Source organism: Spirosoma panaciterrae DSM 21099, assembly GCF_000374025.1.
Taxonomy (GTDB): domain Bacteria; phylum Bacteroidota; class Bacteroidia; order Cytophagales; family Spirosomataceae; genus Spirosoma; species Spirosoma panaciterrae.
In genome coordinates this window covers 1-57,671 of the sequence record NZ_KB893175.1, presented here as the reverse complement: position 1 = coordinate 57,671, position 57,671 = coordinate 1, and the positions used below count along the sequence as shown (strand labels likewise).

Here is a 57,671-nt window from a genome sequence, read left to right as displayed (position 1 = left end):
AAATCCCAGCCAGCCCACAAGTGTATATAGTCCCGTACCAACGAGAGCTGTACTAATCAGGACGCCCACAAAGGCGAATAACATGACGGATCCACGAACCTGCCGCAATTGATCGGTATTGGTATGAAACGCGCCCGCAAACAACAGAAAGCTGAGCATGACATCGAACAATACCCGGCCAAAATCAATTTGTGCTACTGTCTGCCGAACCTCAGTCAACCAAACGGGATGGATGGTATTAAAGGCAATGAGCAATGCCGAAAAGGCTAGCGACAACACCATAATGCCAATGGCATCCGGCAATTTCAAGAGCCTGGTATTCAGATAAGCAAAGAGCGCCGAGGCAACGATGAGTAGCGTAATGAGGGTAAATAGATCCATTGATTACGTAAGAATTACACAAGAATACATTAACTTTTGATTAAAAACCAGGTTGATTAATCATCCCACTTAGTACACGACCTAAAAATGATTACTGAAAATCAGAATACTTCGAGAACAAATCGAACCGATATGCTGACTCGATTTAGCCGGATTTTTCGCGAACGGTTTAGCCTCGAAGAAGATAAAGCCGATGAAGAGGCCATCATGCAGTCGATCAGTAAAGGCATCGAATTTCGGGGTATCAACCTCTGGACACTCATCTTTGCCATTTTTATTGCTTCGATCGGCTTAAATGTTAATTCACCGGCTATTATTATCGGTGCCATGCTTATTTCACCACTCATGGGGCCGATCATGGGTATTGGTCTGGGCATTGGTATCAACGATCTGGCGCTGATTCAACGCGCCATTAAAAACATCAGCATTGCCATTTTCATCAGTCTGCTGACCTCCACCGTTTACTTTCTGATAAGCCCCCTGCACATTGCGCAGTCCGAATTGCTGGCTCGTACATCGCCTACCGTTTGGGATGCCTTTATCGCGTTCTTTGGTGGTCTGGCCGGAATTATTGCTGGTTCGCGCCGGGAAAAAGTAACGAATGTGATTCCGGGGGTCGCCATTGCTACCGCCCTGATGCCTCCACTCTGTACGGCAGGGTATGGCCTGGCCACTGGCAATTTCTACTACTTCGCCGGAGCCTTTTATCTCTTTCTGATCAACTGCATCTGCATCAGTCTGGCAACCTTTCTGATGGTGCGCTTTCTGGACTTTCCGAAAAAGGAATATCTATCGCCTGATGTAGAACGCCGGGTCCGAAATACCATCTGGATTGCGATTCTGATCGTTATCGTTCCCAGCACGTATCTCGCCTATCAGATTGTCCGTAAAACCATCTTCGAGCAGTCGGCCAAACGCTTTGTTTCCAACGAATGCGAGTTTCAATACCGACAAGTCATTAACTATGCCGCCCGGTATAACCGAAATCAAAGCAAGCTCGAACTAACCATTGTAGGGGAGCCGTTGCCCAAAGACTCCATCAACGAACTAAAAAACAGAATGTCGGCCTATGGTATTCAGGATGCCCAACTGATTGTGAAGCAAGGCAGTTTTAAGGATACCGAGGTCGATATGAACGCAATTACGAACACACTGGCCGATCAGATGATCAAATACAGCCAGGGAGCCATAGCCCGTAAAGACCAGACCATCGACTCACTCCAGAACTTCATCAAACGGAATCAGAGGGCTGACCTTCCGGTAGCTGATCTGCGTAATGAGCTTAAAACGCTGATGCCCGATGTGCGTACGTTTACAGCAACCAGAGCCCTGGTGATTAACACAGCCCGCAATCGTCCCGATACGGTTACCCTGGTTTATGCTCAGTTTTCCCGAAAGCATACAGCCGCAGAAAAACGTCGAATCGAACGCTGGTTACAAAGCCGGACTAAAAGTAGGAAAGTAAAGTTACTGATCGACTAACGATGTACATCCCGACCCAATCCGTTCAGTGTAACAGACGGGGAATATCTACGTACCACGCCAGAAAAAGCGTAAGCAGAAAGAGAGCGCACATCAAAATAAGCAGCCAGTCGGGCTGTGGAGGCTGATCATCATCATACAATGGGTTTGGCGTTGGTCGTTTACGGGTAGCAGGTCCGGGCGGAAAAAACGGAGTATAGGGATACGCTGAATGGATCATGAGTCTGGTATGTTTATGGATAAGGGTAAGTTAGTAAACAACCAAAACTGCTTTCAGCGAATTAATATCCGCTGATAAACTCCTTAGAATATCCTTAGAAGCCAACTGCTAACGGGGAAGCATAATACTAAACACGGTTGGCTGACCAACTGATGAACTTACCTGCACACGCCCCCGGTGTAAGCGAACGATGCGTTCGACGAGCGACAGGCCAATCCCGTAGCCGCGTACCTCGGCGGTTTTACGACTACGGTAAAACGGTTCAAAAATATAGGGCAGATCGGCCGTTGGGATGGGATTCCCCTGGTTTTGAATACGAATCGTAACCACAGCTTCCTGAAAGTCGACCTCTACCCGTGCTTTTCCGTCGTCCGAAAATTTACAGGCATTTTCGGTCAGATTTTTCAGAGCCGTTTCCAGCAGAGTTTTGTTTCCCTGAACCGATAATTGATCGGGTTCTTCGGGTAAGGTTCCGAGCTGCACGGTCACCTTGTAGTGTGGATTGATGGCATTTACCTGAGCACGAACATCCCAAACAATTTCATCGATTCGTACCTGATCGGTGAGCAGGCTAACGGCATCGTTTTGGTTGAGTTGGGAGAGCCGGAGTAGTTCGTGGGTTAAACTAGCCAGTTCGGTCACGTCTTGCAAAACCGAACGAATGGTCTGTCGATACGCTTCGGGGCCTCGCTCATTCAGCAAGCTCACTTCAAGCTGAGAACTGATCAGGGTAAGCGGATTTTTAAGTTCGTGCGATACGTTGGCCACAAACATCCGTTGCAAACGAAATGACTCATTGACCCGGTCGAGCAGTTGGTTGATGGTTTGCGACAAACGGCTGATCTCGTCATTGTCATGGTATAACGGCAAACGTTCATCGCGGTTTTTAGGAAAAATGGCATTCAGCGTCCGGTCCATGGCCTGCACCGGGCGAAGAGCATCGTTGGCAAAAAACCAGCCCGAAAACGCCGTAATCGCTACAATCAGGCAGAAAAGCCCCGTTAAGGACCAGAACAGCCGACGCAGGAATTCGTCGCCGTACTTATTCTCGGCACTGGCAATTACGACAAATTGCCCGGAAGCCGTCATAAACCGGGCCCCTACCACATAATACTTGTCCTGGCGGAATTCCTTTTCCCGGGTTTGGCGAATATTGCTCAGTACCGATTGGGGAAGGGTTAGTGTGATTGATTCATTGGTCGATAAAATAATGGAATCCCGCTGATCAAACGCAATGATTTTCTGGTTCGGTAGCTGGTCTTTCCGGATGCGGGTCAATTGCTGAATCAAGTCCGTATTCAATCGGTGACGGATGAGCATATCCCCAATGGTATTGGCCTTCCGGTCGAGACGTCGGTAGAAATCCGACGAAATAAAATACCAGCAAAAGGCGTAGATGCTCACAAAGGCCAGTAGTAGAATACTGGAAACCAGTCCGGTGAAGCGTATTGTTAAGCGGTTGCGAATGGTCATAGAGCCTGTTCATTCTTCCTTAAACATATAGCCCATGCCAAACTGGGTGTGGATCAACTTTTTAGGAAAGTCTTTGTCGATCTTTTTACGGAGGTAGTTGATGTAAACCTCTACTACATTGGTGCCCGTATCGAAATTCAAATCCCAGACGTGTTCGGCAATGGCTGGCTTGGAAAGTACCCTCCCCTGGTTACGCATCAGGAACTCCAGCAGCGCAAACTCTCGGGCGGTCAGATCAATTGGTTTGCCATCACGCGTCACGGTTTTGGCATCCAGATTCATTTCAATACCGCCATAGCGTAACGTCTGGGCGGTCATGGCTACCTGCGTACCGCGTTTGGTCAGCGACCGTACCCGCGCCAGTAGCTCGGCAAACTGAAACGGTTTGGTCAGATACTGATCGGCCCCGGCATCGAATCCCATAACTTTATCGTCCGTTTCGCCCAGCGCCGTCAGAATCAGGATGGGCGTAGTAAGCCCTTCGGCCCGAAGCTGACGACATAGTTCATACCCATTAAGGCCCGGCAAAATCAGATCGGTAATAATGGCAGCATAATTGTTTTTCAGAGCCAACCGCTTGGCGATTAAGCCATCGTAGGCAATATCGACTTCAAACTGGCTTTCTTCCAGCCCCTGCTGAATGGCCTGCAAGGTTTTGGCTTCGTCCTCAACTACTAATAGTTTCATAGTACTACAAGCTACCAATGAGTAGCCTGTGTCATGTATTAAACAGCAAAGTACGCTATTAGTTAGTACGGTGTTGTCGTATTGGTCTTTTTCGAACCTGTTGGTGGCTTCTAATCAAATTCTAAGGTCAGCTTAAGCACTTCCTTATTCCTGTTTTCCACTTTGCTGGGGCAAAGCGGTGAACATGCGCTTTCCTAATGCATTGATCCATACCCTGTTTTCTTACTGGCAGGGTATGGTCAATGTTGTGAGTAGATTCTGGTACTTCCCTTGATGAAACCGACCGATGCTGCTAGCTTTGATTATAACACTAACCCTATTGGCCATAGGTGCCTTAAGCTATTTAGCCAGTGCTCGGTATGGCCTGAAAAGTTCGGGTTTCGATAGGCTCCCTCCCCATTATTCCCATCTCCGCCAACGTCTTAGAAAGTCTTCTCAGCGTCAGAAAGACTACAAAACGCCAATCGATGAGATCAATTAGTGGCCTGCCCTTTGCCCTAAGCTACAGAGCACATAGCCCAGACAAAACAGAGCGACCGGGTATACGGCCTATCTCCACTGTTCGGGCTTGAAAGGCATAAGTAAGTTCGGAATTCTGAGCAGCCTACATCCTGCCAATGGAACGCCACATAGCCAGTTCCCGGCTAAATCGATTGTCGATCACCTGACAGGTAGTATCAATGCGCATCGTTGGGCGGGTTTTGAGGTTGTAGGCTGGCCATTGGGGAACGTCTTTAGCCGCTGGCTTACCCGTTCGGGCGAAGGTCGTCCAGAGTTCAGCAAAGTGACGGGAGGCCGTGACACCATATCCAGCTTCCCCATATTGCCCGATCCGGCATAGTCGCCCCAGCAAGTTCATCCAGATACAGAAACCCCAGTAAACCCAGCCGATGATTTGTTTCGACTACGACTACGTCGAAGTTCCGGGCCAGATTAGAGCCATCCTGGCTTGCCGAAGCCCCCGATCCAATGACAAACCCACCGCCATGATTGTAGAACATGACAGGCCGTTTCTTCTGATTGTTGGCGGGCGTCCAGACATTCAGGAATAAATAGTCTTCGGCTGGAGCAGGCTCATTCCGACGGGGGGGCTGGATGGCCGGAGCACCAACCTCCAGTGCATCGCGAACACCCGTCCAGGGATTTACCGGGGCCGCCCTACGAAACCGCCAGTCGCCAGATACCTTTCCTCCGTAGGGAATGCCTTTGAACGTATTGACTCCTTCTTTGCGGATACCGCGAATTCGCCCATACGACGTCTCAACCTGAACGTACTCATCGGCTTTCCCAGTCCCCGAAAAAGCGTAGGGCGACGTGTATACGGCTGCAGTTGCCAACGATAAACTAGTCAAAAAATGCCGTCTGTTCGTTGTAATCATGGTTTTTGGTCGTTTCTGTATTGAAGGGTTTATGTAGCAAATTCTGGCCAAATCAGTGGGTACTTTCCCTAGAGTCCTGTACTTTTTCAGGTAAACTAGTCCAGTCATCGTCTGATCTTTCAGCCAAATCTAACGGCGAAAACAGTGACTCAAACCCGCATCCGTAAAAGTGGTAAGTAAAACCGTAAAATGTATAAAATCAGTAGGTTGCCCATCCATTACTTTTGTCGCGGGTTGGAATGACCGACAACTTAAATTACACCAGGTACAGAAGCACAACTCGTTTAGCGTATCTCAAACTGGCCTTTTTGTCCTGCTGACGCAGGACAAAAATTAACCTGATGCATTTCTAATAATCTACTTATATTCAAACGGCTAAGTAAAACTACATAGGTCGCTCCGGACTAGTTTGTTTTTAGCCGGGTTGGGTACCCATAAGGGTTTATGTCGCGGACATGCTCAACGATTTCCTGACCAGAAATTTGACAGACACTAAGGCAGTAACCGAACGTTACTCGTATCTCAAAAAGGCGGATGGTTGGTTTGCAGATGCGGCCTCTCCTTCCCATAAACACGATTATGAACAATCAATCAATAATTGAACGGCTTCGAGCCGGGGAGCTGCTACGAAAAGACGATCCTGAATATGGTGCGTTTGGCGAAGTTGTTTCGCGAACAATCCGGCTCTGTGTTGAGATGAACACAACGGCAACCCATGTCGATCAGGTACGCGATCAGTTAAGCATCATCATCGGAAACCCAATCGATGAATCGACCACGATCTTCCCTCCATTTTATACCAACTTTGGCCGGTCAATATCGCTGGGAAAAAACGTGTTCATCAACCATGCCTGTTCTTTTCTGGACATCGGTGGCATATCCATCGAAGATGACGTACAGATTGGCCCACGCGTGAACCTCACCTCAGAAAACCATCCGCTCGATCCGGGTGATCGAAAAACCGTTATTCCCAGCCCCGTTTTGATCAAACGAAATGCCTGGATAGGTGCAGGGGCCACTATTCTGCCCGGTGTAACCGTTGGTGAAAATGCGATTGTTGCAGCCGGTGCGGTGGTGAGTCGGGATGTTCCGCCCAATACGGTCGTTGCCGGAGTACCTGCTAAAGTCATCCGCACGTTGTAACTTGGTTCCAATCGATTCAATAGCGTTTTACGGACATCAACCTCAATAAAGACTTGTGGCCCGACTAGGTCGGGCCACAGACAACGAATGCATGCAATTAGCTCAATTGATCTTCGGGCGCTTTAGTCAACACCTGGCTCATTCGCTCCAGCAACACTTCGACATCCCGCTGCCGGGCCAGATGGTAGCGGGCAAATGAAATGCCTGCTCCCACTTTAACAGTGTAAGCCCAGTTGGGCAATTGCCGAAACATATCTTCGTCGGTCGTGTCATCGCCAATGCTTACAATAAAGTCGTAGGGTTTTTGCTCAAATATGGCATTGGCAACCGTTCCTTTGCTATGCTGAGCGGTTTTGACCTCCACCACCTTACTCCCCTGAATAATCGTTAAGGGAACAGAATAGGAAGCACTACGCAACTGAGTAGCCAGATCAATGGCCTGATTTTCAATGTCGTCTATTTCACTCTTCCGATAGTGCCATGCAATGGAAGTTTCTTTCTCTTCAATGAACGAACCAGGCGCCTGATCGACAAAAGGAGTCATGATGGTCCGAACCGAATCGACCCAGTCATCGGCCGATAAATCGAGCCGCTCCCAGGGCTGGCCGGGTTTCTGGAGAAAAGCGCCGTGTTCGGCTACCAGACTGACTGAAATACCCGCAAACGTTTTTTCCAGAAAGGCCCGATTTCGGCCACTGATGACTACTACATCACTGGTTTCGGCCAGGTGCTGAATGGTTCGCTTCAATGACTTGGAGGGACTAGCCAGGGCCGGGTCATTGACAATTGGGGCCAGGGTACCATCGAAATCGAACAGGAGCAACCGTTGTTGTGCCTGTTCGAACGAACTCACAAAGGAGGCAATGGGCAGATCGGTCTCCAGTTCCGTTTCACTCTCACGAATCACCTGAAAGGCCGACAGGAAATCGTGACTCCAGCGGAACACATTATGGTTTTGTACGTGCTTGCGCATCGTCGTTAGTCGCCGTTCCTGCTCCGCTTCGGGCATAGTAAGGCCCTGCTGGATGGCATCCGCTACTTCCTGCGTATCGGTCGGATTAATGATGAGCGCTTCCTGAAGCTCCTGGGCAGCTCCGGCCAGCTCGCTCAAAATCAGAACGCCCCGCTGATCGTGTCGGCTGGCAATAAATTCTTTACAGACCAGATTCATGCCATCGCGAAGGGGCGTAATCAACGCAATATCGCAGGCGGTGTAGAGCGCCAGTAGCTCTGTAAAGGAGAGCGACGAATAGGTGTACACGATGGGGCGCCAGCCAATGGTACCGAATAGGCCATTGATCCGACCAACCGTTTCTTCGATTTCTCGCTTTAACTCCTGATACTGACCAATTTTATCGCGCGAGGGAACCACCGTCATCACAAACGTAACGCGATTATGCCATTCGGGATGTTGAACCAGAAATCGTTCAAATCCTCGTAATCGGTACGTAATGCCCTTCGTATAGTCGAGTCGATCCACCGAAAAAATGATCCGGTTATGCCGCAGCAGGGCTTTGTCTCGTTGGCGCATCTCTACGACATCGGCCTCCTGGCTGCTTTGGTCGAACTTGTTGAAGTCGATACTTATGGGGAATTCTTTGACCAGTAGCGAGCGATCGGCCAATACAATTCGCTGGCCGATGATGGGCAGTTCCAGTACTTCGGCCACGCTCTGGATAAAATGCTGGACATAATCGGCCGTATGAAACCCAATGACATCGGCCCCCAGAACACCCTTCAACAATTCCTGCCGCCAGGCACGGGGCAACAACTTGATAATCTCGTAGGTCGGGAACGGAATGTGAAAAAAATAGCCAATAGACGCATCAGGAACTACCTGGCGAACCATATCGGGCAGGAGCATCAGTTGAAAATCGTGAATCCAGATGAGATCGCCCGGTTCAGTCAATTCATTCAGAACATGCAGAAAACAGGCATTGGCCTGCTGATAATGGTCAAAATCATGCTCCCGAAATGAGGCATACGACGGAAAGTAGTGAAACAAAGGCCAGACGAGATCATTACTAAATCCGTAATAAAAACCTGTATGGACAGCCTCATCGATAAAAACCGGATGAGCCACAAACGTTTCGTTCTCAAAAACCGATGTATCGACATCCTGAAAGGCCGAATCGGCATGGCCCACCCAGTGAATTTTGGTCGGCAAACCATCGGACGACTGTCCCATTTGTCCGGCCATCGACAGCACAGCCGACACCAGACCTCCTGAGTTCTGGACCAGCTCATACCCTTCCTGCTTTTCCTTTACGGTAAATGGTAATCGATACGAAACAATGATCAGGCGTTTAAACGGAGTTTTAGAGGTTGTCATGCAGGCTTGTTGCGTTACTGAACGCGCAGTGTGTTTTACAAAAGACGCCAATTGGGCTTAGAGCCAACTTAAGTAAATCTTAGAAACTTCTTAGAGAAGCTCCACCACAACTTTGACTTCCTGCTAAACAACAAAGCCAGAAAAGCGTTCTAAGTAATTTCTAAGCGGTCTATAAGCAGATTCTTAGCTCAAATCGAGTAGTTGCCAAAATCCAGTTGGTCCTTCGTGCCCGATCAGCGTATATCTGACCAGCCCGATCGACCGTTTGAATCGTTTACTTCCAGACAATCATGACAGAAAATACCATAGATCTCCAGGACAATCTTCAGTGGTACAAGGATGCCATCATTTATGAATTGCATATCAAAGCCTTTTACGACGGCAATGGCGACGGAATCGGTGATTTTCAGGGCTTACTCCAAAAGCTGGATTACCTTCAGGAACTGGGGGTTACGGCCATCTGGCTTTTGCCATTCTACCCTTCGCCCCTGCGCGATGACGGGTACGATATAGCCGATTATTACACCATCAACCCCGCCTATGGGACCATCGAGCAGTTTAAAACGCTGCTTCACGAAGCCCATCAGCGGAATCTGAAAGTGATTACCGAACTGGTCATCAATCACACCTCCGATCAGCATCCCTGGTTTCAACGCGCCCGAAAAGCCCCCAAGGGATCGCCCGAACGCGACTATTATGTCTGGACGGATGACCCGACTCAATACAAAGATGTTCGCATTATTTTCCAGGACTTTGAACATTCGAACTGGACCTGGGATCATGAAGCGCAGGCATATTACTGGCATCGCTTTTTCCATCATCAGCCCGACCTGAACTACGATAACCCACTCGTGCAGAGCGAGATATTCAAAATAATCGACTATTGGTGCGACATGGGTGTGGATGGTTTCCGGCTCGATGCTGTCCCTTACCTGTACGAGCGGGAGGGTACCAACGGCGAAAACCTGCCCGAAACCCACGCGTTTCTAAAACAACTGCGGCAACACGTCGATGATCATTTTCCGGGAGTGGTCTTTCTGGCCGAAGCCAATATGTGGCCCGAAGAAGCCGCATCGTATTTTGGTGATGGCGATGAGTGCCATATGAACTACCATTTTCCGGTCATGCCCCGGTTGTTTATGGCGTTACAAATGGAAGACCGCTATCCCATCACCGATATTTTTGATCAAACCCCCGCCATCCCCGAAAACTGCCAGTGGGCTATCTTTCTCCGCAATCATGACGAGCTAACCCTCGAAATGGTGACCGACGAGGAGCGGGACTATATGTACAAGACGTACATCAAAGACCCCCGATCCCGCATCAATCTGGGTCTACGCCATCGTTTGGCTCCGCTGCTGAGCAACAACCGAAAAAAAATAGAGTTGATGAACTCGCTGCTTTTTTCGTTGCCGGGCACACCGGTTCTGTATTACGGCGATGAAATCGGCATGGGCGATAATGTGTATCTGGGCGACCGCGATGGCGTACGAACGCCCATGCAATGGTCGCCCGACCGAAATGCCGGATTCTCGGCCGCCAATCCTCATAAGCTATATCTGCCTACCATTCTTGATTCGGAGTACCATTATGAATCCGTCAACGTCGAAACGCAGCGTCAGAACACCTCCTCGCTGTTTTGGTTCATGAAACGGATGATGACCCTACGGAAGAAATACAAGGCTTTTGGGCGAGGAGATCTGACCTTTCTGAACGTCGAAAATCCAAAAGTGCTGGCGTTTACCCGCACCTACGAAGACCAGACGCTGCTGATCATCATTAACCTGTCGAAATATGCTCAACCTGCCGAAATTGAACTGGATGGGTTTGGCGGGTATGTTCCGGTTGAGTTATTCAGCCGAAATACGTTTCCGGCTGTTACGGAACAGGAAACGTATTTCTTCACGCTGGCCCCTCACGACTACCAGTGGTTTGTGCTGGAAAAAACAGCTGCGCGTGTGGCGGCTCCCCTCCAGCTTCCTGAACTGCATATTGCCCTGTGGGGACAGATTTTGAGCAACAACACCCGGGAACGCCTGGAAACGAAAGTCTTGCCCGATTACCTGCTCAGGACCGACTGGTTCGAAGAAAAGCGGGTAACCATGCGGGGCGTTTCTATTCTGAACCAGGCACCGCTTATGCTGCCAGTGGGTTCGGCCTACATTCTTTTGGTTGAAGTTACGTATGAGCGGGGCCTGCCCGAAATTTTCCAGTTGGTTATTGCCTTTGCCGACGAGCTACAGGCCGCTCTGTTATTACATAGCTGCCCTCAGGCGGTACTGGCCAATCTGCATCTGGGGCACGAATCGGGGGTACTCTGCGATGGTCTTTACCTCCCCGATGTACAGCAGGCTCTGCTTCAGAAACTAACACAGAATGACCGACATGCTGAAGGCAACCTTGTTCTGCAATCTAAACCGTTATTGATGGACTACGTCCGTCAGCACAGTGCTATAAAGTCGAAACTGGTGGCTTCGGGCCCTGCCTATGCCTCTATCATTTACGATCACTGTTACGTATTGAAAGTGTATCGAAAGGTTGATTTAACGATCAATCCAGATGCCGAAATGACTCAGTTCCTGTCTGAGCAGGCAGACTTTTCGAACGTCCCTCCGTTTGCCGGAATGATCGAAATGCTGGCTTCGGGCGAGCCGATCATGCTGGCCGTTATGCAGAAACTTGTAGCGCAACATGGCGATGGGAAACAGTATGTTCTGGAACGCATCAACAACTTTATTGAACGGATTCTGGCCCGCAATTCAATGCAATTGGCCGAGGCCCTGAATGCAACGCTGGGCACCCTGAGTCAGCCGGTTTCGTTCACGAGCTTACCCCCCGAAGCACAGGAGTTACTTGGCCACCGGGCCGCTCAGCAGGTTCGGCTACTAGGCGAACGAATCGGGGCGATGCACCAGGCACTGGCGTCGAACACGACACTGACAGACTTTGCCCCTGAAGAATTTTCCCTGCACTATCAGCGGTCGTTGTATGCCGGTTTTCAATCGCTGGTTCGCGAAAGTTACCAGACCCAAAAACGAAATTTGCAACGCCTGCCCGACAATGTTCGGCAGGATGTTGAACAGATACTGGGTCGAAAAGAGGAAGTATTAGCCCTGTTTAAACGGATTTACAGTAAAAAACTGGTCAGCACCAAGATTCGCATTCACGGGGACCTGCAGTTGGACAAGATTCTGCTGACGGGCAAAGATATTGCCATTCAGGATTTTGGGGGCGACCCTGGCCGGAGCTACAGCGAACGTCGTCTGAAACGGTCTCCTCTGCGTGATGTCGCGTCTATGATTCGCTCGTTCTATTACGTTGGGTACGAAGGCTTTTTACAGAATAATCAGGTCACGGCCGAAGACACGATCCCCCTTTTACCCTATGCTATATTCTGGGCCCAATGCATGAGCAACTTTTTTATGGAAGCCTATCTGGAAACCGTTCGGGGCAGTTCGTTTATTCCCGATGACGCCAACGATCTGCAAATGATGCTGGAAACGTACCTGCTCGAAAAAGCCATATCGGACCTAAATAGTGAACTCAGCCACCGACCCGACTGGGTTCGTGTGCCCCTGGAAATCATTCAATCGATTATTGAACAGACTGGCACTGTGGCCAAAGAGCTCATGCCAGAGACCGTTGATGGGATAGGGTCGTTCTAAAAGAACACCCTATCCATAAACAAAACTTCATGAAACACCCCCTTCGTATCCCATACATTGCATTTCTCATTTTCTTTTTAGGTAGCGTAACACCCAATCAGGGACAGCAAGTCCTCAAAAAAACCAGTACAGAACGGCCATTGCTACTCGGGCCCGACGAGCAATTCGGAAATCTGTTTGAAACCGTTCAGATAAAAGCTGTTTTTCCCGATTCAAAAACATTTGCTGACTGCATTCCCAACTATCCGCCAGCAACTATTCTGGCCAACTACGAAAAAGCCCGTCAGCGCAGCGACTTCAACTTGAAGGCGTTTATTCTACAGCAGTTCACCCTGCCGGTCAAACCCGCTTCGGGCTACACCAGCCATGCCGGTCAGTCGGCGAGTGAGCATATGGCCGATTTATGGCCTGTACTGACGCGCCCGGCCACACCCCGTCTGAAAGAGGGCTTACAACCGGGCTCACTGATTCCCCTGCCGAATCCGTATGTGGTTCCCGGAGGACGATTTGGAGAGATGTATTACTGGGATAGCTATTTTACAATGCTGGGATTACGGGCGTCGGGCAAACCAGCGCTCATCCGAAATATGGTCGATAATTTTGCCTATCTGATCCGCACAGTTGGCTTTATTCCTAACGGAAACCGAACGTATTTTCTGGGCCGGTCGCAGCCGCCGTTTTTCTCATTCATGGTCAACCTACTTTCGGAAATTCAGGGACGGCGGGTATTGCTGACCTATTTACCTGAACTTCAGCAGGAATATGATTTCTGGATGGACGGCAAAGATCAGGTAACGGCACAGCAGCCAGCTTACCGACGTGTGGTTCAACTGGCGGAGGGCATATATCTAAATCGCTATTTTGACGACAAATCAACCCCTCGCCCTGAATCGTATCGGGAGGACGTGCAACTGGCTCGCCACATCAAAAATCCACAGCCCCTTTACCGGCACCTCCGGGCGGCAGCCGAGTCGGGCTGGGATTTCAGCAGTCGCTGGTTTCGGGATGGTAAAAACCTACGTACCATTCATACAACCGACTTTATCCCCGTCGATTTAAACGCACTGCTTGTCAATCTGGAGCAAACGTTGGCAGATGGTTATCGATTGAAAGGCGATTTAAACCGTTCCAAAACCTACCAACAACTGGCGCAGCAACGTCGAACTGCGCTTCAGCGGTACTGCTGGAATCCGAAAAGTGGTTTCTTTTTCGATTATGATTTCGTGGCCCGCAAGCCCTCCACAGTCTATTCATTGGCGGGTATCTATCCTCTATTCGTGAAGATAGCGACGCCCGCTCAAGCCGTAGCTGTAGCCCGCAAACTGGAGCAGTCGTTTTTGAAACCAGGCGGATTGACAACCACCTTGCAAAATACGGGTCAACAATGGGATTCGCCCAACGGCTGGGCCCCATTACAATGGATAGCCATACAGGGTCTGCGTAATTATCGCCAGTTGCCACTGGCCAGTAAGATCAAAATAAATTGGGTAGCCGAGAATCTGCGGGTCTACAAAGTGTCGGGTAAGATGGTCGAAAAATACGACGTAATCAGTACGGCAGCCGCCAAAGGCGGAGAATACCCCAATCAGGACGGCTTCGGCTGGACCAACGGCGTCCTTTTGAGGTTGCTCAGTGAAAAGTAAACAGACGACTTCCCGATTTTGTCTGCCTCAGACAGACCCCGGCCCTGACGAACGCTGACCGCTTTCAGGCTTGGGCTTTGTAGACGACGATTGACTCCGGCTGAAGAATCAGCGTGGCTTTGCTGGCCAAAAGCTCGGGCGATGCGCCGGGCCCTTCCCAGACGGGGTCGGCTGAGTCGAGCAGCTTTTGCCAGCTTTCTCCCAGGTCAGGCAGTGTCACGATCTGTTTTTCGGAGGAAAAATTCATCAGGCACAATACGTCGTTGGTCTTATGCCACCGATGCATGAGAAGCGTTGTTTCTCCCTCCTGATGAATGATCCGGGTGTGTCGGGGATTGAGATGATACAATGCCGGTTGCTGACGCCGGAGTGCCGTAAGCGACTGATAGTACCGATACAAGGTTGGGCTTGGGGGCTCATCCAGCCCCTCCCAGGCTGAAGCAGAAGCCGACTGGATTTCCTGATCGACAGGCAACGATTTTTCAGCCATCCGTACAGGCTCATCCTGAGTCAGTGCCAGGAATGGATTCATGTGCCCCCATTCTTCGCCCATAAACAGCGTAGGTATACAGGGACTCACTAGAATATACCCCGCCATGAGCTTGACGGATTCTGTGTTGAGTGGCTGCGTGGTATAGGTTTCCAGCAGATTGTTTTGGGCTTTGTAACAAGTCTGCGATAGTGAAAGCACCCCTTCTCCGGCTCCCTCGGCCCCTTCTCGATCAAACAACTCGTCAAGTACCTCCGAGAAATGCGCATCATACAGATACGATTCCTGATAATGCCGGGTTTGACACCGACGAGCGATTATATCCTGGTTAAACGAATTACGGGCTGAGTCAGCCCTGTTTCCGGAGGAAATTGGCTTTCTAACCCGATCGCTACTCGATTTATCTTCATTACTACACATCGGTTGGGGCAAGTCGTGTTCAGCCAATAGATAATATTGCCGTCCGGTCAGGTTAGTTAAAGCATTTGTACGCTCCCGCATTCGATGAAGTAGCTGATCGGCATCCGGCAAGGTCTGAATATCCCTCAACTGAATCGCGTCGATATGAAACTCCTGAAACCACATCATCATATTCTCGATAAGGTAGCGCTCATGAGCTTCACGAAAAAAGTCAGGCTTATCGGTAAGCGTGCGGGCCTGCGAACGGGCCAGCAACCCAAAGTTCCCAAATCCTTTTGCTGGTTGTTCTGTCCGTTGATACACCATATCCAGAATAACGGCGATGCCTTCAAAATGGCAGGCATTTACCAGTTGTTGCAGGTGCGCCGGTCCACCACATGACGTTTGAACAGCATATAAAAAAGGAGCGGACTGCTGTTGGGATTGGGGATTCAGAAACGGAGTGATGGGCCTAAGCAGAATTGCCGTAACACCCAATTTTTTGAGATGGCTCAGTTTATGAATCAGCGCCTTAAGTGTACCTTCTGGCGTGAAGGTGCATATATCAAGTTCGTAAATGATGTAGTCGTCGATGGGCGGATTGACCCAGTGTGCATCTTCCCAATAAAAAGCAGATGTATCAAACGCCTGGGAAGGGCCATAGAACCCCTGGGGTTGTATAAGTGATGCCGGGTCAGCGCATTCCTGCTCGTCGTTGATGACAAACGTATATAAATCACCGGGTTTGATCTGATCGGTTTCTCCGTGCCAGTCCCCATTCGTTCCTTTTTGCAAAGGTAGTTCAGACGAACCCGTTTGAATGGAGACGGCCACTTTCTGGGCAAAAGGCGCCCATACAGTTATCTGCGCTGTATGATCTGGGGTGAAGGTAAGGCCAAGCGATCGTTGATGATAGTCTTTCGTATGACTCATAGAAAAAGATGTTACGAGATATCGGAGAAGCCATCCGACCATCTACTGGCAAATTTTCCTAACCATGGCATAGCCATCAGCAGGTCGGGCGCATGAACACCCGGCTTCATGGCGTTGAAAACGACTCAATATGAATGAGAAATTGAGTATGCTTGAGCCTTGCCCTATCCGATGTTGGTTAGTTACGAACAAAACAAATAACACACGCATTGCTTAGAATGCCCTTAAGCAGATCTTAGAAACTGCTTAGAACGAGCCGCAAATGTTTATGGATGTATTTGTGGGACGCGAGACAAAGAAGAGTACACCAACCCTACTATTGGTTGAGCAGGCAACCATGCAACTAGTTGCCTCCCAAGTGATAAGCGTTTAGCTGAACAGGCAGGCTTCTAGCAAGCATCCGATGCAACCGGAATTAGCGCTGCCTAAATTTCTATGCTAACCCGTCTGAATCGGCAAAAGCGGATTAGAAAACCTGGCCTCGCGCGTTAGACGAAGTCTTCAACGAAAAGTAACAACCTAATCGAAGGGATAAGCAAAGCGATGCCCAGCAGACTTAAAATCGGCAGGTAGATATAAGCCATAGCACTCGGAATAGCATGATAGATAGTAAGCCCTTATTTCATGTCCCCTACAGATGGCAGCTAAAGCTTGTTAGCGATAGCCATAGGTTTCCGTTGAAATATTGACCCGCACTGCCCCAGCCGTAAACGAAGTGGTCCGGGTTATCGTAACACTATTGGTCTTAAATTCACCCGTCCCCTTGAATGCAGGGCTATAAGTCACTCCGTTGACCGGGAAAGAATCTATTTGAATTGGCACCTCAAATTTAGCACCGCTAACCCGTACCTGATAGGATCGAACTTTAACCGACAGTTTCTCCGTAAAGGTGTAAGTTCCGTCAGCATTCTTAACAACTGTTAAGGTGCCCTTGTCAGTCTGATTGACCGGAAAGCTATCAAAGGTATACTCCCCTGATACTTGTAAATTGTATTGACCTTCGTAGGTCGGTATCGGGAGTGTAGTTGACTGCTGACAGGCGGCCATTCCGACCGTTAAAAGGATCAAGACACAGAAGAAATGTTTCATAGCCGAAGAGGATATAGTAAACAACCAGTCTATGGTTTGTATAATGAAGTATCGTCCTCATTTTAACCAATTTTCTTATTGACTGAAAAGTAAATAGATTTTGGGTATTCATTGTAAGGTTAGGCGTTACGAATGAATACTGCGTTGAGCCAGGCCATCTGGCGGTAGCATTCGTCTATGGTATTGAGGCTGGACGGCCAGGTATAATCTGGCTTTCTCAAACGCAACTCCACGAAGATTATATTAGCTAAATACCTGACAATTACCCAACAACAAACCTTCACCTATTCTATCAAAAAGATATTTTCTTAGCTGCCAATAGTATAAAAATTTATTTATCCCCTCCTCCTATACTACAAAGTAGGGCGTTTTCTCCACGGTAAAGAGTATGCGTATTCGTTTTCATCTACTGCCAACGGGCGCTTGCTAACCGATCTACTTTTTAACCTTCCAAAAGGTAAGTAAACAATAGGCTTGTACACTTCGTTGATCATTTACTAAAGATTAGGATAGTTATTTTTCAGCCCGGTAGCATTGCCACCGGGCTGTTTTGTTATTGATACGTGAGTAAGTCTGTTATGTAAGTAGCTTTCGCTTTCTATGGCAAACTACAAACAATCCGATTACGAAGCACTTCGCCGACGTTGTGTCGAACTCAGCCAGGCCGGTTGGCAGCAGGCAGCAATTGCTAACGCCTTCGGGTTAACTCAACCTTGGGTCAGTCGAACTTTAAAGAAATACAACCAGCAAGGACTAACCGCTTTGCAAGAGGGGAAACGAACCGGCGCGCCAGCCCGACTATCTGCTCAGCAGCTGAGTCAATTAGTAATCGAACTAAACAAAGGGGCCCAATATCACGGATTTAGTGGAGCCGTCTGGACTCGCCCCCGAGTTAATGAGCTGATCAAGAAGCTGTTTGGTGTCAGCTATGATCCGTCTCAAATTGGCCGGATTTTGAAAAAGGTAGGATGGAGCAGGCAGTTACCGCAGCGTAAGGCTAGCCAGCAAGACGCAGGGACGGTTGCTCAATGGCGAGAAGAACGCTTACCACATCAGCGGTCCGACTGAACTTAAAAAAAGCGCATGCTGAAGGACGCGTCATTTTATATGTGGATGAATCAGCCTGTTATCTATTGCCATTAGTGGCTCATACTTGGGCACCTTGTGGTCAGACACTGGTACTCATTGAGCAAGCGGGGCGTACTCATTTAAGCCTCATTGCTGCAATTGCTCCTAACGGTCGGATCTATTTAGCTGGTCAAGACCAGCCCTTTACAGGCGAAGACATCGTATGGTTTTTAAGCCAGCTCTGTGGATGATACCGAAAGCGAAATTTACTGGTTATCTGGCCGGGCCGCCGTCGCGGATGGAGCTGCCATTCACCGGAGCGAGGCCGTCAAGCAGTTACTTCATGAACGGCCCGGTAGGATTCATCTGGAACGCTTACCAGCTTACAGCCCAGAATTAAACCCGGTTGAACTGTTCTGGAGTCATCGGACCGCCGAAGCGGTTGAAGGGCAGCTTGAAAAATCGAGCGTATACCAGTCTAGATGAGCTAACGGTGGCAGTTCTTGAGCAAGCCAAACGGTTTGAAAATGGCCCTAAATCAGTGAAGGCATTCTTCAATAAAAAAGAGGTAGCATTCATTACGGAATAATTCACGGATCAATATCTGAACCCGTCAGAAAAATTTCAATAGTGAATCGTAGCTAGGCCATTCAAGAAAAAAAGCACCCACGAATATATCGTAAGTGCTTGATTACCTGAGTGATCCCGAAGCGACTCGAACGCTTGACCGTCTGCTTAGAAGGCAGATGCTCTATCCAACTGAGCTACAGGACCGTGTTTCATGATCTATGAACGGCTACTAATGTAGAAAAGAAACGTATTGAAAGCGTAAGCCCTCACATTCATTCCCTGGTAACTATTCATAAAGGCTGTAAAAATACGTGCATTTCTACTATTTTACAAAAATGCCATATGATTATCCTGTTTACCCTTGTTTCGGGAATAACTCAGCCCAGAGCGGCATTTATTTACTCATTCCTACCAATTGTTGATTAGCTGTATTTTCCCTCAAAAGCACTTTTCAACTTTGTGGTCGTAAGCAAAGGTGGTTTTATACTGCAGGTAAGTGATTACAAGTCGGTTGTTCCGGTAATCCTTTTCCCGGCCACTTTCCCAAAACAGTCACCATCTAATCACTACTAAAATGACTCAAAAACCCTCAATGGCATTTGTCGGCGCTTCCTGGGTAGCGCTGGGTGCCGGTATGTTTGGCTTCTTAATCGGTTTATGGCGCTCCGACATGCTCCTCAATGAAAAAGGATTCTACTTCACGGTGTTGATGTACGGTCTATTTTCAGTCGTATCGGTGCAAAAGAGTGTACGAGATCGGCTGGAAGGTTTGCCGGTAACCGATATTTATTACGGCTTAAGCTGGTTTTCCACTATTTTAGCCATCGTACTGCTCACCGTTGGCCTTTGGAACGCCACTCTATTGCCCAGCGAAAAAGGCTTTTATGCCTTTGCTTTTCTGCTCGCTTTATTTGGCGCTATAGCCGTCCAGAAAAATACCCGCGATGGTCAATCGGCCTAAATTTAGCCGTCTATTGATTTGGCTGCTGCACATTTTTAGTAGCCCTTACTCGGTTCACTCAACTACGTATGAATCATTCTGTTTGGGCTTAGAAAGCGATCCATAAGGGTAAGTTAGGCATTGCCGTCCAATCAATAAGTTAACGATTAAGGCAATTATTAACTAAAATGGCCCCGATTGCAAACTATTGGTTCTATAGCTAGCAAGCTCTTATGGGTTAGATTTAAACGCTGGGCTCGGCATGAGGTCAGCGTTTTTTGTCGATTTTCGCCGAATGGCGTTGCCCATCAGAACGTGAACAGCCTCGTTGGCTGGCACCTCCATGTCACCTCTAACCCAAAAGGCAGATACGCTACAGGAGGTCTTTACCACCCCTTTGTCAGTACTTGAAACATCATGGACCAAAGAAGTAAGCACAGGCAGCATTGCTTAACGCAATTGCAGTAGCCAGGAGCAACTGGCTGTTTGGTGCTGTATCCGTCTGAATCAGACAAAGCAACTCCTAAACTGGCAGATATACACTAAACGTTGCTCCCTGGTTTGGCTCACTGGTTGCCGTAATAGCCCCTCCATGATTGGTAGCCACTTTCTGGCATATGGCCAGGCCTATGCCCGTCCCGGCAAACTCCCGCTTGCTGTGTAGTCGCTGAAAAACCTGAAAAATCCGTTCCTTGTATTTCTCATCAAATCCAATCCCATTATCGGCAATATCGACACAATAATAGGCTCTTGACTGACGCAGTACGGGCAATGAAAGGGGCAGCTCCTTCGCCAGTAGCTGACTGATCCGTACCTGTATTACCGGCCTGACGTCTGGCTGATGAAATTTGATCGCATTGGAGAGGAGATTCTGAAATAATTGCCCCAACTGTAAGGCGTCTCCCTCAATAACGGGGAGGGGGTCTATCTGAATCACGGCTTTAGTTTCATCGACGGCTATCGACAGGTTTTCCAGAACCTCCCGCAGTACGTCGTTTAGATCGACCCGCCGATGGGTTACTTGTTGGGTCGAGATTCGGGAGAAGGTAAGCAGATCTTTAATAAGCATCGACATTCGTGAACTAGCCGATGTTAGTCGATCCAGAAAGTCTTTCCCTTTATCGTCCAATGACTCAGCATACTCCTGTTTTAGGAGCGTACTGAACTGCTGAATTTTACGAAGCGGCTCCTGCAAATCATGGCTGGCTACATAGGCAAACTGCTGCAGGTTATCGTTCGACCGAATCAAAAGCTGGTTAGCTTCGGTAAGTTCTTCGTTGATAGCGGTCAATTCTTCGTTTGTTGACTCCAGTTCTTCTGTACGCTCCTGTACCTGCCGTTCCAGGGTTAACTGAACTTCCCGTTGCTGGGTTATATCCTGTGCGGTTCCGCTCAGTACAACCGGATTTCCATCAACATCATAAAACACCTGGCCCTGTGCATGTATAATCCGCATTTGCCCCGTTTGCCGGTTGATGATCGGGTGCTCATTTTCGTAATAGCCCGACGAACCGGGCTGTATGGCAGCCTCAATGGCCTCAACAACCTGCTGGTGGTAATGGGTAGGTAATGGATTATAGGCTTCATCCCGCGTCTTTGACTCGTCGGTGAAGCCAAGCCAGTCCATAAATCGTTTTGAGAACGAGAAGGTTCGGGTCGATACATCCATACGCCAGGTAGCCAGCTCGGCCAGTTCAATTGCTCCGAGCAACGTGGCTTCGGTATCCTCCAGCTTCTGTTTGGCCTCGACAAGGTCTGTAACCTCGGCAGCGGTATTCATTACCCCATAGATCTGCCCTTCGGCATTGTATAAGGGCGTAAAACTATAATTGAAATAAAAGGGCTGCAGCCTGCCATCCACTTCCAGATCGACGCGCTGATTTCGAGCATGAAACGGAGTCCCCGTTTCATAGACCTGGTCGAGCTGATGGTATATCCCCTGGTTTGCCAGTTCGGGCAATACATCGGCATACCGCTTTCCGACCACATCAGGCCCTTTTCCCCATACCTTGACAATAGCCGAGTTGACAAACTGAATCTGCATCTGCGGCCCCACATAAATACCAATCGGAAATGGGGCGCTTTCGATTATACTCTGTAGCGCCTGTACGCTGGCGACTACCTCCTGTTCCGCTTTTTTACGTTCCGTTATATCCTGTAATGTTCCGTTGAATCGATAAGCGACCCGATCGGCGGTAAACCAGGCCTTGCCTTTTGCACGCACAATCCGCTCTTCTTTCGTGATTGGATGGATCAGTGTGTAATCGATATCATAATACCCTCCTGATTCGTACTGCAAAGCCCGTTGAATGGCCTCTTCGACGCGTTGCCGATCTTTTTCCGCAACGACGCTGGTGGCCAAAGGTAAGGCAACCTGCCCATCGGCTGGTAAACCAAACCATTCCTTCAGACGCGTATTCGCGGATAATGCATTCGAAGCCGGGTCCAGATCCCAGGTTCCCAGCTCAGTAGCTTCAATAGCAAAAGCAAGCTGGTCATTACTTTCTTTTAACTTCTGAATCGCCTGAACATTCTCTGTCGTTTCGGTGCAGGTTACCAGTACACCATCTATATGGCCACTATCGCCGTATATCGGGCTGTAACTAAAGGTCCAGTAAATATCCTCAAGCTTCCCGTTGCGGTAAAATGGAACCAGTTGATCTTTATACCAAACCGATTCACCAGTGGTCATAACCTTGCCGATCAGCGGCCCAATAAAGCCCCATATCTCCGCCCAAACGTCTTCTCCACGTTTACCCAACGCCGGGTGTTTGCCCTCATGACCAAGACTGGGCCGGTACGCATCATTATAAAAACAGATGTGCTCATCACCCCAGAAAAGGAACATTGGGAATGCTGAGTGCAAGACAATCCCTAACGTTGTCCGCAGGCTCTGCGGCCACAATTCAGGGGCCCCCATCGTTGTTTGGGCCCAGTCGTACGCTCGGGTAAGTGCTCCCATTTCGCCCCCACCCTGCCAAAAGGCCTGCTTATTTTCGAAATTCAATTTGTTCACAGTACAGATGTCGTTGAGCAATAAACCCTTATACAAGCGGGTATGTTTATTTAGTCAATCAGCCTGATGGTCATAAATCCGTATAAAGGGCGACTCATCTGAGCGATTAACGTGAGATCGATTGGCCATAATTTGTAAATCATCCGTGACAGCCAACCGTATAATTCATCCTATCTATCTGGCAAGGCCCCTGATCAAAAGCTAATATTTATTTTCATTTTATATAATATTGAAAATATAATTCCTATATTTATTTACTGATATTATTTTATAGTATCTAATAAGATACATTTTGTAATTAATATTAATATTCTCATCGTTTAAGTCTTTTCTTTCTGGGGAACTACAAAGTGAGCCAATTTTAGGTATGAATGTACTGATTACGGGTGGAGCTGGATTTATTGGGTCACATGTAGCCGATCATTTACTGGTGATGGGTTGCCGGGTTCATGTGCTGGACAACTTTCATTCGAATTACTCCCGAGAGCAGAAACTCCTGAACATTCGCTCCAGCCTAAATCATTCGGCCTATCATTTGCACGAGGGCGATATTCGCGATGCCACTGCGCTGGCAAATCTGTTCCGGCAATATCCATTCGATGTAGTGATTCATTTAGCGGCTCTGCCCGGTGTTCAGGCTTCGCTCCAACATCCGGATGCGTATACGGATGTAAACATCAATGGCACTCGTACCCTTCTCCACACCATGCATCAGTTCGGTGTTCGGAAGCTAATCTTTGGCTCTTCATCGTCGGTTTATGGCGACAGTCCGGCTATGCCCCTCCAGGAAAACAGCCAGCAGCTGTTCCCCATATCGCCTTATGCACTCACGAAGTACAAAGGCGAGCAACTCTGCCGACATTACAGCCAGCAGTATGGGATCGACATCACCTGCCTGCGTTTTTTTACTGCTTATGGCCCCCGCCAACGACCCGACATGGCTATTTACCAGTTTCTGGAAGCCATCCGTCAGCAACGCCCGCTCAGCATATATGGAAAAGGCACTAGCCGCGATTACACGTTCGTAGCCGACATTGTTCAGGGTATCAGTAAGGCTATGCTTCGGGTGAATGGCTTTGCGATCTACAATATTGGTAGTGGGTGCTGCATATCGTTGCGGCAATTGATTACCACGATGGAACGTGTGACCAATCAAAAAGCCCTAATCATTCAGAAGCCAGACCGACCTGGCGATGTGGCTCATACCTGGGCCGATTTAACCCAATCGAAGCAAAAGCTGGATTATCAACCTACCACAAGCCTGTCTGATGGCCTTCAGCAAATGGCCGACTGGTTAAGTAGCCGAAGTACGTATGCCAACCTGAGTTTCGTTGGCTAAACTACCCAGGCCTTCTGAACATCCTCCGAATACGTATCCAGCCGTTTTCGATCCTTAAGCGGTTTGGCCGGAGTTCCAACACACACCTTATTGGCAGGTAACGACTTCAATACGGACGACCTGGCCCCAACAACAGTCCCTTTGCCAATCGTTACGCCGGGCGCTACATATACGTCGGTTGCCAGCCAGCATTCGTCTTCAATGACGACGGGCTCGGTAAAAATGCCAAAATCTAGATCCTGATAGTCGTGTGAGCCAGTACAGATATAACTCTTTTGTGAGACAATTACATTGGCCCCGATCGTGATCGGTCCGAGGCTGTATAGCACCACATCGTCGCCGATTCGGCTCGAATCGCCAATGGTTACTTTCCACGGAAACTGGGTATGTACAGATGGTCTGACCTGAACGCGCTGGCCTATTTTAGCCCCGAAACTTCGAAGCAGAAATCGGCGCCATCCGTACATAAACTGAGGGGAAGTTCTGAAAAACAATGATTCGACTATCCACCAGAGCTGTACATACCAACCTGGTCGGCCCCGAAAGCCTGGAGGCAACTTAAAATTATCGATCTGCTGATACATGGTCTATTCACTTATTTATACGTAGCGTCAACGGCTGGCCGATTTTCGAGTCAGCAAACCCGTTTTACGAAGCATGAGCATTCCGCCCAGGTTACTGGCGAAAATAGCTCCGGTATCATAGGCCAGTTTAAGGCCCATATTGACATTACCCATCATTACAAGATTAGCAAGTTCGAGACTTACGGAAAGCTGGTCATAGGTTTTCGTTGAATAATCGAACTCATAATACCGGCTGCCTGTCGCCAGTAGCATCACCGAAATCCGCTGAAACAGTACGGCATATGCCCCTACGTGTATCGACTGAACATCGTTGTTATTGACAGGCAACAGCCGGTAGGCAAAACTTCGGCTGAGCCAGGTGCTTTTTTTCAGCAAAGCAGCCGGTAAATCGGCTGTCCGGGTAAAAATTGGAGTACCAATGATAGCCCCCTTATGTGTCCACCCATCCAGATACTGGCCATGAAAGAAATAATCGTCCCGTCCGTAAGGCAGTTTGGTTCCACTCCGGTTTCGGGTGGTAATGAGTTCAGCAGTCAGTTGTTTCAACTGGACAACCGCCCCATCATTGGATCGGCCCGCTTTCCATCGGATACCGAAAAGACCATCTGGAAAATTCTTGAATGTCAGGCCTGAATTATCTTCGAACAGGTGCTGGGAATACAGAAAAAGAGACCCGTTTTTAAGCTGTATATCAAGGCCAGCATCGATAGAACCCAGGTGGTTACCAACTTGATTGATGGTATCGATTGTTGCATATTGATCATCACTTCCTGGCTGGCCAATTGGCCATACAACCGATTTATAGGCTTTCAGCGAACTGGGCAAATGGCCATTTGACGACAGAAACTGAGAAACAGGGCCATCGGCCAGGGCTTTTGAGTACCCTCCCCACTGAGCAAAATGATTAGTGCCCCCATAGAGCCGGACTTTCCAGTTGGGCTTCCCCACTCGCACCATGATCGCTTTGGCATGTAGCATAACGTTGTGCATCGAATCGGTATCAGCAAACCAGCCATGACTAAAAAACGCATTGATAGCGATCAGCCCTTTCGTAAATTTCAGTGGAGCAAAATCTCGTGTGCCCAGCCGGATCTGTGTGATCGGCACCGCATTACCCGACCAGGCGATGGAACCTGAGGTGAGCAGGGTATCAACCAAGCCATGAATTTCTTTCTGCCGCCCCACGTACAGCTCCCCATGCCCTAGCCGAACAGCCAAGTAGGCTTCGGGCAATACCAGCCGGAAAGACTGGTTTAGATTCCCCACAACTTCAATAGCGGCTTTTATATAGGGTTTTCGGGATTGTCGGGCATTGCCCCACAGGCCACTGAGGCCCACCGTACCGATTCCGGCCGGCAACTGCCACGGTATCGTACCAAACTGATTCGAACGCATCCAGAAGGGCGTATTCCCGTTTGTAGAGGCCATGCCGCTTAATTCGGCCCGGTAGCGAATGCCGCTCGCGGTTGTCGTATCATACGTCGGTCGGTTCGGAAACTGAGCCATCACAACCGACGGCATAATGCCCACTTGTATACAAGCAAGATGAATTGCCCCCCAAAAAAAGTACTGCCGCTTCACCATGAGGTTTGAAATACAAGTTGTTTTACCGTTCCGCCAAACAGACGAATTCCTACACTTGCTCAGCTACAAGTTGTTCAGCAACTGGATTAAGTTCATTGAGCATCTGGGCTTCAAATTGCTGAAGGATCTCTTCTTTGCTGAGGTTTCTTCGGGCATATGCCCTTGCATTTTTCCGGTAAACGGTCAGATCGGAACGAAAAGCCCGATCAATGCCTTCAATCAGAGCATCCAGTGAATCGGGTTCGATCAGGATTCCCATCTGTTCATCAGCCACCACTTTATGCAGCGAAGTACCCGGCACAGCCGAAACCAGGGCACAGCCACCAGCCGCCAGAATACCCGTCAATTTAGAAGGCAATACCAGGTCGGAGGCCGATTTTTTCTGGAGAACCAGGTGAAGATCGGCGGTCGCTAAAAGGGCCGACAATTTTTCATAAGGCTGTAACGGATAGAAGGATACGTTGGTCAGTTTGTGCTGCTGTACCAGGGCTTCCAGACGGCCCTTACCTCCGCCCGAACCAAAGATCAGGAATTTCAGATCCGGCCGATGGGCAAACTGGTTAGCGGCTTCAATGATTAATTCTAACCCCTGTTTTTCCCCAATGCTTCCCGAATACAAAACCACCTTATCGGTTTCCGTTAAGCCTAACTCAGCACGCAGCGATTCGTGTTTGGGCAAGGGTTTAACAAAGCCCTCATCTACCCAATTCGGAAACAGAACACAATCGGATTGCGTACAATTTTTTTCGGTTACTTTCCTGATCATTCCTTCACTGATGGTCGATACGATTTTGCACCGCTTCAAAATGAATCGCTCGGCTTTGAATAATAGGTTCAGGAACCTTTCGCTTTTTATCATACCCATTTCTTTGGCAATATCAATCTGCAGGTCCTGGATATGAAGCCATACAGGCACATGTCGAACCATTGAATAGAGCACCGGAAACAAACCGATATGAAAGGGAGGAGCTACACAAATAACCGCATCGTATCGTTTCGAAAAAAGCACACGAATCCAGTAAAATAAACTATTCAGCAAAAACGAAAAATCGAGCAGCATCCGTCCGGAAGCCGTTACTTTTTTAGGCACATAAATGGGGCATCGATGTACTCTGACACCATCAACAAATTCTGTAAACCACCCCTTATTTTTGTAGTCAGCTTGCACTTTCCATTCTGGGTAATAGGGCATTGGCATAATGGCATCGACAGTATGACCCTGGCGTACCATCCAGGCGGCCATTTCACCCGAATATTTACCGACCCCTGTTAGCTCCGGTGCGTATAAGATTCCATAAATTAAGATGCGCATAGTAAAATTTTTATGAAATTATTCGGACTATCGTTTACATCCTTCCAGCAATTATTCGAGTAATTTTTCCAGAACAGACCTATCTATCCATGAAGCGAAGGAACCCGTAGTGCGTCAGAAAGCCGTAATGACATCCGTAAAACGACGGACTGAATTTTTGATGGAAAAGTTGTTTTCAAACGTGCTACGCGCATTCGTTTCCATTCGCTGTTTTTCCGGACCATCAAGGGCCAGAAATTTCTCCAGAAGCTGCCTGGTTCCTTCCAGTGTATCTTCAGCAATAAACCCGGCGTCACCGTCAGCAATTTCCCGCCATATATTGACCTGTTGAGTGGTCAGAACAGGCTTACTACAAGCCAATGCCTCCACCAGCGCAATACCAAAATTTTCCTGATGGCTAGGGAGTACAAAAGCTTCGCAGCCATAAAAAGCGCCCCATTTAGCAGGGCCTGAAAGCATGCCTGCAAAAAAAACCTGACCTTTTAAACCAGGATCTTCGGCAACCAGGTTTATCATTTTTTCGCCATAGGCTGTATCCAGACCTGGCCCTGCAATAACCAGTTTAGGAATCTCTTTCCCTTTCGATGCATACTCATTTAATACGACCGAATACGACTTTATCAACAAGTCGATACCTTTCTTGTAATTGATGCGGCTAAGAAAAAGAAAGTAAGGTTTATTTTTCACCTCAGCACATTTCGTATAAAAAGCGGCCGCCATAGTTTTTGAAAAGGCAGGAGGTTCTTCTATTCCATAGCCAACATTTTTGGTATTCTTAGGATGATAGGAGTCAAATGTATCTTTTGCCAACCTAAGCTCTTCCTCGCAGGTAAACAGCAAACAGTCGGCATCATTCACCACATTTTTTTCCAGAAACTCCCAATAAAACCAATTGCGAATGGCCTTTAATTTCCGGCTGGATGCCTTCTGAAAATAAGGATCAAGCATGCCATGCGGCATCACAAAGATTTTCAAATCCTTATTGCCCGTTTTTTTATACATTTTAATGGCTTTCCAGGCCCCATAACTTGGGTATAGCCATAAGCCATTTATGATTACGGCGTCAAAGCGGTCGAGGTTTTCTTTCATCCAGGGGATCAGTCGAGAGCCATATTGCCACCGACCAACTTTAGGCCCAAGCGCATGAATACGAAATGAATCTTTACCCAGATAATCCGACGATGGATCATCCAGACAGGCCACTTCTCTGTATATACCTAATCGCTCCGATTCTTGAATGACATTTCGAATTCCCTGGCATGGTCCCCCCATAGCCGGGTCCATACTATTAATTACATGGAGAAGCTTCATAGTCTGATCAATGATTATTTACCGTTTTCAAACAATACGTGGCAGAAAGCGCGCAATTAGTTGCTAAATCTGGTCGATTTTTTCGCTAGGCTCAGGCCCACAATACCGTTGAATAGTCCGGCTAGTTATTGTATAGTCTCCAAAAATTTCATTAAACTAGTAGCCTGACTATCCCAGGTTTTTCTCTGAAGTATTTTAGTACACTCAGCAGCAATTTTTTTTGTCTCTTTCTCCGTCAATCGTATGGTTTTTTGTATCGCATTGACCCAGCTTTCAGGCGAAGAATCAGTTGGTTGAATCAATAAACTGTTGTATTCTGGCGAGATTCCCGGCATCGTAGGCCCCAATATTGGCTTCCGGTATTTTATATAAAAGAGCAGTTTAGACGGAAAAATCATGTTGTTGGTATGATGACTCAAATCCCGAGGATTCAGGAAGGCAGTAGCTTTACTACAGGCTTCATCTAACTGCTCATCAGGAACAAAACCGTGAAACCGGACCCGGCTATCTTCCGCAGCTAGTTTGTCTAAAGCTGCATTGCTTCGCTTCCCATAAAAATCAAAGAAAACATCTTTATCCGGTAACACTTTTATGGCTTCAAGTAGCTGATTTATTCCACCATATTCTTCCAGTTTTCCGGCGTATATAAATACTTTTTCAGCGGATTTAGATGTATTGGGCAATGTGCCACTCCAACCCGCATCCAGATGAAGTTTATTTTCCAGCGGAGCATTGCAGTAGCCCCACCACGAAAGGAAAACACTCCCTTTCGAGCGTCGGGTTGTTTGTAGAAACGTAGCCCAATTATCTGCTGTTGGGTCGTTAAGATCCAGAACGATATTAACCCAGGGAATATCTGGGTATTTTCGGCTAATTTTGTCTAAGGCTTCAGAATAATAAGAAAGCGGATTGTAGTTTAATATAGCGATCGGTCGCGTTCCTTTGCGGAGTTCACTTTCAATTGCTTTCTCCAAGGAAAGCGCTATGGATTTAGGGCGAATCCAGGGTAGATTTAAATAGCGAACCAAGGTTTGATCAAAACTTTGTTCCAGATAGGCCGACTTCCCTGGAAATAATTTTCCTTTGGGAAAAGCCGAATCCCAAATAGGGGCATACGTTTTGATGTCAACATTATTGGCCGACAAGGCTGACAATAACCCATACGACCATTGGGTGGCTGCTGCCGACTCGCCAATATAATGTTTTAATCCTTCGTAATTCAGGATCGATCCACACCAAAAAATCAAAGGTTTTTTCATTGACAATCTCTATTTTAGTACAAGCTCTCCTGCATATTTTTCGTCCAAAACATTGCCAACAATTCGTGCCGGATTTCCAGCCACAATGCTAAAGGCAGGTACATTTTTTGTAACGATAGACCCAGCGCCAATGACGGCTCCGTACCCTATTGTTACCCCTTTTAAAATGATTGATCTTGCCCCAATAAATACCTGATCTTCAACAACCACGGGCGCTTCTCCGATATGGTAGCGTGAATGGCGCAAATCTGGATGAATAGCATGCGAATCATTATCCGTAATAAGCACACCACTCCCCAATAAAACCTGGTTGCCAATTATAATTTTATGGCCGCAGGAAATCGTTACTCCCGACATGCCTACCCCATCACCGATTGTAATTACAGCCCCCGGTCGAACGGCCTTAATAATCACTTTTTGAGGCACACCCAACGAGTTATATTTTGGGTCACTACAGGCAATCCAGTCCTTTCCAATCGTTATTTTTGCTTTTCTATGCACCTGAATTAACGGGGTGCCATATAATCGCCAGGAAGCGTGCCAGGCATTCAATTTCCAGTAACAGTAAACAAGGTCTCGGGGAAATCGCCAGGCATAAAGAATAGTCCTTATCGTCTGTTTCGCATTCTCACTTATCGCCATAATTTTCTGCTAATTTTTCAACAAAAACAGTTGGCTCTGCTACATATTTGGCTAGTGTACGGAGCGTATCATCCGGCATATTCCACCAATTGGAATTCAGGAGCTTATCCTGTAAACCTGGCTCGAATCGATACCGAATTATTTTTCCCGGCACTCCCCCTACAATTGAATAAGCCGGAACATCTTTTGTAACCACTGCACCGGCAGCTATAATAGCCCCGTGCCCAATTTTAACCCCGCCTAATATGATCGCCCGCGCCCCAATCCACACATCGGATCCAATCTGAACGGTAGGCTTATCGGCGAAGGCATGTACACTCCCAAACCAATTGGCCCCTGACGATTCGGCAGAATAAAAGCCAGGATATGTCGATACGAAATCAACCGGATGGGCGCCTAAACCGCAAATAACTTCAGGACCAATACTGGTAAAAGCACCAATTTGCGTTCTTGAAAACTGACAGTTATTTCCGATATAGGTATACCGATCAACTTTGCAGTCGCCCAGCATACTGCCTGGTAATATTTTTACGCCATTTGCCAGCACACTATCCAACGAGACGGTCGCCGAAAAAGCAATACGAGCTGTCGGAAATTTATACCTCAAGTAGACGTAACGAGCGAAGCGTTTTAATAAACTTTTCATCAGTATTACCAATTAGATTCTTAATCGATTATGCATTTAATTGGCAACTTGTAATTCCGTGGTTTTTTCTGCATATCTATTTTTAGCCTCTATAATTACTGGAACGATATTGATTTTAACACAAGTCATCATCAACCCCCAGAACACTAAAAGATTATAGACATGAAAAAATGGCAAGCCAAAAACAAACCCATCCAATATTTTGACAAGTATTAATTCTGCAAGTGCTTTATAAATGGGATCATTAGTTTGCAGATATAGGCCTTTCAAATACGTACGAGCCCGAACAAGCGAATACAGAAAAAAAAGCACATAGGGTAATCCCCAACGGAATACCTCCTGTGCCCAGCCAATTTCAATTGTACTTCGTCTGACCAGCATATTACTACTCACCTCAATAGTCGAATCGTAGGTACCAAATAAGCCATGGCCAAAAAGCCAGTCTACATAGCTGGCTTTCCCAAATGCATCGACCAATAAGGTAGATCGTGAGTTTCCCTCCCAATAAAATAACTTAGTCACATCGAAGTCTGTAAGAAAGTCATCAAACGTTTTGATCAGCGAATCGAACTGATATTTATCAGCTACCGACTGATCACGTACTTCTGAGTTCTCCGTAAAAAAAGAGAAGGCCCCGATTGAATAACCGACAATGAGAAGTATCAATAAGGTTATACCTAGTTTACGTTTTCCCAAATGAAAAATAGACCGATAGGCAAAAAGAGCGATGTAGAAACCGACTAATGTATAGGAACGAGACCATATTTTTGCCGCGATAAACAACAAAAGAAATATGGCCGACCAACCCCAGAGTAAATACTTTTCATTTCTAGGATAAAGAGCCAGCATAGAGACGGGTATCAGGCAGTTATTTAAAGACAAGTGCCCAATCCATATATTGTAATCCGGTATCAACACTAAGCTTGTATAGATCAAGGCTATACCAATAGGAAGAGCAATAAGTGAAAACTTAAATAATTGCCGATACGAAATACCCATCCTTGTTGCCAGGGCCATATTCAACCCATAAAGCAGCAGTAGATAATAGCTGCCTTCCAGAATAAATCCATCCGTAAATGTTTTAAATTGAAAGTCAACAAATACATCCATCGTTATCCTGACAAGTGGATAGCCTAAAGTGATCAGGAGCAATGGAAGGGCTTTCTGCCAAGTTATCGTATTTTTATACTTATAAATAGTTACGGATGAAATACAGGTTAGTAGGATAATTCCGGCAGCGGCTACATATTTCAGTATATTAATACTCAGAATTACACCAATCCAGGTAAATACGGAGCATACTAAAATGCTGACTAGATAATAATATATAGTTTTATTTTCTCGTACCATGTTTTAGCTATTTTCCAGAACCTTTGGCTGAATAAAAAATCCAGCATGTGCGTTTTCGTACTTCCCACTCAACACATTCAAATAGCTTCCAACATCAATTACAGGGCAGTTTAGATGTTTCAAATCAGCCAATACACGCGCAGCACCAATCCCAGCAGCTACTAATACGATATCGGGCTTTATACGAGGCTTTATGAGCGTATAATCGTCTTTTAATGCTGAGGTCGGAGAGCATCTATAAAAGTCGTAATGAGCAACGCCTATCTTCTGTAACCGTTTCCCTAAAGCGTCTTTTTCAATCGCATCAAATCCAGATATTACCAATACATTTTTTCCTCTCAGCAGCCGATCGGCATAGTTCGCAAAAATGGCCTGCGCAAAATGGAAAGGCACATAGTTATCTGCATCTAGCCGTACACCTATTTTTTCAAATAGGGCCTCCATATAGCTATTATACTCGACAAAAGCATTTAATCCATTGTCATTCCAGTATATAGCGAGTTTTCCCTCCTGCGCTATATTTTTTATGCATTTCGCTAATAAGGTCTGGAGATGTTTTTTTTCTGTAGGGGAATAGCTCTCACCCCAGGAAGTTTTCCAGGGCGATTTGAAAAGCTCGTACTTAATGTATTTCAGCAGGCTACGAAATGGTTTATTTTTCCAATTGACCTTGTAGCCGAACAGGAATCTCATTTCGCCATCCGCAATTCGGTAAACGGGAAAATAGCGTTTACCAATCGCCGACGATACCTCTTCAACAAAATCAGAAAACCATTCCTCGCAGGTTGTTTCATGAAACGAAACAGCATCCAGGCGATTCCCATACACCAGCTTCCCTTCGCCGTTACTAAGTAGATCAAGATCGATGAAGTTTCTCTTATTCATCTTATAGGTCGTTAAAAACTAAGGCAATAAAAAAATGATCGTGTACCGTTAAAGCCTACTTAATTTACCTGTTGTGAGCAAGAGCAGATTTACTGCTGGAATGAAGCACTGAATGTGTTGTCGTATGCGCTTACCGTTGGTTAGGCTATCCGCTTTATTAGTATATTTTTAATAGAACTTATTTCCAGAATCAAACCCTTCGAAAATGCCTTCCAGGTATCTTCTGTTAACAGTAATGAATTTTTGATTACGTAAGGAATTAAAACCAGGTCGGCTACGATAGTCGATAAGGCTGCCCCTTCAATTCCCTGAAAATAACACAGGACAATACAGGCCAAAAAGCCGATCAGCGTAGAAAGCAAATACCTGATCGCTAATCCTTCATGTTTATTACTGGCCAGATGCACAACACTACTCGTAAACCATATGGCATTAAATGGAATGGGAATAAGGAAAATAATCAATAAGCGATTGGATATCGTTATGTCTTTTCCCACCCACAGACTATATAAATCTTTGCCAAAAAAGATCAGAAAAATAGTACCGATACAGGCTCCAATAATTGATACACCTACCCCCAGTCGATGTAGCTTAGAGGCCCTTCCCATATCATTGCTGCCAAACAGATGGCTCATCTCAGGCCAGATAGCCTGATTGACCAGTTCCATTGCCTGATTGATGGTACGTATTAAGGTCCGAGTGGTACCAAAAACGGTTACCGCATAAGGCCCTAAAATAGCCTGAATGATCAGCAGGTTTCCCTGAAATACCAATGCATTGCCTAACGGGAAAGCCTGAAAGGCCATGCCTTTCCAGAACAAATCCTTAAATCTGGCTGGCTGAACATCTTTAAACGAAAATGTTAACAACGGCATGCTTTTTCGGCTTAAGAATTGATACAAACCCAGAAAAAGCACCGTAGAACCCAACACTGCCAAACCGAGATAATCGAACCGGGTTGTGTACCGTAATACAATGACCATCAACAACAGCTCGACCCAGGGCATAAAGCTTCCGATCAATACCGATAAATGAGCTTTTCGTGCGGCTCGGAATCGACTGTAGCTTACGTCGATCAGAAACGAAACGAATACAGAAATCGCTAACCAGTAAACTGCTTTTGAAATTTCGCTCTGGCTCTTTTGGCCAATGAAACCATCCCACGGAATGAGGGGCACCAGCACAGTGGCCAGCACGCAGCCTACTACACCGATTAGGGTTGTTAATGCCAACGTGGTTGAATAAACATTTCTGGCTTTGTTCACTTCATTCGAGGCCAGTAACATCGACATTTCGTTGGCGGCTACATTCCCAAATCCGAAATTGGCTAACCGTATCCAGGCAGGGAGCGATGCCAACACCAGCCAACGCCCATAATCCTCTACCCCTAAGGCTGAAATCAGTAGCGGCACCTGCACCAACCTGAAGAGTACATTTGAAAGTTTCCCCCAGGTACCTGCGCCTATATTCTTAATGATACTTCCTTTTACAGACATTGTCCTTAATAAATTACAGGCTAATTCGAACTGGCTTTTTCACCAATACGGCACCAAAATCCACCAGCCTAAACCGGCTAACTAGCAACTCCTTAGCAAGTATTTTTCAGAAATCAGCTTGGGCCGACAATCGGTTTTCCGACCTTAACTCAGCCATTTTTTAGTGCTTTTCTTTTCGCCATAGGCATAATTATACCCGTAGCTATAACTGTAGTATTCTTCGTCGCCACCCCCAACTGCATTCAATACGATGTTGAGTTTATTGAAGCGTTTCTCCTGATGAATGGTCTCAACCATTTTCATGTAGCTTTTCGGCGTTAAATCATGCCGAACAATAAACAGCGTAGCATCCGCAAATGGGGCAATGAGCTGGGCATCGGTTACCAGGCCGATTGGTGGAGCGTCAATGATGACATAATCGAAATGCTGACGCAACTCCTGGATAAGTGTTTCCAGACGTGGGCTACTCAATAATTCAGACGGATTGGGTGGTATTGGTCCCGAGGTGATTATATAATAATTTTCTGTATTGGGAATCGGCTGGATGATATCTTCCAGAACGGCCTCGCCAATCAAATAATTACTGATCCCTATGCCAACCGGGAAATTTTCCAATGAATGGCGAAGACGGGGTTTCCGCAAATCCATCTCCAGAATAACGGTACGCCGACCCACCAGTGCCAGACTGGCTCCGAGGTTCAGTGAAATGAATGATTTTCCTTCACCACTGATACTCGATGTAAATAAGAGGGCCTGACTGCCTTCACGACTTTCCCGCAAAAACTGAAGATTGGTTCGTAAGGCGCGAATCTGCTCAGCAATAACCGACTGATTACGAGCCTCTACGATGATGGCCTGTGTATTTTTATTCTTGATTACTTCACCCAGGATCGGCACATTGGTCCCTTCTTCTACGTCTTTCCGACGCATAATACGATTGTTCATGGCATCGCTGGTGGCCAGCACACCCACCGGTAAAAGCAAGCCCAGAAAAGCAAACAGGACGTACGTGCTTGGCCGATCGGGCTTAACAGGTTTTGCATCGCTACGGGCCACATCCACAGTGCGCGAGTCTGAAATGGTTGACGCAAAGGACACGGCGGTTTCTTCCCGCTTTTGGAGCAGATAGGTATACAAATTGTTTTTGATAGCCTGCTGCCGGGTAATATCCATCAGGGCCCGCTCTTTGGTTGGAATACTCCGAATGACGCCTTCCATTTTGGAATTCGTTGCTGCATATTGCTGCTTGGCTGTTGTCAGCATGGCTTTCATCGTAGCCACATTATCGAGAATGCTGTTCTTCGTCGCGTGGATCTGGCTATCAATCGTTTGCAATACAGGGTTTTGATCCGACGTGGTCCGGGCCAGCATATCCCGCTGCGCTTCCAGTTTGGTAACGTTTTCGATCAGCGCCAGCAGGGTAGGATCACTAAGGCCCAGTGTAGCGGGGGTTCCGGCCCGATTGCCCGGTTGCTGCTTGATATACTGTTCCAGATCGTTTAAAGCCCCCAACTGAATGGTTACCTGATTCAGCTGCGCATCATTTTGCTGAACGGTTTTCAGAAACTCCTCGGCCTGTACGCCCAGGTCCGTAATACCCTGCGCTGATTTGTAAGCTTCTACCCCCCGTTCAACGGATTGTAATTCGCTGGAGATCAGCTTCAGCCGCTCATCAATAAAATTCAGCGTATTAGCCGCAACCCGGTTTTTATCCAGGATAGCGGCTTCGTTATACACATCGATCAACCGATTCAGTATGGCTTCGCCTTTGTCTGGCACTGCCGTTTCCAGAGTCAGCATGATCACGGTTGAGGCTTTACTGGTTGGTTCAGCCTTGAGTTTCTTTACCAAATCGCTCACCAGCTTCGTCTGACCTATTACGGATACATACACGGGTTCATTCTTGCTCGATACGGGTCGGCGGGTAAACAGGCGTATACGGCCATACGGAGTCTGTACACTACTATTCAACGGATACACCTTGTCGTTGAGGCTAAACGTCTGATTATCGTTAAAACGAATGGTCAGATAGTCGTCGTTGTAGAGTGCTGGTGTGGCCTGTTCAACGATGAATCGTATCGGTGATTTCTCATAGATTTCACGCTTCCCGTAGGGCGTATCCTGATAATAAAAGACATTAAGATTCAGTTGTTTGGCAACCCGGTCCATCAGGGTATACGACTTCAGAATCTCGATTTCATTTTCGACTACCTTTTTAGGCGCAAAGATTTCCAGTTCTTTCAGAATATTCTCCTGATCAAGGCCTTTCTTCTCGTCTTTGATCAATAAACTGGACTGACTTTTATAACTGGGAGCCTGATAACGTAGGTATATATACGCACCCGCGAGCATCAAGCCAATAGAAAGTACAAACCAATACCAGTTGCGCAGATAACGAAAAACAATCGCTCGTAGGTTAATTGCATCATTATCAACGTTCTGATACGATACGTATGAATAATTATTGACTGGATTGTTCATTGGCGTTGATTATTTTTGATAACAGTATGATGAATAAGCTTACCATGCATTTACATTCTCACTTCCACTCAGCATGGGTTTGACGGTCAGCCAGCACAGCTTCAGGTCAACCAGCAACGATTGCCGTTTCGCATAATGCAGGTCATAACGAACTCGATGTCGCATCTTGATCATGGCTTCAGTCTGACCACGGGCACCCCGTACCTGAGCCAATCCTGTAATGCCGGGGCGTATGGCATACCGCTGCGGGTACTTGTCGATCTCCTGCCAGAACATATGGTCTAATTGAATGGGGTGTGGCCTGGGGCCTACTACACTCATATCGCCCATCAATACATTCCAGAATTGGGGCATCTCGTCCAGATTGGTTCGGCGCAGAAAAGCGCCCATTGGGGTTACACGGGGATCGCCCATTTTTGCCTGCTCAAATGCCGAATCCTTTTTGAAGTACATGGTGCGGAATTTTACACAACGAAAAACCCGGCCATTGCGCCCTGTCCGAAGCTGAATGTATAACCCCGGCCCTGGCGATGTAGCCCATATAATCAGACCAAGCACCGGAATCAACCAGGAAAGAACAAACATGCAGACCAGCAGCGCCACAACAATATCAAAAACCCGTTTACCATACTGAGCATACCAGGTTTGGTCAGTAATCCCGATCACACGATCTCCGACCTGCTCGGGATCTACTTTTGGAAAAATAGAGGAGTCTAATGAAATCATGTGTAGGTTGAATTAGCATGGAGATATACTATCAATACCTTCAAGTACAACTATTATAAACGCGTAACGATAATGGCGATAAAGGAAAGCGCACTCAGGGTCATGGGGATGATCTGATAGATACGATCGGCCGAAGCAGCCCGTGATTGACCCGGTTCTACATACACTACATCGTTGGGATGCAGATAATAATAAGGCGATTGAAGAACACTGCGTCTGGTTAAATCAAGTTTGTTGTACGTCCGCTTCCCATTCTCCTGACGGATCACCATGACGCTATTTCGTCGACCGAATATGGTCAGATCGCCAGCCAGCCCCAGGGCTTCGGGTAAGGTAATTTGCTCGTTGGTGATGTTGTACAGGGATGGTCTATTGACCTCACCAAGTACCGTTATGCGGAAATTCAGGTTCCGAATACTTACCGTTGGCTCCTTGAGGTAAATCTTAAGCTTCTCCTGAATCATGTCAGCAGCCAACGCATTGGTTTTTCCTGCAACCAGTACCGGGCCTACCATAGGCAGCACAATGGTGCCGTCGGCCGCTACCAGATAGCCTGCGTTCGCTGGCAACGGGGTTGTTTGTTGGTACCCATAGGTTCCGGTACGATCAGCAGCGGTAATAGGGGAATAGGGGTTAAAAAACGTAGTCGCTTCTGGATTAAGGCTATTGACCTGGACCGACAATAAATCACCTACCTGAATGGTCGTTACATAGGGTTTGGCCAGTACACTGTCGGCTCCTGTCGACTCCCCCTGAAAGTACGCTAATTTCTTTGGCGTAACACAACTTACTAACGAAACCAGTACGAAAAAGGCGAACAGCCGGACTGGCACATTAACATAGCTTTCCCTGAAATCAGGAAGCGTGTACAGTCTTTTGATCATAAGCGAGAGTAAGGTTGAAAAAGGATGTATACATATTTTCTATTAGTTTATGTGGATGTACAGTTCAAAGATAATTTGTTACCAATTACAAAAAAAGTTTTCTTCAATATATTTTTAATAAAAAGTAATTTACAATGGTTAATTAAATATTAATCAATATTATATTCTGTTTATTTAATATTTTATAAAATTTTATTATGTTTTAAAAATCATTTTAAAATTAATTATAATATAAATGTTTTTAATTAATATAAACTTATTTTTTATTAAATATTTACTATTTTCATACTTCGTAAACATAATGAGTCCTCTTTAAGGCTACTTCTGACCCTAACCAACTGGTTTTATCATAGCGTCATGCCAAGTAATGCCTGGAAATTTTTGGTGTTTTCGCCGTAGGCCTTGACGGCTACGCCCGTTGTGAAGCCGTTGGTAAACCGATATAGCAGTCCATATTTTTGATACGTTGCCGGTTTATAGCCATACGGTCGTACTACATTCCACCCCATATGGGCTGTGAATGCAAAATGCCCCTGCCAGAATTCATAACCCGCCAAAAGAGTTAGCTGACGATAAGGTTGATAATGCCCTGTCCATCGCAAAATCTGCTCCTTGAAGTATTGATCGTCCAGTAGCTCAACGCCCCCTGAAAGAACATGGGCCTGCGTCAGATGATACCCCCCTATCAGATTCAGCCCCCATATGGGGAACCCCCTTTCCGGCTCTTGATCGGTCGCTTCCAGGACTTTGACAGAGGCCAGCGCCAGCCCTCGAAACATCCAGCGCTTACTCGTTTTCGACGCGGGTGTATAGTGAGGGATCGGTATCGTCTTACCCGTATAATAGGTGAGGCCAACGGTTGCTGAAGGAATATTCAAACCTTCATTGGGTAGCCTCACCCCTGCATTGGATATATGTTTATAATCAAATCCAGCTACTATCTTCCAGTGAGGGCCAATGGCATAGCGTCCGTATAAGCCCGTACCGATAAGCCCATTAATGGGTGTTCCGAAAGCTCTGTTTCCCGGATTTGTTACCGCATCATGAGAACGCGAAACATAGGTAATCCCCGCCAACGCTCGGAAAGCGATATCCCATCGCGCCCGATGAATCAGTAGTGGCTCGAAAAATAACCCCGCTCCAATCGATTGGCCCAAAGCCACGGGGTTCCGAAATGAATAGGCGTTCAGAAAAACACCCGATCTGTAGAGGCAATGGCACTGCTCCCACGACTGCTGGCTTGTGTGCATTCGGCTATACCGAACTTCAACTCCAACGGGTGCCTGGGTCGATGACGGCACAATTCGGGTTGATGCATATAGGCCCATTAGGTAATTGATGCCTACTTCACGCTCATCCGCTACTTCGTTTGCCTGTCCGAAAGCCATAGGTCTATACAATGCCCATAGAGCTATAGTCACCCCAATAAAGGTTAGCCTATGTGTGTATGTACCCGGCAGGAATGGCATTGATAAGAAAGACGCTGATTATTGATCAGATTATATACTGGGACCCAGAAAGCAAACTAACTGCCCTTCAAAGCCCACTTATTTTTTTGAAGAAGTGCTTTAGCCCACTAAACTGGATTTACTCATGAAATACTTGAAGGAAATACATTTTTTCATATTACTAGGGGCTCAATAGAGAACCGTTTTGGAATATTCTTTGCTATATTCGAACAAATAGTTAACAATTCAAATTTTAAAGATATTTTTTATTAACTAATATTGAATTTAGTAACATAATTCTACATCTATTTAACTGATCAATTATGCCTTTATATATAGTAGCTATGACCTGCTTAGTAGGGCTGCATCAACCGACCTGTGCAAGCCATGCTCCTCCCGACTCCTTGTACCGTTCCCAACCTAAACAATCCATCAGTGCCTACCTGGGAACTACAGGGCCGGGTCTGGTCTATAACCGCGTACTTAGCCAATCCAATCGGTTGATCCTGCGTATTGGAGGCCAGTATGCAGCCTATCGCCAGACCGTACGGCTGAAAGCCGCTTCCGATTCCTATATACAAATCAAGCCCGACATTACGATTGGTCTGGCACTGGCTTCGTTGAAATGGCATCCCTTCCCGAAAAGTTCGTTTTTCGTGACAGGCGGAGTTGGCTACACCTGGCACCCCGACATGCGCTTCATGCTTCAGGCCGAAAACAAACTGGACCTCGATGGGCTCGTCATGACTCCAGAAGATGTAGGCACCGTCGATATTGGTTTTCGCTGGCATCCGGTGGTTGGGTATTTAGGCTGGGGGTTTGGTCGAAGCCTACCCAACAAACGGTTTGGCGTGGGCGTCGAAATGGGTGTATTCTACCTGGGCAAACCATCGGTCAATCTTGATTATGAAGGTTTTCTGGAAACCACTACGATCGACGAACAAGTGCCCATCGTTGAGCGTAATTTATCGAACTACCGCTATCTGCCGACCCTCAACCTGACTTTTTCGTATACCCTCACCAACCCGGGGAAGCGTACACAATCGGTCAATTAAATCAATCCTCATTCATGAGGCTGTTCATAGTAACGCACCCTACTCGCTTCATCCATGTATATCCGATATTGTATTTACTGTCTGCTCGTATGCCTAATGAGCCTCGAGGCCTGTAAAAACCCACTTGATGGCGTCAAACTTGGCCTGAAAGATCCTATTGATGTCGGTATTATTGAATGTCGATTTTACGATCCAGCCAGCAAACCACTTCCAACCGACGTTCAGGTGAAAATGGCTGGCCCCAATGCCGACCAGGTCGTAACGACCGTAAACACTACCCGCTACAAAATCAATAGCGATGGGATTTTATTGGCTGCCGTATCGCCCGATGCGGCTGGTTCGGTTTCGGCTCAGCGCCCTTTTCGCTTTTCGGTGGTGGCTGAAGCCCCCAATTATTTAACGATCATTCAGCCCTTCGTACTTGCCGACCTGAATCGACAGACACGGAACCTGCGCTGGATTAACCTACAAAATCCGCCCCCTACGCTGGCAGCCGCCCGCACGAGTGGGTCTGCCAATACCGATGGAATGGTCAAGACGGCCTTGGCTAATACCACCACTCAACGGACCAACGACGCTGATCATGCCACGGTAACCATTCCTACGGGTACAAGACTCACTAATCGAGACGGCCAGCCTGTAGATGGCGACCTGACACTAGCCGTGATCCATACCAATGCCCGGAGCGATTTTGCCACGGCTTACATTCCGGGTGGTGGGGTGATGACGAACGTTTACAGCCGCAATGGTGGTCCCTCCCTTGGCAACATTCGAGTCTTATCGATTGCCGGCTCCGTAACGATGCAATTGTACAACAGCCGCTTCGATCTGGTTCGAGCCAGTTCGCAACCTATCCCCTGGACTATGGACCTGAATCCAGGTACGTATAACATCATCGCAGGGAGGGCCATTCAGGAGGGCGATTCCATACCATTATATAGTTTTGACGACTTTACCTATCGATGGCAGGAAGAAAAACCCGGTATCGTAAAACGGAATTCACAAACCAATCGCCTGGAGTATCAGGCTTCGGTGACGAATACCACTGCCTATGTTGTCGGTTGGGGCGAATCGATCTGTGCCATAGGGCCTGTATTTAAGGTAAGCAGCAAACTGGCGAATGTCGATGTGAATTACCTCTGCAAGCTCATCGATGTATCGACTGGTCAGCAGACCGCCAGTTTCTACGCCAATGTCAACAATGGATCGGTCATTAGCATTTATAATCAGTCCCGAAATCGGCGGTTGAAATTGCAGGTATACGACGAAACCGACGCCTGGGGAAAAGGGGCCAAAGGCGGGCTGATTGCTGAATCGGGACCCGGCCTAACCTGCGACCCCACCCCGGTCGCTATCAATCTGACGCCCCTCCCCGTACCGCCAGCCATGGATCTGGAGTTTACGTTCTCCTGCCCCGGCGGCACTAAACTGGACGAGTCGTCATTACCGTCTTTAATCAAAACCCAGTATAGCGAGGTAGGCAAGGAAAATTGGCATGACCTGATCACAGCCACCCGCTATCAGCGAAAAGTTTCCTCATATAAACTTCAAATTGGCCGATATTACGATTTCCGGGCCAGTACCGATGGCGGAGCTACCTGGCCGCTTCGGCAGGATAATTACCTGGTCGATAAGCCCGAATGGACGCTTAAGATCAAAGCCGAAATGTATTGTAAATAAGCCATCAATCACTACTCATGCAGTCCTCCCCCTACTTATCGATCGTCGTTTGTGTATTCAACGAAGCGGGTAATTGCCGACCGATGATCCGGCAAATCCAGCAGGCTCTGGTCGCATTCGATTATGAGCTGATCTATGTAAACGATGGCTCTACGGATCAAACGTTACTCGAACTGCGTAGCCTGGAACATGATCAACTCCGCATTCTTGATTTGCAGAAAAATTACGGCCAAAGTGCCGCACTCCAGGCCGGAATCGATGCCGCTCGTGGGGAATATATCGTCACGATGGATGGGGATTTACAGAATGATCCTGCCGACATTCCGCAAATGCTGGCCCTGACCATACAGGGTGATTACGACCTGGTAGCGGGCATCCGCACCCATAGGCAAGACGCTGCGCTTCTTCGAAAATGGCCCAGCCGACTGGCGAATGCATTGATCGCCCGCACCACGGGTATACGCTGGACCGATTACGGATGCACACTGAAAGTTTTCCGGGCCGATCTGGCGAAGCGGCTGAAGATTTACGGCGAACTACACCGCTTTATCCCGATTCTGGCGCATCTGGAAGGGGCTCGCATGATGCAGGTTTCGGTACAGCACCACGCTCGTCTGTCAGGGAAATCGAAATATGGCCTGAATCGGACGCTGAAGGTGATGAGTGACCTGATGCTGATGCTTTTCCTGAAAAAATACGGTCAAAAACCGATGCATCTGTTTGGAAGCTGGGGGCTTATGAGTTCATTGACCGGGATTGCTCTGGTCAGCTACTGGCTGGTGCAGACCGCCTTCAATAATACCCGAATTGGCCATTTAGCATTGCTCCTTGGCGTCGTTTGTTTTCTGGCAGGCCTGCAGTTTATAGGCTTGGGAATAATGACCGAGTTACAGATGCGCACCTACCATGAGTCGCAGCAAAAAAAGCCATACACCGTGCGTAAGGTCTATTCGAGTGAGGGACTTGTTTTGCCTTCCCTATTCACTGCCCCTGTTGAATGATACCTCAATCGGACAATCGATCGTCCGCTATTCGTTCAGAAAGCGAACCACATAGGCCGGATGACGATCAAACAGGACAATCTTTCCGACAATCTGGTAATGCTGCCCTACCAGGTTGAGCGAATCGGCAATATAATACGCGTTGGGCTGTTTATGGTTGTTGATACGAAGGATGTCGCCACGGAGGGCTTCAATATGGAAGGAATTGGCATCGGTTGGTGAATCATTGCCAATCGTTGTACCGTAGCCGTATAGGGGATGTCCCAGCGTTTGTCTGGCGGCCTGTTCAGATGTGTCCTGATAAAATTGCCGTTTGGCTACCCGCCCAGGTAAAACGAGCCAGTTGAATCCTAAACGCACGACAACCATCACAGCCAGCATAAGCCCCAACCGATTTTGGGAAGTTCTGTATAATTTCCAGGTCAGTATTCCTAGCAATCCCGATACAACAGCGGTTTTCCAGATCACCCCAGTCAGCCCCCGTGTTGCGGGATAGAACACCGCCGTCCAGACGCCTACAGCCACAATGCCCGTAGCTACCAGCCAAATCTGCTCAATCCACCAGCGCGGGCGATCCGCTGGCTCTGAGTGGTTATAATAGAGGTAGGCCAGTACGGTCAGCAGCAGCGGCACCAACCCAATCAGATAACGACCATATACCTGGGGCGACGACCAATAGATCAGCACGGTGGTACTGAACGTCAACGCATTGAACAGGACAAACGAATTCGTTTTTAATACCCGATACAAATCGCGACGGATTAAAAGCACCACCAGCAGCAGGTAAGGCAAAAAATGATAAATAGCCTCAACGGGAAAAGTAACCAGGTGAAGCAATGTTTCACCAAGTCCAAATTTCAGGCCGGTTCGTTTGGCGCTTTCCCGGAACAATACCGTAGCGATTTCACTAAATGGAATGGCGTTTCGGCTGAGATAAACCAGGTAGTAGCTGCCCGTTATGAGTAAAAAGAGAGCGATACCCGCCAAATGAGCCGGATGAAAAAGCCGCTTTACCTGGCGTGTGTATAGAAACCACCCAACTAAGGTTAATCCCTGAAACGCAATCGGTGGCAACCCTTTTAACAGAAACCCAACTGCCGTGAGTGCATACGTGGATAGATATAACCACCCATACTGGCGTTTCTGATCAAAATGGTACACGAGCATCATAGCCGAATAGGTTATCCAGGCAAACGTAATCTCGATCAGCCCCAGCATGGAATCATAGAGCAATACCCGTCCCGTAGTCAGTGTCATGAGCGAAGCCGCAAGGGCTATGGTCGGATTGGTGTAGCGTCGCACAAAACCACCGATCGTTAATCCGAAAAGCAGTAATGAAACGAGCATGGGAAATCGAAGCGCAAACGACGAATAATTCCCAAACAGCTTGTACGAGCCAATAATCAGCCAGTTAAAAAGCGGTGGTTTATTAAAATACCGTTCGCCATTCAGCGTGGGGGTGATATAATCGTCCGACAGGATCATCTCCAGGGAGACAAGCGCCCTACGCGATTCGTCGCCCATATCGAGCGGAATTAGCCCCAGGTGCGATACGAGTACCACAACCAACCCGCCAACCAGCAGGAGCGTCCAGTTTGTTGGAAAAAGATTACGATCACGCGGTTTCAGCTTTTGCTGAGAAGGGGTAGCCAGCATATGGGTTTCGCTTATGCGTCTATTGGACTTTGGGCATTCATTTGTTACTGAGGCAGTTGAACGAGTTTCTTCGTTTCCGGCCAAACCGGCAAATTGAGCGATTCCACCGAATCGAACTTCAGGTCGTTCATGCATCGAAAGTGCTTTTGTGGGCACTGGTTATGCCCGATCTTGGAGCAGGGCCGGCAAGGTAACCCTTTGTTTTCAATCAGTACGTACCGGGTTTTATAAGGATACATCCCCAATTGGGGTGTGGTACTACCCCAGATTGAATACACTGTTTTTTTCAATGCAGCAGCCATGTGCATCAGGCCCGTATCATGGCTAAATACGACTCGAGCCTGCCGCAGTAGAGAGGCCGACTGATTTAGAGAATAAAGCCCGCAGGCATTGTAAATCAATCGGTTACCCAGAGCCTGAACAAGGGCATCACCCGCAACCCGATCTTCGGCACCACCCAGTAAGATGATGGGAGCGTCAATCTTTTTGCAAAGCTCAATCATTCGCGCGGCTGGCAGTCGCTTGGTAGTATGCTGTCCGCCAATGGCATACGCTACGTATCCCGACTGGTGAGTTAAGGGCAGCTGGCTTTTATCGATCAGATCCTGATCCGCCAGAAAACAATCCAGCCCCAGGCCATCTTCAACAACACCCAGCGGCTGAACAGTAGCCAGATACCGATCGACGATGTGCTCATCGGGCATAACATTCCATTTCCAGCGTACATACAGCCATTTCCGAAAATTCAGCTTATTGACCGTATAGGTCTTCGTTAGCAAAGCTGCTTTAATCAGGGATGTGCGAAGGTTGTTGTGCAAATCAATAATAAGATCGTACCGTTCCGCCTGCAACCGTCGGACCAACGCCCACAAACTCCCATCCAGATAATGACACTGGTCGATATAGGGATTGTGCTGCACCAGCGATGCATAGCCTCGTTTGGTACAGAAATGAATTTCTGTGTCAGGCATCTGTTGTTTCAGGCACCTGACAACGGGCGTTGTCAGAATAATATCACCAATCGAGGAGAACCGTAGTATCAGTACTTTCATCAATCCTGTCTATCTACGTTAACGATAACTTTAGCGGTCAACCGTTTACCTGCGAGTCATCGAATCCATTCCATCATATTCTTACCAATCGAAGCCATCCGCATCCGACCGGGTTTCTTTTCCATGGAACGATTGTTAACTTTGAATTAAAACAAGTAATTTGTTGACTTATATTAAGTAGACATATTTCAAAACAAAAGGAATTGTCACTTATATTTAGTTTACTTATTACCAAAAATATAAATTCTTTTTTTATTATAAAGGGTATTTACACACTTTATGTGGAAAGACTTCACAAATTGGTTTAACCATAAACACTCAACTGTTCAGAAAAGCTTTGCCGACATTTGGCCCGTTGACTTACACAACCACATTTTGCCGGGTGTAGATGATGGATTGGCCACCCTCGACGATACATTGGCCTGCCTTCAGAAATACGTGGAGTGGGGGGTAAAAAGCGTCATATGCACGCCACACATCAGCCAGGATTATTACCCAAATGAAGTACAACGATTAAAACAGGTAGCCGAAACGGTTCAACAAGCCATTGAAGAGGCTAACCTCCCCATTCACTTCTCATTGGCCGCCGAATATCTGGTAGATGAGTGGTATTATAAATTGCTCGAACAGAATGAGGTATTATGTTTCGGAAATGATCGGTTCGTACTTTTCGAGAACGGCTGGGCAAGCCCTCCACAGCAACTGGACCAATATTTGTTTCTGATGCAGCTAAAAGGGTATAAACCTGTACTGGCCCATCCCGAACGCTACCACTACTATCAGAATTCGCCTGAGCAACTCATGGCCTTAAAAGAAAAAGGATGTTTGTTTCAGCTCAATTTGATGTCAATAACGGGGCATTATGGCAAACGGGCCCAGCAGCTTGCCCATAAGTTACTCCAATTGAAACACATCGATTTTATTGGCAGCGATTTACATCGACTGGCCCATTTAACTACCCTTGAGCACGTTTTCGATCCGGCCACCCTCGATCTACTTAGCCAGCAACCCCTCCTCAACAGCCAGCTTTTGTAGCTACTGACGCTATAGCTATTTGCTGGGGTTCATCATCCCTTGGTTTAGCAACCCAGGTAATAGGGTCTCTCTGCAGCGACGAATCCCCACCTTCAAAACGAAATCGATACGCGGCTGTGCTGATTGGCATTTTTTTTGCCACCAATACATGTATGGTACTGAACGCTTTAACTCTCTTTCAGTACCCTACACGTATTGGTGGCAAAAAATCAAGTGCCCGTTTATTACGTCGGTCCGAGTCTACAAAGTCGTATATTCTCGTTCACGTTGGCAAAATCGACAACGTATGGCAAAAATTCATTTATTTACATAGCCTTTACCTGTTCTACTCATCCATGAATAAATCTACACTGATCTTCATTGGTCTCTCGGCCCTGTTTACAGCCTGCAAAAAAAAGGAAGATATTGAGGCTAGTCAGTGCTATGATTGTTCCATTCGCTATAACTATAAAGGAGCAGCGGGCGTATATGTCCCGGCTTCGAACTCGGTAACCTACGAGGTATGCGGCACGGCTGACCGTGACTCCTTGCTAAAACGAAACGGAACGTCGGATTACGGCCCCGGTGGTTTCAGTACTACGGTCACGCAGGCCATTAGCTGCTCGTCCAGATAAATCGCTTTCACGCAGCCGATCATAAAAAAATAGCCGGAGGAAAGCCCCGGCTATTTTTTGTTTAGTGTATGGCGGTTAAACGCTTATTTATCATAGTTTGCATTCTGAGGGTCCCAGTTGGTCCAGCCCTTCGTCCAGTCGGTAGTACCAAATGCCCCTTTGAACGTCTCTTTCGTAAAGAAAGCATCGGCTCCCTTACCATCCCAAATGGCTCCCGTTAGCAAAGGCGACCCCGATTGAGGCAGGAAATTAGGCGCTGTCAGAGTGAAGTTAGCCGAGTTAAGCAGCAACTTGCTCAAATCTGTGCTGACAATGATCTGGTTTTGATAGGCAGTTGTGTTGAAGAAAGTCGTTGCCTGATCGTTCGTGATCGATTGCGCCCCACGAACCGGGGTAGTCGTATTGGCAATCACGATCCCACGTAGTTGCAGGTTTCCGGCAGTCGCATTGTCGAGCGTATTGGTTGTACCTGTCTGAGCATCTAACCGTAAACCTTCGGGATATCCTACCAGCAACGAATTGAAAATACTGATCGAGGTGTTCCGACGCAGGTGCATGCCCGATTGATAGGGACCGCTTCCTTTGGCCGAAGCCGCATTCGATGGCGTACCTGCCGTTACAAAGTTGCTCATATTGGCAAACACAGGAGCCGTAAGGGGCAAGCCGTTGTTGGCAGCCGTTGCCGGAGCACCTGGGTTGAAGTTATCCGACTCAAAGCCATTCGAAGCCGATTGGTCAGCGACGTCTGGGTCACGCAGCGATACACCATATTGCACTTTACCAGTATAACCCCAGTCGGTATCCCAATCATCGTCCCAACCCCGGAAGGCTACCAGATACTTCATGTTTACGGTACCCCCAAACCATTCGTAGGAATCATCACCGCTGTACGAAACCTGGATGTGGTCGATGGTGGTGCCAGCGCCTACGCCGTATAAAGTAAGACCGTTGATTTCGCTGTTGGCAACATTGGTCAGAGCGATACCGGCAAATTCGATCCGGCAATACTGCATAACTCCCGAGTTGTCGTTCACATCGGTGAAAGTTCCGATTGTACCTGGAATACCGCCTTCAAAGGCTGTCGCTCCCGGCTGGTTGTGCGGGGCTTTACCGATCAGCACGACACCACCCCAGTCACCATAATTACGAGAACCGGCCGCCTTACTGGACGTGAAAATGATCGGCGAATCGACCGTACCAACCGCGTTGATTTTAGCCCCCGCCTGAATAATCAGCGTTCCGCCTTTGCCCTGGCCTGATGGGTCCTGTTCTTTGGGAGCCCCTTTAATAATCGTTCCTTTTTCAATGGTCAGCGTAGCCCCTGATGTAACGCTGACAAAACCCTGAATTACATACACATTACCAGCGGTCCAGTTGGTACTGGCAGTAATGTTACTGGCTACCGTAATCACGGGTTTATTCCCCAGTTGGAATGCCGTTGTGCTGCTTACCGTTGCTCCGCCCGAAGTCACGGCAATGGGCGTACCTGCATTGGCCGGAACAATTACAGTCAATGACGTTGTAGTAGCCCCAGTGACCTGAGCAGGCACCGTACCAAACGTTACCGTATTGCTGGAAGGGGTGGCATTGAAGGCAGTACCCGTAATCACCACACTAGACCCAACGGGTGCCGATGTAGGTGAAATAGACGTAATACTCAATACCGGAGCCGGTGTATCATCATTCTTACAGGCCGAAACGGACGCAAACAGTCCGACACCCGCCAGCAGCAGATAAGCCCAGCCAGCCATTCGACGGCGCACTTGATGCATTTGCATAACTAGTTAATTTAGTTGAATTGGATTGGTAAACACTTAAGGAAGTATGGTTCGACGCCCAAACGTGTAGACAGCACTGAGGGTGTAGTAACTACCCCGTTTGAATCGACGAATGGTTTGGTCAGCATCAGCGGTTTGCGAAGTAACATCGCTGCCGATCTTGCCGTCATGGTTGAAATCCTGCACGAACCGAACGTATTGATTCAGCAAGTCCTGAATACCCAGCCGCAGTTCCAGCTTTTTATTGACCTGTTTGGTTACGTTCAGATCGACCACGTTACGTGGCATCTCGTAAATAGTCGGGTTGTTTCGGTTGCCTACGGCAAAAATCCGCTGGCCAAATACGTTGTACAGTACATTTGCCTGCCAGCCCGATTTGGGGGCGGCATAATACAGACCGGCATTGATCAGGTAAGGCGATTGGCCTGCCAGCGGACGCTGGGTATCAGCAATGCCGCGAATATCATATTCCCGCACCTCGCCACTCAGGTCAGGCGCCCGGACAATATCGCCCACGTTGACCTGGCTCTTGATCAGCGATACGTTACCAACTACCGACAGATTTTGCAGAAATACGCTTGCTGAATTTGGAAACCCTTTGCGCACCTCAAACTCAACCCCGTAATTCTGCGCCGAATTGGCATTGGCAAACGTGTAAGCCAACCCATTTGCCTGAATCAGCAGGAACGATTCGATGGGATTCGTAAAATGCTTGTAAAAACCCGTTACCGAAATCAATTCGTTTGGTGATGGATAAAACTCCCATTTGGCGTCGATATTCTGGATGTTCGCCGTTTTCAAAGCCGTGTTCCCACGAATGTCGGCCAGCAGGTTAAAGTCGAAATAGCTGAACGGGGCTAACTCACGAAATTCGGGGCGGTTTACAGACGACGAGTACGCCAGCCGCAGATTAGTCCGGTCGCTGAGTTTATAGGTAAAGTTCAGCGAAGGCAGCGGACTGAATACTTTATTTGAAACCAGTGATTCCTCAACCGTTGTCCGGGTAGCACGTATGCCCTGGTCGTTGTATTCGCCACGGAAACCAAGCGTCAGATTCGCTTTCGGCCCGAAGTACACATCGCCGGTAATATACCCCGACAAGTACGTATTGATGCCTTTATACGAATCCAGTGGTTTCGTACCATCCAGCAGCGAGAATCCGTTCTGACCGTTTACGTTAGCCGGGCTGAAGGCAGTATTAATATCACTGGCTTTTGCAACCGTACTGTTCCCAACGCTCTGATAACCATAGAACCGAGCGGAGTAGTCCCGATTTTTTTGTTCGGCATACACCCCAAACCGGATCCGATTCGGCTCCCGGTCGGTCGGGTTGCCAAACGTATGCTCGCCATTCCCAATCGCCGACACCACGTACTCGTGCAACTTCGAATAGAACCGACCTACATCGATGGGGTTCGGATCATTTGGTGTGGCAATGGAAAAAGGCTGCAATTGCCCATCGGTTCCGGCAGCACCCGTTACCCGCTGATACCGAACCCGTTTCCAATCGGGTTCCCAGCGCCCCGTATAGCCAAAGCTGGCAATCCAGTTGAACTTGGTCAGGTCACTTATCGAATGCTCGCCCGACAGTTGAGACGTCAGGATACTCCGGTTTTCGAACCGTTCCGAAAAACTCTGAACATCAAATCCGTCCTGAATACGCTGACCACTCCGAACGACGGTTTCGGTGGTACTGAGCTGATTGAAGAGTGTTTTCCACTCCAGCGTAAATCCTGGTGAGAACCGGGCCGTCCAGTTATGCAAAACCCCCAGCCGCGACTGACGTGCATAGTTGGCATCATTGTATTGCTCGGCAACGGCATTAGCAATTGTACCGTTATCGTATAACTTGAAATCGATATTCGAGAATTGATTGGTCGTCGCGTAGTTGATACTGGTCAGGTTGCTGAAACGAATAGCCCCCACATCGAACCGACGACCCAGGTTTAAGGCAAACCGTATGTCGGGCGTTACCGAATAGGCTTTCAACCCCCAGGAGTTGGGCAGTAACCGCGCATAGGCAGCCCGCTGAAGCGGATTTAACGCATTGAACTCCCCCAATTTTGTCGGAAAGCTACTCGGAATCTGCTGATCGGCTCCCCAGAGTCCTAACCCGTTCAAGCCACTACGTGTCTGAGTCTGTACTGTCTGGAAAGTTGTGTTGGCGCGATAACCTGCTGTCAGGCCAGCATCTATAAAATTCTGGTCAGGGCGCCGTTTGGTATAAATCTTAATTACGCCCCCCGCGAAATCGCCGGGCAATTCGGCCGAACCCGATTTGAACACGATCATCCGGTCGATGATGTTACTGGGTACCAGATCGAACGAAAACGAGCGGGTATCTACTTCGGTCGATGGCGTAATTACGTCGTTGATAAGCACTGAATTATACCTCGCAGCCAATCCACGAATCAGTACGAAACGATTATCGACAATACTCACGCCCGGAACCCGACGAATGGCGGCTGCCGCATCACGGTCCTGCGATTTTACAATCTGCTGAGCCGAAATACCGACAGCGATGGGCTTCATCTGCTTGATCTCGGTGATAACGGCCACTTCGGTGTTGGTAGACCGATTGCCCCGGACCACCACTTCCTGCAGGGCTTTCCCTTCGGTCAGCAACTCGGTTTCAATAGCCGTTGTATTTCCAGACTCGACCCGCACATTCGGAATTTCTTTGGTCTGGTACGAAATGTAGGAGATAATTACTTTCTGGTTTCCGACGGGTACGTTGGTGAGTAAGAAGTTGCCCTCAACATCGGTTGTAACGCCCAATTGGATGCCATCGATTCGGATGGTACAGCCGATCAACGCTTCCTTCGTCTGGCCGTCCCGAACGGTGCCCCGAATGGTGCCGACGTTTACCTGTGCCCTGGTGGTTAGTGTAGTAAAAACAAGAGAGAAAATAAGAAGGATTAGCTTGCGGTTCATAAAGATCGTTTGGGTGTCGCTTTTTGGCACCGCAAAACTATCTGGCTAATGTTACCCCAGGATTACCCCAATATTATCATTGTTTAACCTGTTTTTAATCCAAGAGCGGTTGTTGTTTATTTGTTCCACAGATTAACCGACAAACTCACGTTATTAAGTTAACTACCTAGTATTCTGTCGCTTACTATTTATTAATGAATATTAGGAAGATATTATGCGTGCGTTTCAGCGGATAATAAATTGTTTTTCATACCAACTTCCTGACCCGATAGTTAAGTAGTCAGGCAAGCGTATTCAGAGCGAGAAGATTCATGACACCTTACGAAGGCACGCTGGCCAAAAAACTGACCCAGGCTTTCGAGCTGGGCCAAATGATGGCGAAGTGGAGGCAACGATGCAAACGGGAAGCTTTCCCGGAAGAAACCATTCTGGAGTCGATCATTGGCCGGATTGACCAGATCAATCAACAATTCGATGAGCAACTGCACACCTACCAAACCCTTACAGAGGCACGTAAAGAGGTCGCCAGCGGATCGACGGCGGGTATACGACAGGTAATCGATACCGTGTGGGCCGACGTTTGTCATCAATCGACCAGCGATAGTATTGCTAACCTGTTGCTAAAAAATCTGCATCAGAAAATTCAACGGTTCGCGCTTCCCCCCTTCCCAATTAGTCGTCGCAAGCCCTTTTTTTATAAGGAAATTCGCCTGTATGAAGACTCCTATGCCTTATTAGGGCAATATTATACCTGGTTTATCGACCTACTCTCGGTCGTGAATTTTAGTCCACTCCATGAGCCTGTCTGTTTGAATACCCTACGAAATCAGGCCCATGAGTTCAATCGGCAAACAACACAGATCATGGAGGAAGCCGAAAAGCTCAAGAACCTTCAACTCGCCAGAGATTACCTGTTCAAATTATTGAATCAGGCAACCGTTGCTGCCCGAGGGCGTTTATCGGCTTATAAACAGGAAGCTTACCAAAGCTATCGCTGATTGCTTAATCGACTATTTTTTTGATTTCACGGACCAACTGGCGACTAATTAACACATACCCTTTATCGGATGGGTGAAGCCCATCATACGTCTTATCGATTGCCTCAACGGGGTATGGATACGCATCCGTTTCAGGGTTGAACGGTACATCAATAAACGACGGGTATCTGTAATTCTCATATACCCCTGTCTGCGGATTTTTCAACCGTTTATACTTTACCAATCTTTTCAGGTCTAGCCCTTTTAAGTGGTACAAGTCAACAATTGGCAACTGCTCATAGCGAGCTATTGAATCAATAGCCAGAGCAAAGGATTCGAGAAACTGACCATTTTTGGCTTTATACGATCCGTAGGCATTATTCTTGAAATTGGTTAGATACACAAAATCGACCCGTTGCATCGGTGTGATCAGGATAATGGGCGCTTTCGGATTCAGAGTTCTCAACTTATTGATAATCACCCGAAACGAACCATACACCGTATTCGTTCCTGTATTATTCTGATAATCAGCAAGCCGTCCTAACGGCCTACCCGACCACCAATCGTTGGTTCCCAGAAAGACGGAGTACAGATCTGCTTTGGTTATTCCTAAAGTTTCGATTTGCTGGGCGATGCGCACCGCCGTCCAGCCATTATGACCCTGGTTGGTGTAATGGATGTAGGGTAATTGCTCAACCACCCTGGTCATGTACCCTTTTGTAATCCGGTTTCCGGTTTCGTCCAGATGTTCATTGAGATACGTAATCGAATCCCCAATAGCCACCCAGCTCAATTCCGGACGACGAAATGAACTAAACAAACCAATCAGGGCCAGAGAAACAAGCAATTGTCGCATAAAAACGGTACAAAGAGTCAGTTGATCGCAAACAGAAAGCAAGCCCCTCTCCTGCCTATACTGTATTTCTCTGAAATAACCTGCCAATTGCGACTTCAGGAACGTAATTCCCAGTACTCTGCCCTCATGAGTTTGGTTCAGTCAGCCATCCTATCAGCCGCATACCAAATGACTGTTCCAGCAAAACAAACTAATCATTGGCTAAACCACCACAACTTTAGCGATTGATCCAATTTCTGCCCAAAATGGCCAATAAGCAGGGCGTAAAAAGAAAAACGGCCCAATTCCGTTGGAATGGGCCGTTTTTTGTGTCGGGGTGGCAGGATTCGAACCTACGACCTCCTGCTCCCAAAGCATTAATCTACAATATTTATTAATAATCATTATTCTAATAATTAACTGATTTACAGAGAATTCATCAAATTATTATTTCTATTGCTATTAGTTAGTTTTGGTTGAAATTGTACATTTGTTTCAACCAATGTTTCAACCGAAAACCTGCCTAAAAGATTGGTTTCTGAGAGATCAAGGCCGTTTTTCTCTATACTGTTTCAACCAATGGCAAGAGCTACTGAACACAAAGAAGGTAAAGCTACTGTAAACATCGTTTATTACACTCACAAAACATTAGCGGACGGTTCCCACCCGTTTGTCGTTCGTATCACAAAAGACCGTAAAAACCGCTGGATTTCTACGGGAATCAGTTTACACCCGCAATTTTGGAATAAAGAGAAAAACACCTTTCGCAAAAGTGTTCCAGACGAAAAGCGTAAAGAATTAGAAGCCCAACTACGGAAGTGGAAAGATAAATACACAGATGCCGCCGAAACCTTAGCCGGAAATGATGAAGTACACGATGTTAAATCGGTTGCGTCTAAGGTTAGTAATGAACGTCTTGCCACTAGGAAGTTTAAACTGTTAACCTATTTCGATGAGGTAATAAGCCAGTTTGATAAGACCGGAAACGTTGGAAATCGACGGGTATATCGTGACGTACAAAACAGCTTACGTAGATTCTTAGGTGAAGGTGAGGACGTATCTTTTGAATCTGTTACAGTCAAGTTCTGTAATGAGTGGGAAATAAAAATGAGAAGTGAAGGCGTAACTGAAGTAACGTTATCCCTTCGATTCCGAACCCTTCGAGCTATATTGAACAAAGCCATCGCTAATGGCTATTCAAAACCTACCTCCTACCCTTTTGCGCGAAACAGTGCAGAGAAGAACAAATTCCAGATTGGCAAGTTCGACACCAAAACAACAAAACGAGCCGTAAGTAAAGCCGATATACGAAAGATTGAAGCTTATCAGCCCCCACAAACTGAAGGGAAATATGCCACCCTACGCAATACACAGGAAAGGCTACAGCTTGCCAAAGATTTATTCCTTTTTTCTTACTATTGTGGTGGTATCAATTTTGTTGATATGGCCGCTTTGAAGTGGTCAAATATCGGTACAGACATGGATAATAAACCGCGTTTGACCTACACACGGCAAAAGACCGGCGGCAAGTTTTCAATCCGGTTGATGCCACAAACATTGGCTATCCTCGAACGGTATAAGCCACAAGAGGTTTATTCAAGTGGTTACGTCTTCCCTATTCTCAATTCAGCTTTACACACTACACCCACCCAAAAGCATAACCGATGCAGTAAAATAATGGGACAGGTAAATTTAGACCTTAAAACCATTGGCATAGCCACAGGTATAGAAACAAGCCTAACTACATACGTTGCCCGTCATTCGTTTGCTACAGCTTTAAAACGTTCGGGCGTTGCTACGGCTGTTATCAGTGAAGCAATGGGACATAGTGACGAACGGACTACTCAAATTTACCTTTCTGAATTTGAGACAGATCTGGTTGATGCCGCTTTTGAAAACTTGTAAGAGCGTGTTGGGAAACTGAGAAAGGTTGAAGGTCGTGCCAACTTTGTGGTCGCCAAACTACAAAGACATGACCAAACAGTGGGAACCACTGACCGACCTTCAATGGGCAGCAATTTCGGCTTTTTTTGACCTTCAGCGCAAGCGTAAACACGAATTACGTACCATCATGGATGCTATTTTCTGGCTCTTACGTACAGGTTGTCAATGGCGCAATTTGCCTTCTAACTTTCCTCACTGGCAAGCTGTATATTATTACTTTGATCGCTGGAAAAAAGCCGATCGCTTCGAACAC

At 47.3% G+C, this 57,671-nt stretch carries 45 protein-coding genes and 1 tRNA gene (1 of these 46 running past the window's edge); 17 read left to right on the top strand and 29 right to left on the bottom strand.

Translation table 11 applies throughout. The annotated features are described in order from the left end of the window. A protein-coding gene (locus tag B153_RS0106920; RefSeq protein ID WP_020595960.1) for a cation:proton antiporter crosses the window boundary here: on the bottom strand, positions 1-381 show its start. It extends 867 nt beyond the left edge of the window; only the first 381 of its 1,248 coding nucleotides appear in the window; the start codon lies at positions 379-381; its stop codon lies beyond the left edge, outside the window. Positions 382-468: 87 nt separating this feature from the next. Here B153_RS0106920 and B153_RS0106915 point away from each other — a divergent pair, with 87 nt between their 5' ends. Continuing rightward, a complete protein-coding gene (locus B153_RS0106915; RefSeq protein ID WP_020595959.1) occupies positions 469-1,863 on the top strand; it encodes a DUF389 domain-containing protein in 1,395 nt (464 codons plus the stop codon). 25 nt (positions 1,864-1,888) lie between these two features. On the opposite strand, the gene B153_RS34780 is transcribed toward B153_RS0106915, so the two are convergent. The 3 genes from B153_RS34780 to B153_RS0106900 form a co-directional block, all read right to left on the bottom strand. Continuing rightward, positions 1,889-2,083, bottom strand: coding sequence for a hypothetical protein (locus B153_RS34780; RefSeq protein WP_020595958.1), 195 nt, complete (start codon positions 2,081-2,083; stop codon positions 1,889-1,891). Between the two features lie 108 nt (positions 2,084-2,191). Further along, the gene (locus B153_RS0106905; RefSeq protein ID WP_020595957.1) at positions 2,192-3,556 is read right to left on the bottom strand and encodes a HAMP domain-containing sensor histidine kinase; all 1,365 of its coding nucleotides are present in this window, start codon (positions 3,554-3,556) and stop codon (positions 2,192-2,194) included. A 9-nt stretch (positions 3,557-3,565) separates the two neighbouring features. Next, positions 3,566-4,243: a response regulator transcription factor gene (locus B153_RS0106900; RefSeq protein WP_020595956.1), complete on the bottom strand. Its 678-nt coding sequence runs from the start codon at positions 4,241-4,243 to the stop codon at positions 3,566-3,568. A gap of 568 nt (positions 4,244-4,811) precedes the next feature. Between B153_RS0106900 and B153_RS38790 the strand changes: the two genes are divergently transcribed. Continuing rightward, entirely contained in the window at positions 4,812-5,084 is a 273-nt protein-coding gene (locus B153_RS38790; protein WP_342664790.1) for a hypothetical protein, read from the top strand. Here B153_RS38790 and B153_RS0106895 read toward each other — a convergent pair. Beyond that, on the bottom strand, positions 5,020-5,622 hold the full coding sequence (locus tag B153_RS0106895) for a carboxylesterase family protein (protein WP_026261956.1): 603 nt from the start codon (positions 5,620-5,622) through the stop codon (positions 5,020-5,022). The two genes, B153_RS38790 and B153_RS0106895, sit on opposite strands and share 65 nt — an antisense overlap. A gap of 579 nt (positions 5,623-6,201) precedes the next feature. Between B153_RS0106895 and B153_RS0106890 the strand changes: the two genes are divergently transcribed. After that, positions 6,202-6,765, top strand: a complete 564-nt coding sequence (locus B153_RS0106890; protein ID WP_020595955.1) for a DapH/DapD/GlmU-related protein — start codon at positions 6,202-6,204, stop codon at positions 6,763-6,765. Between the two features lie 97 nt (positions 6,766-6,862). Here the strand turns inward: B153_RS0106890 and B153_RS0106885 are convergent, their stop codons facing one another. Then, positions 6,863-9,097, bottom strand: coding sequence for a bifunctional alpha,alpha-trehalose-phosphate synthase (UDP-forming)/trehalose-phosphatase (locus B153_RS0106885; protein WP_020595954.1), 2,235 nt, complete (start codon positions 9,095-9,097; stop codon positions 6,863-6,865). Positions 9,098-9,387: 290 nt separating this feature from the next. Between B153_RS0106885 and treS the strand changes: the two genes are divergently transcribed. Together treS and treF are read left to right on the top strand one after the other, a co-directional pair. Beyond that, positions 9,388-12,762 carry a maltose alpha-D-glucosyltransferase gene (gene treS / locus B153_RS0106880; protein WP_020595953.1) on the top strand — a complete coding sequence of 1,125 codons (3,375 nt, stop codon included), beginning with the start codon at positions 9,388-9,390 and terminating at the stop codon, positions 12,760-12,762. A 29-nt stretch (positions 12,763-12,791) separates the two neighbouring features. After that, entirely contained in the window at positions 12,792-14,405 is a 1,614-nt protein-coding gene (gene treF, locus B153_RS0106875) for an alpha,alpha-trehalase TreF (protein ID WP_020595952.1), read from the top strand. A 64-nt stretch (positions 14,406-14,469) separates the two neighbouring features. On the opposite strand, the gene B153_RS0106870 is transcribed toward treF, so the two are convergent. Together B153_RS0106870 and B153_RS0106865 are read right to left on the bottom strand one after the other, a co-directional pair. Then, positions 14,470-16,227 carry an alpha-amylase family glycosyl hydrolase gene (locus tag B153_RS0106870; RefSeq protein ID WP_020595951.1) on the bottom strand — a complete coding sequence of 586 codons (1,758 nt, stop codon included), beginning with the start codon at positions 16,225-16,227 and terminating at the stop codon, positions 14,470-14,472. 654 nt (positions 16,228-16,881) lie between these two features. After that, positions 16,882-17,316, bottom strand: coding sequence for a hypothetical protein (locus tag B153_RS0106865; RefSeq protein WP_040760969.1), 435 nt, complete (start codon positions 17,314-17,316; stop codon positions 16,882-16,884). Positions 17,317-17,916: 600 nt separating this feature from the next. Between B153_RS0106865 and B153_RS0106860 the strand changes: the two genes are divergently transcribed. After that, positions 17,917-18,384: a helix-turn-helix domain-containing protein gene (locus tag B153_RS0106860; RefSeq protein WP_020595949.1), complete on the top strand. Its 468-nt coding sequence runs from the start codon at positions 17,917-17,919 to the stop codon at positions 18,382-18,384. A gap of 243 nt (positions 18,385-18,627) precedes the next feature. After that, positions 18,628-18,870: a transposase gene (locus tag B153_RS0106855; protein ID WP_020595948.1), complete on the top strand. Its 243-nt coding sequence runs from the start codon at positions 18,628-18,630 to the stop codon at positions 18,868-18,870. Between the two features lie 214 nt (positions 18,871-19,084). On the opposite strand, the gene B153_RS0106850 is transcribed toward B153_RS0106855, so the two are convergent. Next, positions 19,085-19,158, bottom strand: a tRNA-Arg gene (locus B153_RS0106850). Positions 19,159-19,528: 370 nt separating this feature from the next. On the opposite strand from B153_RS0106850, the gene yiaA reads away from it, so the two are divergent. Further along, complete coding sequence (yiaA, locus tag B153_RS0106845; protein WP_026261954.1) at positions 19,529-19,915, top strand: inner membrane protein YiaA; 387 nt, start codon at positions 19,529-19,531, stop codon at positions 19,913-19,915. 502 nt (positions 19,916-20,417) lie between these two features. On the opposite strand, the gene B153_RS0106840 is transcribed toward yiaA, so the two are convergent. Next, a complete protein-coding gene (locus tag B153_RS0106840; protein WP_245564840.1) occupies positions 20,418-22,910 on the bottom strand; it encodes a PAS domain-containing protein in 2,493 nt (830 codons plus the stop codon). Between the two features lie 367 nt (positions 22,911-23,277). On the opposite strand from B153_RS0106840, the gene B153_RS0106835 reads away from it, so the two are divergent. Beyond that, entirely contained in the window at positions 23,278-24,249 is a 972-nt protein-coding gene (locus B153_RS0106835) for a GDP-mannose 4,6-dehydratase (protein WP_020595945.1), read from the top strand. Here the strand turns inward: B153_RS0106835 and B153_RS0106830 are convergent. The 14 genes from B153_RS0106830 to B153_RS0106765 form a co-directional block, all read right to left on the bottom strand. Next, on the bottom strand, positions 24,246-24,833 hold the full coding sequence (locus B153_RS0106830; RefSeq protein ID WP_020595944.1) for a putative colanic acid biosynthesis acetyltransferase: 588 nt from the start codon (positions 24,831-24,833) through the stop codon (positions 24,246-24,248). The genes B153_RS0106835 and B153_RS0106830 overlap by 4 nt on opposite strands. 27 nt (positions 24,834-24,860) lie before the next feature. Beyond that, on the bottom strand, positions 24,861-26,417 hold the full coding sequence (locus B153_RS34775) for a capsule assembly Wzi family protein (RefSeq protein WP_020595943.1): 1,557 nt from the start codon (positions 26,415-26,417) through the stop codon (positions 24,861-24,863). Between the two features lie 49 nt (positions 26,418-26,466). Further along, the gene (locus B153_RS34770) at positions 26,467-27,729 is read right to left on the bottom strand and encodes a WcaI family glycosyltransferase (RefSeq protein ID WP_020595942.1); all 1,263 of its coding nucleotides are present in this window, start codon (positions 27,727-27,729) and stop codon (positions 26,467-26,469) included. 114 nt (positions 27,730-27,843) lie between these two features. Next, positions 27,844-29,040 carry a glycosyltransferase gene (locus B153_RS0106815; RefSeq protein ID WP_020595941.1) on the bottom strand — a complete coding sequence of 399 codons (1,197 nt, stop codon included), beginning with the start codon at positions 29,038-29,040 and terminating at the stop codon, positions 27,844-27,846. 125 nt (positions 29,041-29,165) lie between these two features. After that, the gene (locus tag B153_RS0106810) at positions 29,166-30,299 is read right to left on the bottom strand and encodes a glycosyltransferase (protein WP_020595940.1); all 1,134 of its coding nucleotides are present in this window, start codon (positions 30,297-30,299) and stop codon (positions 29,166-29,168) included. 9 nt (positions 30,300-30,308) lie between these two features. Next, positions 30,309-30,851: an acyltransferase gene (locus tag B153_RS0106805; protein WP_211221662.1), complete on the bottom strand. Its 543-nt coding sequence runs from the start codon at positions 30,849-30,851 to the stop codon at positions 30,309-30,311. 76 nt (positions 30,852-30,927) lie between these two features. Next, entirely contained in the window at positions 30,928-31,587 is a 660-nt protein-coding gene (locus B153_RS0106800; RefSeq protein WP_020595938.1) for a CatB-related O-acetyltransferase, read from the bottom strand. Between the two features lie 36 nt (positions 31,588-31,623). After that, positions 31,624-32,937 carry a hypothetical protein gene (locus tag B153_RS0106795; protein WP_020595937.1) on the bottom strand — a complete coding sequence of 438 codons (1,314 nt, stop codon included), beginning with the start codon at positions 32,935-32,937 and terminating at the stop codon, positions 31,624-31,626. Between the two features lie 3 nt (positions 32,938-32,940). Continuing rightward, positions 32,941-33,822 carry a TroA family protein gene (locus tag B153_RS0106790; protein ID WP_020595936.1) on the bottom strand — a complete coding sequence of 294 codons (882 nt, stop codon included), beginning with the start codon at positions 33,820-33,822 and terminating at the stop codon, positions 32,941-32,943. Between the two features lie 140 nt (positions 33,823-33,962). After that, on the bottom strand, positions 33,963-35,318 hold the full coding sequence (locus B153_RS0106785; protein ID WP_020595935.1) for a lipopolysaccharide biosynthesis protein: 1,356 nt from the start codon (positions 35,316-35,318) through the stop codon (positions 33,963-33,965). A 144-nt stretch (positions 35,319-35,462) separates the two neighbouring features. After that, entirely contained in the window at positions 35,463-37,799 is a 2,337-nt protein-coding gene (locus B153_RS0106780; protein WP_020595934.1) for a GumC family protein, read from the bottom strand. Positions 37,800-37,838: 39 nt separating this feature from the next. After that, positions 37,839-38,525, bottom strand: coding sequence for a sugar transferase (locus B153_RS0106775; RefSeq protein WP_020595933.1), 687 nt, complete (start codon positions 38,523-38,525; stop codon positions 37,839-37,841). Positions 38,526-38,578: 53 nt separating this feature from the next. Continuing rightward, positions 38,579-39,409: a polysaccharide biosynthesis/export family protein gene (locus tag B153_RS0106770; protein WP_020595932.1), complete on the bottom strand. Its 831-nt coding sequence runs from the start codon at positions 39,407-39,409 to the stop codon at positions 38,579-38,581. Positions 39,410-39,756: 347 nt separating this feature from the next. After that, a complete protein-coding gene (locus B153_RS0106765) occupies positions 39,757-40,797 on the bottom strand; it encodes an acyloxyacyl hydrolase (protein WP_020595931.1) in 1,041 nt (346 codons plus the stop codon). A 404-nt stretch (positions 40,798-41,201) separates the two neighbouring features. On the opposite strand from B153_RS0106765, the gene B153_RS0106760 reads away from it, so the two are divergent. The 3 genes from B153_RS0106760 (at position 41,202) to B153_RS0106750 (ending at position 44,593) form a co-directional block, all read left to right on the top strand. After that, positions 41,202-41,912 carry a hypothetical protein gene (locus tag B153_RS0106760; protein ID WP_211221661.1) on the top strand — a complete coding sequence of 237 codons (711 nt, stop codon included), beginning with the start codon at positions 41,202-41,204 and terminating at the stop codon, positions 41,910-41,912. Between the two features lie 96 nt (positions 41,913-42,008). Beyond that, a complete protein-coding gene (locus B153_RS0106755; protein WP_020595929.1) occupies positions 42,009-43,592 on the top strand; it encodes a hypothetical protein in 1,584 nt (527 codons plus the stop codon). Between the two features lie 17 nt (positions 43,593-43,609). Next, positions 43,610-44,593 carry a glycosyltransferase family 2 protein gene (locus B153_RS0106750; protein ID WP_020595928.1) on the top strand — a complete coding sequence of 328 codons (984 nt, stop codon included), beginning with the start codon at positions 43,610-43,612 and terminating at the stop codon, positions 44,591-44,593. Between the two features lie 27 nt (positions 44,594-44,620). Here B153_RS0106750 and B153_RS0106745 read toward each other — a convergent pair whose 3' ends face one another. Both B153_RS0106745 and B153_RS34765 read right to left on the bottom strand, forming a co-directional pair. Continuing rightward, on the bottom strand, positions 44,621-46,384 hold the full coding sequence (locus B153_RS0106745; protein WP_245564839.1) for an ArnT family glycosyltransferase: 1,764 nt from the start codon (positions 46,382-46,384) through the stop codon (positions 44,621-44,623). Further along, on the bottom strand, positions 46,294-47,301 hold the full coding sequence (locus B153_RS34765) for a glycosyltransferase family 9 protein (RefSeq protein ID WP_020595926.1): 1,008 nt from the start codon (positions 47,299-47,301) through the stop codon (positions 46,294-46,296). Before B153_RS34765 ends, B153_RS0106745 begins: the two co-directional genes overlap by 91 nt. Before the next feature lie 279 nt (positions 47,302-47,580). Here B153_RS34765 and B153_RS0106735 point away from each other — a divergent pair, with 279 nt between their 5' ends. Both B153_RS0106735 and B153_RS37590 read left to right on the top strand, forming a co-directional pair. After that, on the top strand, positions 47,581-48,336 hold the full coding sequence (locus B153_RS0106735) for a tyrosine-protein phosphatase (protein ID WP_020595925.1): 756 nt from the start codon (positions 47,581-47,583) through the stop codon (positions 48,334-48,336). Between the two features lie 335 nt (positions 48,337-48,671). Continuing rightward, the gene (locus B153_RS37590) at positions 48,672-48,950 is read left to right on the top strand and encodes a hypothetical protein (RefSeq protein WP_157634596.1); all 279 of its coding nucleotides are present in this window, start codon (positions 48,672-48,674) and stop codon (positions 48,948-48,950) included. Between the two features lie 83 nt (positions 48,951-49,033). Here the strand turns inward: B153_RS37590 and B153_RS0106725 are convergent, their stop codons facing one another. Further along, entirely contained in the window at positions 49,034-50,722 is a 1,689-nt protein-coding gene (locus B153_RS0106725) for an IPT/TIG domain-containing protein (protein ID WP_020595923.1), read from the bottom strand. A 42-nt stretch (positions 50,723-50,764) separates the two neighbouring features. Beyond that, complete coding sequence (locus B153_RS0106720; protein WP_020595922.1) at positions 50,765-53,662, bottom strand: TonB-dependent receptor; 2,898 nt, start codon at positions 53,660-53,662, stop codon at positions 50,765-50,767. Positions 53,663-53,973: 311 nt separating this feature from the next. Here B153_RS0106720 and B153_RS0106715 point away from each other — a divergent pair, with 311 nt between their 5' ends. Continuing rightward, entirely contained in the window at positions 53,974-54,660 is a 687-nt protein-coding gene (locus tag B153_RS0106715; protein ID WP_020595921.1) for a hypothetical protein, read from the top strand. Between the two features lie 4 nt (positions 54,661-54,664). Here B153_RS0106715 and B153_RS0106710 read toward each other — a convergent pair whose 3' ends face one another. Then, positions 54,665-55,495 carry an SGNH/GDSL hydrolase family protein gene (locus B153_RS0106710; protein ID WP_020595920.1) on the bottom strand — a complete coding sequence of 277 codons (831 nt, stop codon included), beginning with the start codon at positions 55,493-55,495 and terminating at the stop codon, positions 54,665-54,667. Positions 55,496-56,053: 558 nt separating this feature from the next. Between B153_RS0106710 and B153_RS0106700 the strand changes: the two genes are divergently transcribed. Further along, positions 56,054-57,379, top strand: coding sequence for a site-specific integrase (locus B153_RS0106700; protein ID WP_020595918.1), 1,326 nt, complete (start codon positions 56,054-56,056; stop codon positions 57,377-57,379). Between the two features lie 67 nt (positions 57,380-57,446). Further along, a partial coding sequence (locus B153_RS34760; RefSeq protein WP_040760967.1) for a transposase occupies positions 57,447-57,671 on the top strand: 225 nt, incomplete at its 3' end.

What these genes read in the sequence shown, in the direction of transcription:
- B153_RS0106915 (WP_020595959.1), top strand. Translation starts at nt 469, where the DNA reads ATGATTACTGAAAATCAGAATACTTCGAGAACAAATCGAACCGATATG.
- B153_RS34780 (WP_020595958.1), bottom strand. Translation starts at nt 2,083, where the DNA reads ATGATCCATTCAGCGTATCCCTATACTCCGTTTTTTCCGCCCGGACCT.
- B153_RS0106905 (WP_020595957.1), bottom strand. Translation starts at nt 3,556, where the DNA reads ATGACCATTCGCAACCGCTTAACAATACGCTTCACCGGACTGGTTTCC.
- B153_RS0106900 (WP_020595956.1), bottom strand. Translation starts at nt 4,243, where the DNA reads ATGAAACTATTAGTAGTTGAGGACGAAGCCAAAACCTTGCAGGCCATT.
- B153_RS0106895 (WP_026261956.1), bottom strand. Translation starts at nt 5,622, where the DNA reads ATGATTACAACGAACAGACGGCATTTTTTGACTAGTTTATCGTTGGCA.
- B153_RS0106890 (WP_020595955.1), top strand. Translation starts at nt 6,202, where the DNA reads ATGAACAATCAATCAATAATTGAACGGCTTCGAGCCGGGGAGCTGCTA.
- B153_RS0106885 (WP_020595954.1), bottom strand. Translation starts at nt 9,097, where the DNA reads ATGACAACCTCTAAAACTCCGTTTAAACGCCTGATCATTGTTTCGTAT.
- treS (WP_020595953.1), top strand. Translation starts at nt 9,388, where the DNA reads ATGACAGAAAATACCATAGATCTCCAGGACAATCTTCAGTGGTACAAG.
- treF (WP_020595952.1), top strand. Translation starts at nt 12,792, where the DNA reads ATGAAACACCCCCTTCGTATCCCATACATTGCATTTCTCATTTTCTTT.
- B153_RS0106870 (WP_020595951.1), bottom strand. Translation starts at nt 16,227, where the DNA reads ATGAGTCATACGAAAGACTATCATCAACGATCGCTTGGCCTTACCTTC.
- B153_RS0106865 (WP_040760969.1), bottom strand. Translation starts at nt 17,316, where the DNA reads ATGAAACATTTCTTCTGTGTCTTGATCCTTTTAACGGTCGGAATGGCC.
- B153_RS0106860 (WP_020595949.1), top strand. Translation starts at nt 17,917, where the DNA reads ATGGCAAACTACAAACAATCCGATTACGAAGCACTTCGCCGACGTTGT.
- yiaA (WP_026261954.1), top strand. Translation starts at nt 19,529, where the DNA reads ATGACTCAAAAACCCTCAATGGCATTTGTCGGCGCTTCCTGGGTAGCG.
- B153_RS0106835 (WP_020595945.1), top strand. Translation starts at nt 23,278, where the DNA reads ATGAATGTACTGATTACGGGTGGAGCTGGATTTATTGGGTCACATGTA.
- B153_RS0106830 (WP_020595944.1), bottom strand. Translation starts at nt 24,833, where the DNA reads ATGTATCAGCAGATCGATAATTTTAAGTTGCCTCCAGGCTTTCGGGGC.
- B153_RS34775 (WP_020595943.1), bottom strand. Translation starts at nt 26,417, where the DNA reads ATGGTGAAGCGGCAGTACTTTTTTTGGGGGGCAATTCATCTTGCTTGT.
- B153_RS34770 (WP_020595942.1), bottom strand. Translation starts at nt 27,729, where the DNA reads ATGCGCATCTTAATTTATGGAATCTTATACGCACCGGAGCTAACAGGG.
- B153_RS0106815 (WP_020595941.1), bottom strand. Translation starts at nt 29,040, where the DNA reads ATGAAGCTTCTCCATGTAATTAATAGTATGGACCCGGCTATGGGGGGA.
- B153_RS0106810 (WP_020595940.1), bottom strand. Translation starts at nt 30,299, where the DNA reads ATGAAAAAACCTTTGATTTTTTGGTGTGGATCGATCCTGAATTACGAA.
- B153_RS0106800 (WP_020595938.1), bottom strand. Translation starts at nt 31,587, where the DNA reads ATGAAAAGTTTATTAAAACGCTTCGCTCGTTACGTCTACTTGAGGTAT.
- B153_RS0106795 (WP_020595937.1), bottom strand. Translation starts at nt 32,937, where the DNA reads ATGGTACGAGAAAATAAAACTATATATTATTATCTAGTCAGCATTTTA.
- B153_RS0106790 (WP_020595936.1), bottom strand. Translation starts at nt 33,822, where the DNA reads ATGAATAAGAGAAACTTCATCGATCTTGATCTACTTAGTAACGGCGAA.
- B153_RS0106785 (WP_020595935.1), bottom strand. Translation starts at nt 35,318, where the DNA reads ATGTCTGTAAAAGGAAGTATCATTAAGAATATAGGCGCAGGTACCTGG.
- B153_RS0106780 (WP_020595934.1), bottom strand. Translation starts at nt 37,799, where the DNA reads ATGAACAATCCAGTCAATAATTATTCATACGTATCGTATCAGAACGTT.
- B153_RS0106775 (WP_020595933.1), bottom strand. Translation starts at nt 38,525, where the DNA reads ATGATTTCATTAGACTCCTCTATTTTTCCAAAAGTAGATCCCGAGCAG.
- B153_RS0106770 (WP_020595932.1), bottom strand. Translation starts at nt 39,409, where the DNA reads ATGATCAAAAGACTGTACACGCTTCCTGATTTCAGGGAAAGCTATGTT.
- B153_RS0106765 (WP_020595931.1), bottom strand. Translation starts at nt 40,797, where the DNA reads ATGGCTTTCGGACAGGCAAACGAAGTAGCGGATGAGCGTGAAGTAGGC.
- B153_RS0106760 (WP_211221661.1), top strand. Translation starts at nt 41,202, where the DNA reads ATGACCTGCTTAGTAGGGCTGCATCAACCGACCTGTGCAAGCCATGCT.
- B153_RS0106755 (WP_020595929.1), top strand. Translation starts at nt 42,009, where the DNA reads ATGAGCCTCGAGGCCTGTAAAAACCCACTTGATGGCGTCAAACTTGGC.
- B153_RS0106750 (WP_020595928.1), top strand. Translation starts at nt 43,610, where the DNA reads ATGCAGTCCTCCCCCTACTTATCGATCGTCGTTTGTGTATTCAACGAA.
- B153_RS0106745 (WP_245564839.1), bottom strand. Translation starts at nt 46,384, where the DNA reads ATGCATGAACGACCTGAAGTTCGATTCGGTGGAATCGCTCAATTTGCC.
- B153_RS34765 (WP_020595926.1), bottom strand. Translation starts at nt 47,301, where the DNA reads ATGAAAGTACTGATACTACGGTTCTCCTCGATTGGTGATATTATTCTG.
- B153_RS0106735 (WP_020595925.1), top strand. Translation starts at nt 47,581, where the DNA reads ATGTGGAAAGACTTCACAAATTGGTTTAACCATAAACACTCAACTGTT.
- B153_RS37590 (WP_157634596.1), top strand. Translation starts at nt 48,672, where the DNA reads ATGAATAAATCTACACTGATCTTCATTGGTCTCTCGGCCCTGTTTACA.
- B153_RS0106725 (WP_020595923.1), bottom strand. Translation starts at nt 50,722, where the DNA reads ATGCATCAAGTGCGCCGTCGAATGGCTGGCTGGGCTTATCTGCTGCTG.
- B153_RS0106720 (WP_020595922.1), bottom strand. Translation starts at nt 53,662, where the DNA reads ATGAACCGCAAGCTAATCCTTCTTATTTTCTCTCTTGTTTTTACTACA.
- B153_RS0106715 (WP_020595921.1), top strand. Translation starts at nt 53,974, where the DNA reads ATGACACCTTACGAAGGCACGCTGGCCAAAAAACTGACCCAGGCTTTC.
- B153_RS0106710 (WP_020595920.1), bottom strand. Translation starts at nt 55,495, where the DNA reads ATGCGACAATTGCTTGTTTCTCTGGCCCTGATTGGTTTGTTTAGTTCA.
- B153_RS0106700 (WP_020595918.1), top strand. Translation starts at nt 56,054, where the DNA reads ATGGCAAGAGCTACTGAACACAAAGAAGGTAAAGCTACTGTAAACATC.